This window comes from Pseudotabrizicola alkalilacus (assembly GCF_003443995.1).
Lineage (GTDB): Bacteria > Pseudomonadota > Alphaproteobacteria > Rhodobacterales > Rhodobacteraceae > Pseudotabrizicola > Pseudotabrizicola alkalilacus.
In genome coordinates this window covers 56,762-113,326 of record NZ_QWEY01000011.1, presented here as the reverse complement: position 1 = coordinate 113,326, position 56,565 = coordinate 56,762, and the positions used below count along the sequence as shown (strand labels likewise).

The following is a 56,565-nucleotide window of genomic DNA, read 5'->3' as shown; positions in this document are numbered from 1 at the left end:
TCTGTCACGCAGGACGCAACGTTGCGGCAGTTCTTTCTGGACCTGATTATCAACGAGATGCGCGGCGATTCGCCGGATTGCCATCGGGTGATGGCCAGGTTCAATCTCAGGTCAGGAAAATCCCTGAACCCCTACTCGACCTATCCTCTCCGATCCTATGTTGCGTTCTTTGAAGAGGCCGCAAAGGCACTGCGCCGGCCCTTCCTTGGCCTCGAACTCGGACAAAATTTCCGACTGTGGGAGATCGGTCCGGTCTATCCGCTTTTGGCAACCGCGCCGACCCTGCGCGAGGCGCTTGGCGTCTTCATACGATTTCAAGCCAGCTGGCAAACCCACACAACCAGCAGTCTCCAACGCGAATTTGAAGAGACAAGATATGGCTACACGATCAATGATACTTCCATCTGGCCGCGCATCCAGGATTCCGAAAACTCCATAGGTGGCCTGTGCGCTTTGATCCGGCAGCTGTTCTCCGAACGCTGGAGCCCTGTCGAAATCTGCTTCGAACATGACGTCACGGGCCGTGAAGCGCCGTTGGAGCGGTACTTCCGTTGTCCGGTCAGGGGCAACGCAGCCGCGAACAGTATTCTTTTACGGAACGTTGATATTGACCGCCCGATGAATGCCTGGATCAACTCCAACGCTCCGGCGCGCGCGATTGTCGAGACACATCTTTTCGATCTGCTGCGCCCACCCGAAGACAGCTTCCGCCCGATTCACGAACGCCTCTCGCAACTGATCGAGCAGCGTCTGGGCCGTGAAAGCGTCGATCTGGAGTCACTGGCCGAAATGCTCGGCGTTGCCCCGCGCACCCTGCGCCGACAACTTGGCACTTTTGGGACAAGCTTCAGCAAGGTTCTCAACCATGAACGCCGTAAAAAAGCGGACATGTTGCTAAGCACCGGCACCATCAAGCTTAGCCAGCTTGCAACGCACTTGGGCTACACCAATCAATCCGCATTCTCACGCGCGTTTCGTGAATGGACGGGGGAATCCCCCATCGCAGCCCTTCACCGCGCACGGCGCCCCGTCGGTACGGACGAAGACGACGAACCCGCCGACTGATTCATCCTCCGTAAGATTGCGCCTCAGTCAAAGGCCGATGTTTCCAGCCGCATACAGACAGCACGCGGTTCTGTGTAGGCATGTATCACCTCGGTTCCAAACTCGCGACCCAGGCCCGACATTTTGGTGCCACCAAAGGGCATGGCAAGATCCAGCACGTTATGGGTGTTGATCCAGACCGTGCCGCAGTCCAGTTGTGCGGCAAGCAGATGCGCCTTGTTAATGTCACGGGTCCAGATGCTGGCCCCCAGACCATATTCGGTATCATTGGCAAGCGCCTTGATATCGCCCGCATTCTGAACCGGCATGGCCAGAACCACCGGCCCGAACACTTCTTCGCGCGCAATCTGCATATCAGACCGGCCACCCGTCAATACGGTCGGCTGATAGAAATACCCTTTGCCCACGACCTGACCGCCGCCGCACAGCGGTTCGGCACCATCCTTGATGCCGGTCGATACCAGTTCCGAAACCCGGTTCAGCTGGCGCGACGATATCAGCGGGCCAAGCTGCACCAAAGGATCAAACCCGCTGCCCAGCTTCAGACCCCGTGCGATCTGGGCGACGCCCTTTGTCACCTCATCAAAGATCGAGGCCTCGATCAAAAGACGGGATCCGGCGGTGCAAACCTGACCTGAATTGGGAAAAATGGCATTGGCCGCCCCCGGAATGGCCCGATCCAGATCGGCATCTGCCAGTATGATGGTGGGCGATTTTCCACCCAGCTCCAGCGTCACACGCTTCATATGCCGGGCAGAGGTGGCAAGGATCTTTTGCCCGGTAAAGGTTGACCCCGTAAAGGCGATTTTGCGCACCAGTGGGTGATCGACAAGTGCCTGACCCGCCTCGTACCCATATCCTGTTACGATATTGATCGCCCCCTCTGGGATCCCCGCTTCAAGAATAAGCTCCCCCAGCCGCAACGTGGTCAACGATGCGTCTTCCGAAGGTTTCAGCACCACGGTACAGCCAAAGGCAATGGCAGGTGCGAGTTTCTGAACCGCCTGCCCCAGTGGAAAATTCCACGGTGTGATGCCGCCAACAACCCCCACCGGCCTGCGCTCGGTATAGGCACGATAAGTGCCGCCATCGTCAAAAAATGGCGAGAGTTGAATGTACTCCCCCGCCATCTTTGAACTCCAGCCGCTATAATAGCGCAGGGCATCAATTGCGAACTTCATATCGACATTGCGTGAGACGCCAAAGGGCTTGCCATTGTCCAGCGTCTCCAGCCGCGCCAGCTCTTCGGCATCGCGTTCGATCAGAAGCGCCAGCTTTTCCAGCAGGCGGCCCCGGTCCAATGGCCGCATCTTCTGCCAATGCGTGCTTTCAAACGTGCGATGCGCGGCCTGAACTGCACGATCAACATCCGCCGCCGACGCCGCGACAAGATCGCCGATCTTTTCCTCGGTCGCCGGATCATAGACCGCGATCATCCGCCCCTCGGCCCCGTCGCACCACTGCCCGTTGATCAACAGCTTGCCTGCGGGAATCCGTACGGCTGGCCCGCCCACTCTCTCAATCATTGCACCCATGGTCTGTCTACTCCCGCTGCGGATCAGCTTCGGCTTGATCCCTGATTACAGATGCCCCGGTCGGGCGATTTGGCGCATGCGCAGGCCAGCTCTGCCGTGCTCAGAGCCGTTCCAGCCGATACGGCGTAGGGTCGACAATCGGTGCGCTGCCGGTCAAAAGGTCGACAGCAAGCTGCCCTGCTGCCGGGGCAGTGCCAAAACCATGCCCGGAAAAACCCGATGCAAGCGTCAGCCCCGGCAGCTTTGCCACTGGCGAAATGACCGGCAGGGAGTCGGGCGTGACATCAATCATGCCTGCCCAGCTTTGCCTGACCGCCGCACCGTTAAAAACCGGCCAGGCCTTGCAAAGGTTCTGCATCGCCTCGGCGTTCAGGCCGTGATTGACCGCCGGATCCATCGTGCGCAGCTGCTCCAGAGGCGAGCGTGCCGTGCCCGACCAATGACGCGCCATCGAAAGGTCACGCAGAAAATCCCTGCCAAAGGACAGTCGCACATTCTTCCATTCCGCCTTCAGCACTGGCAGGTAACGATGTCCAATCAACAGATGATCCAGCATCAAGGGCGCAAAAAGTGCACCACGCTGGGTGATGGTATACCCCCCGTCGTGCCGCTTGCGGAACGAGAAGTCCGCAGCACCGACGGCGATATCGGTTGGTCCCTCCATCACGCCGGTCCGAAAGACCGACGCGACGAGTGGTAAAGTGGGCAACACCACACCATGATTGCCCAGAAACCGGCGCGACCAGAGTCCCCCGGCCAGCAGCACCTGCTCACAGGCGATTTCGCCACGTTCCGTCATCACGCCACTCACCCGCCCTGCAGCAGTGACAAGCGTGCGCACCGCACAGTTTTCAACAATTACCGCACCTTTGACAATGGCTGCCGCCGCAATGGCACTGCTCGCCAATGTCGGCTCTGCCCGCCCGTCAGAGGGCGTATAGATCCCGCCAATCCAGCCGCCTGTTCCGCCCGGCACCAGCGCGTCGATCATGCCGGGGCTGAGCAGGCGCGAATCCAGCGACTGCCCGCCGGCTGATCCGATCCAGGTCGCGTGCTTTTCCATCTCGGCTTCGGTGCGCGCAACATACATGATGCCTGCTTGGCGATAGCCCACATCGGCACCGACCCGTTCCGCCATCCCGGCCCAAAGCCGGTCTGATTCCACCGAGAGCGGCAGATCAGAAAGGCTCCGCCCGGTTTTGCGGATCCAACCCAGATTGCGCGAGGACTGCTCGCCGGCAATGCGCCCCTTCTCCAGCACAACGACGGGAATACCGCGCTCTGCAAGGTTCAGCGCTGCGGTTAGCCCGACAATACCGCCACCGATCACGACAACGCTGGTCGATGCCGGAATATCAAGATCGGTCTTTACAGGCGTGATAACGGGGGCCACGACCTTTATCCTTGAATGATTGCATCATTATACTGCGGCTCGGCGCAGAGCACTTCGGCATGTCTGCGCACAAAGCAGCGGATCAGAGTGTGATCGACATCTCTTTGACATTGGCTCTGGAAGCCCCGCGATAGGCCGTAACTTCGATCTCGACTTTGTATTCCGCTGACCCCAGTGGGGGGCAGGTCATGGTCAACGTCGGATTGATCCCACGCATCCTTTGGCCATAAGCCGCCATGATCGTATCAATGTCTTCGGCAAACTGCACATGGACCCGCGCCGCGACAACGTCCTCCAGACAGGCCCCGACCGCATCCAGCGCGCGCCCGATGTTGGACAGAACCTGCAGGGTCTGCTCGGTCAGATCCTCCGGGATCAGTTTGGTCGCAGGATTGCGGCCGGCGGTATTTGATACGAAAATCAGGTTGTCCACCGCAACAAGCCGCGAATAGCTGCCGTGTTCCTCGTATTTTGAGCCGGTTTTCAGTTTAAAAATCTCGGTCATAGTGTTCACTCTGTTAGAAAATAGGACAGCGCGCGTACACAGCGCGCAACGATCAGCGCAGGGTCGGCACATCCCACAGGTTCAGCTTGACCCCGATGCCCATCTCAACCGCGTTGCGATAGACCACGGTACCCCATGCCACATCCTCGACCGGCATCCCGCCGACAGACATGATGATGATCTCGTCTTCATCCTGCCGTCCTGGGGCCTCTCCCGCGACGATCTTGCCAAGGTCTTCCAGCTGTTCGAGCGCCATCCTGCCCTCGTCGACCAGATCCAGAAAGCGAATGCCGATCGCGGGAATGTGTTTGTGTACCGGCTTGGGGTTTTCTTCAAACCAGGCGTGATACAGGCCCGGATTGTCCAGAACCTTGCGGATAGCGGGCGACTCCATCGCTTCGTCAACGTTGCACAATGCGGGCATTGCCAGAAATGTGCCGGGGCTGACCCATTCCCGTTTGACCGTCGGATAGGTCGATGGGTCACCGGTCGCCCCCGAACCGCAAAATGTGACAATATCCGAATTGCGCACCACAGCTTCGACACCGTCGACAACGGTGACTGTGGTAATCTGGGGAAAGGTCTCGGCAATCCAGCTTAGAAAAGCGTCAAGGTTTTTCTGGCCCCGTCCCTTGATCTTGACCGTATCAATCATCGGACAGACGGCCATAAAGGCGGAAAGCGAGGTCTTTGCCATCACGCCCGGCCCCAGAATCCCCACCACCTTTGATGATTTGCGCGCCAGATGGCGCGCGCCCACACCCGGAACCGCCCCGGTGCGATAGGCTGACAACAGGTTGGCTGACATAAAGGCAAGGGGGGCGCCTGTATCGGCATCATTCAGAATGAATGTCAGAATTGACCGGGGCAGCCCCTTGTCACGGTTCTCGATGTTCGAACCGTACCACTTCATCCCAGCAGTGCCAAAGCGACCGCCCAGATAGGCAGGCATGGCCATGAAACGGCGGTCCGGGGTCGGTTTTGGCATGGTGGGAAAGGCCGAGGTTTCGGGGAAGATCACCACCGAGCCATGCGAATTGTTGTTGGCTCCCGCCATCCGATAATCGCCATGGTACAGCAGGGCAAACATCTCTTCCATGGTGTCTACGCAAGCCGCCATATCGGTCACGCCCGCACGGATCATGTCCGGTTCTGAAAGATAGATGAAATCTATCCGTGTCGCCGAGGCTGGCTCATCAAGCGCGTGATCGTGATCTTTGTGACGCATCGGAACTACTCTTCCAGTGTTTGATCTGCCGAAGCTGTCATGAAGACATCAAACAAGAAATGACCAAAACGGTTGAAAATTGTGCAGATCAGGCCGGAATCCGCCACGCGGTTCAGGAATGCGCAAAAATACCAAGCCTGTCGGGACTAAACTGCCCGACGATGAGCGCATCTTTCTGCCAATGACACAGATGCTGCCGCTGACAGCATGCAGCAGAGATCGCCGCTCACCCACAGGAAAAGTGTCATGCTTTCCGTGCCAGCTTAGTGCCGTTTCGGACATGCCAAGGGCCAAAGCCCGACCCGCTAGTCTGGATCTCTGGGCTTTTGCGCCAGCCCAAGCTTGACTTTTGCAACCTTCCCTTCCGCCACCAGATGCGGCGACAACGTGCCAAGCCGAAGGCGCAGCTCGGGCGGTGCAGTGTCCAGCCGGATCAGGCTATCGGTGTTCGATTGCGTAAAGAGACCTTCCTCGGCAGGTGTCAGCCCAAAGCGGGCCAGCGACATCGCCAATGGCAAAAACCGCCCTCCCGGCGGCAGATCGGCCAACGCCGCATCGCGGGCAGCCCGGACCTGTGTGGCATCTGGCAGGGCAGCGTCAACGATGGCGGGATTGGTCGTATAAAGATCAATCAGCCCCTGCGAATCCTGCACCCGAACCTGCCAATCATGCCCGGCGTGTTGCAGATCAAACGCTGTGCCATCCAACAGCGGCCGGTCGCTGCGCGGCTGGTCCGCCACCATCTGATCGGCCACCAGCCCACGCAACCTGTCAAACAGGGCATCCCGCGCCAGGGATCGCCGCAACTCTGCGGCAAGGCCAGCCGAAAGGCGCTGGTTTGCGAAACTGCGCACCTGTACCCAACCAGCCATAGTGGCGAGCAGCATAACCGCCACCAAGGTTGCCAAGAGGACAAAACCACTCTTACTGTGCCGCCGATGGGGCGTCAGTTTGGCATTGGATCTATGGCGGTAAATCGACACGTGCCCGTCATCCTGTTGGCGCTGCTCTATGGCTGTACCGCCGTTGTTATATGGCCAAACTGGCCAGTACCCATCATGTTGGCCGTCTTGGCCGTGCCATTGATCTGGGCAACAGTGACAGACCTCGCCCGGCATGTCATCCCTGACACGGCCTCTGCTGTGTTGGCGGTAACGGGGTTGGCATACCCTTTTCTGATCGGGACAACCCCCGAGCCAGTGACTCTGGGTGTCGCGCTGCTCGTCACACTTGTCCTTGCCGGTACAAGCGAAATGTTTTGGCGGCGGCATCAGACAGAAGCCTTGGGTCTGGGCGATGTAAAGCTGATCGGTGCAGGCACATTGGTGGTCGGCGCACAAAATCTGTGGCTGGTGATCGGTCTGGCAGCAATCGGAGGCATCATTGCCGCAGTGCTGGCCAGGCGCAACCACCAGAAGGGGATTCCCTTTGGACCGTTCCTCGCGTATGCCATTTTTGCAGTTGCAGCGGCAAACGGCGGGGAAATCGGATGGCACTGACGAAAACCAGAACGCGCAATCCAAAGGCTGGTTTGACCCTGCTGGAGGTGATGGTCGTGCTGGCCATCATTGCCCTGATCGCCGGACTGGCCGCACCACGGCTAATGGACAGTTTTGGCCGGGCCAAGGCGCGCAGTGCGACAATCCAGATGGAAAACCTGCGCTCTGCGGTGCAGCTTTTCTACCTTGATGCCGGTCGCTACCCGTCGGAGGCAGAGGGATTGACTGCGCTGACGACAGCCCCGCAGAGCGTGCAAAACTGGCGCGGCCCCTATCTGGATGGGCCAGAAGATCTGAACGATCCCTGGAACCGGCCTTATATCTACCGCTCGCCTGCGGGGGACAAAGCGTTTGAGATCACCACCTATGGTGCCGATGGCAGGGCCGGAGGCACCAGCGAGGACAGCGACATCTCACTTTGATGAAAAGTCTTTGCCGGGCGGATGATCAGCGGCGGCACCGGGCGACCGGGGCCGGCAAAGGTTATTTTCACCAGACCGGGCAATGGCGCCGCTGACGGCCAGTTGAAATACCATGTATCGCCCTGATTTTCTGCCAGCCGCCCCCAATACAGCAGGCTGATCCGCTGGCCTTCGGGGGCCAGCGCACCTTGACGCAAAACTGGCTGGCCATCTTCATCCTGCCCTTGCGCAACAAACTGCGCGTTTTCGGTCAGTGTCAGAGACATGGGCGCGCCCGGCCAGAACGCTCCGGCTGGCGGTGATGTCAGCGCGGTAAGGCCGGTTTCGGTGCCGACAAACCCGGCAAAGGGGCCCCCAATGACCGGCTCGATGATGGCATGTTCCAGCCACAGACGCAGATCGCGCCGGTTCAAAGCCTGTTGCAGATCGTCGCCAAGTTCCGCGCTGCGCACCAGAACGCGGATACTGCCGCCCGTAACCCCCGACACCAGCGCCGCAATCATCGCCATGACCAGCAAAGCAATCAGGGTCTCCAGCAGGGCCACGCCCGCGCGGATGTTGCGCCCGTTCATGATCTGGGCCGGGCGATCAGCGTGGAAAAGGTGGTCGGCTCTGCCCTGCGATCAATATGCCAAACCGTAATCTGTACCTCGACAAGCCGCATGACAGGATCAAGCGAGGTCTGCCCGTCGGGTGCGACGCTGCGTTCGGTGATGCGCCAGGCCCAACCGGCCGGATCCTGACCTTCGGCCTCCATCTGCGGAAAGGTCGCGCGATACGCCTCGGCCAATGAGACCGCAAATTCTGCGGCGTTCAGATCTTGCAGTCGACGCGCCTGCTGCGCTGCCGCACCGCTGACAATCGGCAGCGCGAAACCCAGCACAAACGCAACCAGCCCAAAGGCGACCAGCGCCTCAAGCAAGATGACGCCTCCACGTCGGTTCCGCCTAGAGCGCAAGGTCATTCACCGACAGAATTGCGCTCATCACGGAACCGACAATCAACGCAATCACCGCACCGATCAGCAGGGTCAGCAATGGCGTTGCAAGCGCCATCATGCGTTGCAGACGGCGTTCGACCTCGTCCTCCAACGCTGTGGCTGCGACAGACAAGACCTGCGGCAACGTGTTGGTTTCTTCGCCGATGCGGATCATTTCGCGCAACATCGCGGGCAGTGAGGGGTCTTGCGACAAGACTGATGATGCGCGCGCGCCACCCTCCAGCGCCTCGGCTGCGCGGGCAAACAGGGCGGCCTCCGGATCGGTGGAAAAGGCACTCGCCGCCGCCGAAAGCGACACGGCGAGTGGCATTCCGGCCTCTTGCATCAGCTGCACCGCCCGCACGATCCGGGCGAGACTGACATCCCGGAGCACCGGGCCAAAGCCGGGAAAGCGGCGCATCATCCGGCGCAGGTCAGACCCAGGACGACGCAACGCCCGGATAACCCAGAGCAGAGCCGCCGCGACGCCAATTGCGACGGGCAGCCCCCAGACCACCACGCCCTCTCCCAACGCGACAAAGCCCGCGATTGCCGAAGGCAGCGGTTGATTGACAGAGGTAAAGATGACGGCAAGGCGCGGCGCCAGAAACAACGACATCACAAGAATGATGCCCACCCCCCCCACCAAAAGGATCGCGGGGTAGACCAAGGCACCGCTCAGCTGGCCCAGCATTTTTTGCTGGCGGCGCAGGGCGGTGGCCAGTTGCGGCATCTGCTGGCCGGGGCGCGCTGTGGCCTGCCCGATGCTGGCCATGACCGAGAAAAGCGGGGACAGCCGGTCCGACGCCTGTTCCATCGCATCGGCAAAGCCCGCGCCATCTGCCATCAGCTGGCCCACGCGCTGAAAATGGCGCCGGATTGCGGGGGTGCGGTTTGATGTGGCGACTATTTCGGCCACCTTTGGCGCAGGCAGGCGCGCGGCAAACAAAACGCTCAACTGCTCGGCCAGATCGGCTTGCGCTGCCAAAGGAATGATGCGCCCGCCTGCCGCGCCCTGCCCGGCCCTGTCTGGGCCCAGATCGGTGACCGTCAGACCAAGGGCCGCCAGCCGCTTGAGCGCCTCTGCCTCGGATGCGGCCTGCAGCGCGCCGTTTTCGGCGCTGCCATCTGCAGCATAGGCGGCATAGCGAAAACGCGGCATGGCGCGCTAGTGCGAATAGTCGCGCACGGTGTGGCGCGCTGATCCAAGCCCCGCATTCAACAGCGAATTCGACCCCGACACTTTGCCCCGCCAATAGGCTGTCGCATCTGCGGCTTCGCCCTCGTTGCGCACCACGCGCGGGCGGATCAGGATCAGGAGTTCGGTACGCCCTTTGCGGCTGTTCTTTGACCTGAACAAGTTGCCGACCACAGGCACCTTGCCCAGACCCGGCACCTGCGAATTGGTCGCATTATCCGTCTCCTGAACCAGTCCGCCCAGAGCCAGCGTCTGCCCATCGCCAAGAGCAACAGTGGTCTGCACCTTGCGCTGGCGGATCGTGGGACTGTCAATTCCGGATGTGCGGGTTTCAGCCACGTCGCTGACCTCTTGGCTGATGTCCAGCATCACGCGACCGCCGTCGCCGATCCGCGGCTTGACCCGCAGGATGATCCCCGTATCGCGGTATTCCACCTGTGTCAGCACCGGCGCGTTGGGCGTGTCGCTTGAAGTGCTGTTTTGCCGTGCAATCGGCACCTGATCGCCGATCTGCAAAATGCCTTCTTTGTTGTCCATCACCATCAGCGTTGGGGCAGAAATCACCTTTACATCGGTCACGCTGGCCAGAGCCGACAGGGCGACATTGGCATCGCCCGATCCAAACACGGCGGTAAAGCCGGGCGAATTGCCGGAAACGCCGCCGCTGGACAGATCCGAAAACCGGAAATCCCACTTGCCGCTTTCAAAAAACCAGCGCGTGCCGATCTTGATCTCGTCGTTCAGGGTCACTTCGGCAATGGTCGCTTCCAGCAAAACCTGACGTGCAGAGCTGTCGAGGCTGCGCAACAACGATGTTACCTGATCGTGATCGTTCCGGTCGCCCATGACAATCAACGCGTTGCGACTGTCATCGGCGGCGACCCGCATCGAGCTGCCCTCATCCCCAAATGATGCCATCTGCACCTGGGCTTCACCGCCCGCCGGTGCCGGGCTGCCGCCCTGCAGCAATTCATTCAGAATGGGCGCAACCTCTGAGGCGCTGCGATTTTGCAGTTCGTAAGTTGCAAGATAGGTCGAAGACCCTGCCGCCGTCTGGTCCAGTTCCCGGATCCAGCGTTGCGCCTTGGCCACGTAGGTTGCGCGTGACGAAATCACAAGGATGGATGACAAGCGCGGATTGGGAATGAACTCGACCACCCCGTTCAGCATCCCGCCTTCCTCTGCCTCGAAAATCCGTTGCAGCTCGGGGACAACCGCCTCGGGATCGGCGGAGCGCAGGCGGACCAGCGCGACGGATTTACCCTGAAGAACATCGACATCAAACAGATTCAGCGCATCAAGGGCGCTTTCCATCAGCGCCGGGCTGCCGGAAAACAACAAAAGATTGCGGCGCTGTTCGGCCACAACTTTCAGCCCCTGTTCTGACAAAGGCTCCAGCAGCTTGACCATTTCGGTCGCAGAAACAAAGCGGAGTGGGGCCACCATGATCGACGATCCGGTCAGCGCGTCCCGTCCCGCCACCCGAAAGGTTGAATTGCCACTGGCACCGGGTACGATCCGCACCACCGCACCTTCTTTGCGAAGCTGGGCATTATTGGCCTGCAACGAAGTTTCAAACAGATCAAGCAAGGCATCTTTCGGTATCGCGCCCGTGGTTTGAATGGTGATGCTGCCTTGCACGCCGGTATCGATCACATAATTCAGACCCAGCGTATCAGACAGCACCGCCTTGGCCGCTGCATCAATCGACGCATTGACCAGCGAAAGCTGCACGCGCTGACCATCTTCTGGCACCACGATCGCACGGCGGTCTTCAAGGCCCCCTCCGGTACTATCAAGAAATACGTCAGAGCCGCGTTGCAAGGCACCGGGTGCCACGCCGCCCCCAACCAGCCCGTGCTGAGTGATCCCGCGTGAGGCAACGCCGCCGCGATTAGGCCCGTCTGCCCCGAAAAAGCCCGAACTGCGCCCCGGACCATTTTCAACACAGCCGGCAAGAACCGCCACGCCACAAATGCCAAGGGTCATGCCGATGGCACGTAACCACATAGAACGCATGAGTTTCACCAAGATGGCCTGTATTCAGGTCTTTTTTATCTGCTCGGTGATCAGGGTAGCCTGTCTTGAAACAGCTGAACAGTGACTTGCACCCCTTGTGCCTCCAGTATCGCAGTCATCTGTGTTATTTCTATCAATGTCCAACCGCCAACGGTCTCACCCAGTCGCGTCCAGCTTTCCTTACCGCTGACCGCATCACGAAGCAGAACGCGGGTTTGACCGTCAGCGGTTATCAAACCTGCAATCCGTGGCGCAGTCGGGGCCAGGAGATCAGGCACTGCCACGGGCATTTCCACCGCCAGCGCTGGCTCTGACGCTTGCACTGCACTGACCTGCGGTGGGCGGCGGTCTTCGGCCAAAAGCGGCCGCTCGGCAAAGACGCTTTCGACTGCGGCTACATCTGAAAGCGGGGGCAAGGCCGATACAGAAGCGGCCCTCGCAGCGCCAAGCACCGCATTGGTCACCATCGGCGCAGGCACATACCCTTCGGGTATCAGCGCCAGCGTGACACCAAGCGCGGTCAGCACCGGCAGCACAAAGCCAAGGGGGGGAAGCCGTATCATTCGGCCTGCCCATTCACGATCTCGGGCGCAAGCGCCCAAAGGGTAAGGCGAAGATTGATCGGCGCGCTGGTCGTACTGCCATCGGGAGGCAGCTGGCGCATCCAGACCTGCCGTGTTGACAGCGCAGGACGAATTGCCTCGACTGCGCCAAGAAACGCAACCACCTCGGAATGGCCTCCGGTGAGTTCGAGTTCATAGGTGGAACAGGGGATGATACAGCGCGCATCCCCGCCAAGCCCACCGAAAGAAATGACCGTCAGACCTGACTGTTGAGACGCAAGCAAGACAACATCCTGAATCGCGCGCTCGACTGCTGAAAGACTTTCCTGTGGCCAGATCGCATCTTCAGGCAGGGTTGTGGCCCCCGATCGGCCACCGGGCTGCAGGACCATCAGCCGCTGCATCAGCTGGGCTTCCCTCTGCCCAAGAGTTTCCAGCGCTGCGATTTCAGTGGCAAGCCGTCCACGGCTTTGGCTGGTGATCTGAAAAAGAAGCACAGCCGACGCCGCACACAGCAGCACAAGAAGAGCAAAGCCCCGCAACCCTGTTTTCATCGTTTCGGTCACGGCACGCTTTCCGGCAACAGGGTCATCTCGATATCGAAGCGGCTTTTCTGGCTATAGGTGTCAAACATGACCGGACCAGACAGGCGCACATTTCCGGCTCCCGGCAGGGCTTGCAGCGCCGTTACGGTTTCCGTCACCTCGCCGCTTGCAAAGCCGGACAGACGCCAGCCGCCAGCGGCAACCGACAGTTCCGAAATCCAGACATCCGGAGGTAACCCCGCGGCCACAAGACCAAGCCCGGACAAAGGGCGAAGCCCGTTCCGGAAATCTACGATCTGCGTCGCCGTCAGCACCGCATCGGCGGTTCCGCGCGCCTCTTGCGCCTCGGCTTCGGCGAGCCGCTGCTCCAGCTGGGTCACGCGAGCACTGCGGACCGATACCTGCTCCGAAACCTTTGCCACCTGCGCCTCGGTCAGGACAATCACGAGAAGCGCCAGCAGAATGCAGACAAGCCCCGTCGCAGCCGCCCAGTTCTTTGCTGTTGTGGGCAGGTTTGGCATGGCTTGCCACAGAACAGGCGCGTCAAAGCCCACCCCCGGATAATCGGGCAACCGTATATCTGCCACCTTTACCCCTGCCCCAGCCGCCGCCTCGCGCAGCTGCGTCAGATGAGCTTCTTTGACAAGAGCACAGCGATAGACCAGCGTCGCGCCAGGTTCAGACGCCGGCCTGTGCCGCCAGATCAACCCCTTTCCCCCCGAAGGCAGTGATCCCCGCAGGTTCAGGGAGATGGCTTGCGCCGCCTTTGCCCTTGCCGCCCGCGGCAGGGTAACGTCACGCTCCAGACAGGCACTTGCTGGCAGGACAAGGCTGACGCGCCCGGCGGGGATGCGCATCTTGCCAAGATCTTCTTCTGTCAGCGGCAGAGAGGTCAGATGGACCTTGCGCGGCGCACGGGCGGGCACCCAAGGCTGAAACAACGCGGCCATGGCAGACCAAAGCCCTTGCAGAACCGGCACACCACCCTGACGCGCCACGCCGATTGACCTTTGCTCTCGCTCGCTCACCCTGTTGCCCCGATGACTTCCCCACCCGTCATGCTATGACACCCCAAGCTGCTGCGAAAGTGCCTGCCAGACGAGAGCGGAGAAGTATAGCAATGGTTGCCAGATCTGACAGCGAACAGGGTCTTGTTGATGCCCTGCTTTCAGCGAATGTCGCCAATGCCGAGGGTTTGGCCCGCGCACAGGCTTTGGCTGCCCGCGAAGGCGGCAGAATTGATCGTATCCTGCTCAAGCTGGGGTTGGTCGAAGAAGACGCGTTGCTCACGGCGCTGTCGAAACTGCACGACATACCGATGCTTTCCCCCGACCGACACACCGCAGAGACCGCCGCGATCAGCACACTGACGCCCGATTACCTATTGGCGCATATGGCGGTGCCTCTGGAGCACGAAGGGCCCGGCGTTCTGCTGGCCATGGCCGACCCGCTGGATCAGGGCACTTCGGCAGAGATTGGCTTTCTGTTGGACAAAAGTGTCAGCGTTGTTGCCGCGACCAGTGCCGAAGTGCGCGCTTTGCTGACGCGCGCCACCGACAAGTCCGGTCATGATGAGACAGGGGTGGCGCAGACAGACCGCGACAGCGAAGACCTGCGGCGGGCCGAATTTGACGGGCCGGTGATCCGCTTTGTGCAGGATATGTTGTCTGATGCGGTACTGGCACAAGCGTCTGACATCCATGTCGAGGCGACCGATGGCGTGCTCGGTCTGCGCTATCGCCTGCATGGCGTATTGGTGCCGCAACCCGTACCGCCGCAACTGACGCCCGGCTCGGTGGTTGCACGTCTCAAGGTGATGGCGGGGCTGAACGTGGCCGAACGGCGCCTGCCCCAAGATGGACGACTGCAAGCCATTATCGCAGGGCGCCGTGTCGATTTCCGCTTCTCTTCCTTGCCCACCCATGCGGGAGAAAGCATCGTCGCACGTGTGCTCGACCCAAAAGCGCTGCGTCTTGGCTGGGCGCAACTGGGATTTGACCCAGACATCGTGGCGTGGATCAAGGGCATTCTGAACCGCCCCAGCGGCTTGTTTTTGGTTACCGGTCCGACCGGATCGGGTAAGACCACCACGCTTTACACAGCGTTGTCACATCTGAATACGCCCGGCCGCAAGATTATTACTGTCGAAGATCCGGTCGAATACCAACTGGCCGGAATGCAGCAGATTCAGGTGCAGGAAGAGGTTGGCCTGACCTTTGCGACGGTGCTGCGCAGTGTGTTGAGGCATGATCCGAACATCATCATGGTCGGTGAGATCCGCGACGCAGAGACAGCCGAAATCGCAGTCCGTGCCGCACAAGTTGGCCGCCTTGTGCTGTCAACTCTGCATACCAACAGCGCTGCCGGGGCTGTAAACCGGCTGACCGATCTTGGTGTTTCCGAATTTCTTCTGCGCGATGTCTTGCGGGGCGTGCTGGCACAGGAGCTGCGATTGGTCAATTGCACGACCTGTGGCGGAACCGGATGCGATGCCTGCAATCAGACCGGCGTCGGAAAACGCACCTTGATCGCCGACAGATTGGACTTCACCGCTGGAACAGGAGCGTAAAGACAGCCCCCTTCATGGTCACACGCGTTGAATTGACATTTCATTTTTAAATAACGTTTCCGTGACAAAACTTATAGTTGTGTGATATCAATTTTGGTATCGCGAAAGTTTATTCGCGTGCTCTCGTACCATACGGACTTGGCATTACATGAGGGACAAAAAGTGAAAATACTGCTCCACGCTTTCAGCCTTTCTTTCCTTGCCGCAAATTTTGTTTCCCCGCTTGGTGCTTTTGCTCAGACCGAGCAAACGGCCCCCAACGGGCTGCAGAAAATGATGCTCTTTCGCAGTTTTGTGCAGGATGACAGCGCCTGTCAGGTTGGCGTGACCGACGGACAGCCTTCGATCATAGGGGCAAACGCCGGATCGGCGGCTTCGGCTTGCCCGGATGCATTTGCATGGGTCCAGTTTGGCGAAGCGATCACGCAGGAATGGTGGAATTGGGGAATCGACCAGACAATCTGGCCAGCATCCCCATTGCCACTGTGTACCGCGACAGTGACAACCGGATGCTGTGATCCCAATGCGGCGATTGATCCCGCGGCGACCCCGACGCCGGGTTGCCCGGTCTATCGCGCTGATTACACGGTGCCCAGCCCGTTGCCAGCAATACCAAACGGAATGCCGGGCGGGTCAGCCGTCAACCATCGCGGCATGCTGCTGGATGATCAAATCGACCCCGGCCGCCTGCTGCGCGATCTGGAACTGGAACTGGTGTTCAGAAACAAGCCCATGATCGACTACATCTACCGCAACGACCTCTATACCCGCGAAGGCTTTGGTGCGCGCAATCGCGCGCAGAACGCTGCTCTGAATGCAGGCGATATCGCAAACGCCCACGCGCTGGAAGTCAGGTTCCCGATTGATGCCGTCATGGTCAAAGCAGACTTTCTGCATCAGGACATCATGCTTGATCAGGAGCTGATTACGGCCACAGCGCCGGATGGAACCACAATAGACCCACCAAACAATCCCGAGTTTCCCTATCTGACGGTCTGGATCGAAGGTGATGGCAGTGCCGGCAGCGTGCCGGGCTATTACTACATGGTCGCGATGACGAATGCTTCCAAAGATCTGCCGGTCTGGCACTGGTATGCGATGGAACATGTCGCAAACCGGGGGCGGTGCGATTACATCGGTTGCAATGACAGTTTCGGCTATCAGGCGAACGGCACCGCTCAACCAGGTGCAGATTTCGGATCAAGCTTCGTTCCGCCCATGATGGAACTGAACAATGACAAGACATCCGGCAATGACCCATTGTTCCTGACCGGGCAAGTCTACGATCCGGCAATCACGGGTGAACAGATCACACCCTCTCTTGCAGAGATGTTCTCTGCACTGGGTATCGCCAGCGCTTCGGTTGACAGCGATCCGCGCGTGATAACGGTCGATGATCCGGCCTGGATGAATTACCGGCTGAAAGGGACGCAATCGAGCTTCGTCACTGCCGGTGGCGTGCCGACAGGCATGGGCGCTACGGTTACCGAAGGTGGTTTTGTCAATACGGCGTCGTGCCTGACCTGCCATGCCCAAGCCTCGGTTGATGCCAATGGATCGGCGGGCATGCAAGGCGTCGGTGCATCCTGGCGGCCCAGTGTCCTTGGCTATGGCGAAGTGGTCATGGGCGCACCCTTGATGTCCTGGTTCTATCAGAATGGCGGACCCTCGGTTTCAGCCACCCAGATTGATTTCGTCTGGGGCATTCTGAACGCAAGTTGCGTAACGGCGGGGACCGATGGACTATGCGTCAGCTATCCGGATGCACCCACCATTGTTCCACGCTGAAAACATCGCGAAAACGTTGGCCGGACCAAGCACGTGCTATGCCCAAGCACAAGCCCGGCCAACGATCATAACGGCTGTCGCCAGACCAAGGTGACGGGATGGGCTCGGTTTAACCCGGTATAACCGGGAACTTAGCTGCCACGGCGCGACAAGAACCGCGCCGTGGCATAGACAGACTTAGGGGCGCGACGGAAAAAGTCCTTGATAAACAATGCAATACCGGATCACAACATACGGGTCGAGAGTCGGAAATGCCTGACCGCCACCGGTAGGGCTGATCATCGTGGGCGACATGGTAACGGTGGCGGGCTGGTCGGAATAGATCGTTTCCTGCCCCACACCGCCAGGGGGGGCAGCGGCCAACAGCTTGTTGCCCGGACCTGGCAAATTGCCGTCCGCATTGGTGGCGTTTACAGTATGACTGTGCGCCGCCATCTGGCTGGCGTTTAACGTCACCTGCTCTTGCCCACTCTTCTGCCCCAAAAACACGACGGAATTACTCGTGCCGATCGGAGCGCGCCCCCGCAAATCAGGAACGGCAAAGCTTACCTGACCGTCGCCCCCGTAAGTTGTTCCGATCAAAGCATAGAGAGCAATATAGTTGTTGATTGAAACCAGTTGTCCGTTCGCATCGAACGTTCCGGTTGGGCAGAAGTTATAGGGAACGCGCAGGATCTCGCCAATGAATGGCAAATCCCCGGCTGCGGCACGTTGCGGAACAGCCGAAATAACAAGGGAAAGCGCAATCGCATTGAGTGCAAGCACAGTTGCCTTGGGTGAGTGTGTCATAAAATTCTCCGACATCCAAACTGGGTTTCGGCCGAAAGGCCAGATCTGAGACTGCTGGCCCTTATGGCCGGCTTGGGAAGATGCCGAACTGAGCAATGCAGTGCGTCAGGCCAAGTGTCGGGTCTTGCGTACTGAATGCCACCCCGCTCCCTGCTGGTGCGATCATGCTCGGGTTCATCGTCACGTTTGGCGCCGCCGTGGAATAGATTGTTTCATTCCCGGTGCCGCCAGCAGGTGCGGCAGCCAGAAGTTTGCCGCCCGGTCCTGGTTTGTCACCATCAAGATTGTTGGCACGCACAATATGGCTGTGCGCAGGCATAGTGTTTACCGTCATCGTCTGCGTCGCACTTCCGGAGGCTTGGCCCAAGGCAACAGTGGGCAGACCTGGCCCTGTTCCCGGACCAATCAAAATGCGCCCCCGCATGTCGGGAATGCCAAAGGTGGTCTGACCGTTCCCGCCATAAGTTGTTCCGTACAAAGCGAAAAGCGCTTGATTCTGACTGATGCTAAGAAGCCTGCCATCCGCCGGAAGGAAGTCCCGCGGGCAAAAATCAAAGGCAACCAACATGACTTCACCGACAAATGGCTCATCAGCCGCCTTGGCCACTTGCGGCAATGCCGCCGCTCCGATCAGGGTCAGCGCACAAAGGCCAGCCTTTCCCATCGTGTTTACAAGTTTCATGACTGTCTCCGTAAATTTCTAATGTGTCTGACCGTGCGACCCCGCATCGGCCTATTCACAAGGGACTGCGGCAAAGCAATATCAGGGACGGGAAGGGTAGATCCCTTCGGTCGCGATACAAATTGTGATGGCCAAAGACGGATCACTCACACTGATGGGCTGCCCTGCCCCCGCGCCGCTGATCATCGACGATGCCATGTTGACGGTCGCGGGCTGAACAGAGTAGATCGTTTCTGATCCGGAGCCGCCACTGGGTGCCGCAGCCAACAACTTGCCTGCGGGGTCATGCATATCACCATCAAGGTTATTCGCGTTCACCAAATGCGTATGGGATGGCAGGTTGTTCGTTGTCAGAGTGACCGCAACCTGCCCCCCCTCATCGCCCCAGAACCTTGGCGTAAGGCCGTTGCCAGCCCCCTGCCCCATAATGCTTCTGCCTTGTGTATCAACGAGTTCAAAAGTTGTTACGCCGTCGCCACCATAAGTTGTGCCCAGCAGAGAAAACAGCGCGGTGTTCTGGCTGATCGAAATGACCTGACCTTGGGCTGGCAACCACCCGTAGGGACAGAAGTTAAAACCAAAGACACGAATTTCGCCGATATAAGGCGTATCGGCATGAGCGGGCAAAGCAAACGTGCCCATAGACAAAAAAACACCAGCTTTTAAAGTGTTAAGGGCCAGTTTGCAGCACAAGGAAGCCATTGGATATCTCCCAAATTTTGACATCAACATTCGGTGAGCGGACTATCATCTGAAAGCTTTCCAAATGCAAAAGATATCATTGTATCTTTTGCAAACTGTCCAACAGGAAAAACCATACACGCTTGAGTTGCCTAGCATTTCATCTGGGGGGGCCACACCTGACCCTGATGCCATTGAGGATCACAGCCGCGATATGGCACCTGGGCCAAGGGTCCAGCTGGATATTGGCGCACCGATCTGCACCCATGCAAGGAACGGCCTGATCTCAGCCGTCATGAAACCTTCATTGGACGCGCGAAAACAATTCCTTTAATCAGGAATAATGGAACAAAATCGCGCTGCTCATGCTTTCGCCACACTCGGTCATCCCGGCCGGCTCGCTGTCTTTCGCCTGCTGATGCGCTTTGCCCCGCAAGGCGTGCGTCCGACCGAGATCGCCGACGCGCTTGGCCTGAAGCAAAACACTTTGTCACACCACCTGTCTGATCTGACGGCCTCGGGCCTTGTCGCGGTCACGCGCCGGGGCCGGTCGCTTTTCTACTCGGTCGATATCGAGTCGACCGAGGGGCTGATCGGCTATCTCGCCCTCGACGTGGGCCGCGCGCGGCCTGATCTCCTTGCCACATTGCTCTCTCCTCAAAAGGATACCGCACCGATGACCGCCCCCCATCGCGACACAGATTTTGACGTGCTGTTCATCTGCTCGGGCAACTCTGCCCGCTCGGTCTTTGCCGAAGCGCTCTTGCGCGATCTGGGCAAGGGCAAGTTTCAGGCCTTTTCCGCCGGAACACGCCCCAACACCGAGCTGAACCCTTTTGCGCTGGAAGTCCTCAAGCGCAATGGCCACGACACGTCCGGCCTGCGCTCAAAGCACATCTCCGAATTTCAGCAGCCCGATTCCATCGTCATGGATTTCGTGTTCACCGTCTGCGACACGGCGGCGGCAGAGGAATGCCCGCCATGGCCGGGCCAGCCGATCACCGGCCATTGGGGCCTGCCAGACCCGGTGAAAGCCACCGGCACCGATGCTGAAAAGGCGCTGGTCTTTGCCCAGACCTATGCCACGCTGCGCCGCCGGATCGCGGCATTTGTTGCACTTCCCTTCGAAGGCCTCAGCCGGATGTCTCTCCAATCCAGCGTGGATGCCATCGGCACCGACGCACAAGCAAAGGCCTGATCCGCATGAGCCCTCGCATTGCCCTCAACGGCCTTGGCCGGATCGGAAAACTGGTGCTGCGCGACCTGATCGACACAGGCGCGGGTGGTGAAATCGTCCTGATCAACGATCCTGTCGGCGATGCCGAACAGCATGCGCTGCTGATGGAGTTCGACTCGGTCCACGGTCGCTGGCGCACGCCTGTCAGCCATTACGATGGGGCGCTGGTTCTGAACGGCCAGTCCGTCCGCCTGACGCATGAGAAAACCATCGATGCGTTGCCGCTTAAATCCTTGGGCGTGGATCTGGTCATCGACTGCACCGGCGTCTTCAAGACCGCCGCAAAGGTCGCGCCTTACTATGCCGCCGGGGTGCAAAAGGTGGTCGTTTCTGCCCCGGTGAAGGATGGCGGCGCGCTTAACCTTGTTTATGGGGTGAACCATCACCTTTATGACGGCTCGCAGAACCTTGTCACCGCCGCTTCGTGTACCACCAACTGCCTCGCCCCGGTGGTCAAGGTGATCCATGAGTCACTTGGCATACGCCACGGGTCCATCACCACGATCCATGATGTCACAAACACCCAGACCATCGTGGATCGCCCGGCCAAGGACATGCGCCGCGCGCGTTCTGCCCTGATGAACCTGATCCCGACCACAACCGGCAGCGCAACGGCGATAACCCTGATCTACCCGGAACTTGCAGGCCGGTTGAATGGCCATGCGGTACGTGTGCCTCTGCTGAACGCCTCCCTCACCGATTGCGTGTTCGAGGTGGAGCGGGCAACCACAGCCAGTGAGGTGAATGCGCTCTTTGCCGCCGCTGCCGATGGTCCGTTGCAGGGTATTCTCGGGTTCGAGACCCGCCCGCTTGTGTCCTGCGATTTCATCAACGATTCACGCTCTGCCATCGTCGATGGGCCGTCCACCATGGTGACCAACGGAACGCAGGTAAAGATTTACGCGTGGTATGATAACGAATGGGGCTATTCCTGCCGCCTTGCTGACATCACGCGAATGGTGGCGGAGGCGCTGTGACCATCGCCGCGCAACACACCAGCCCGCCGCCCAACCCGCTGCGGGCCTATGCGGCTGTCACCGCAGCCTATTGGGCTTTCATGCTGTCAGACGGCGCGCTCAGGATGCTGGTGCTTCTGCATTTCAACAGCCTGGGCTTTACGCCCGTGCAACTGGCATGGCTGTTTCTGCTTTACGAAGTGGCCGGGATCGTCACGAACCTAGCTGCCGGGTGGCTGGCCGCACGTTTTGGGCTGGCGGCCACGCTATACGGCGGGCTGGCCTTGCAGATCGGGGCGCTGGTGGCACTGGCGCAGCTTGATCCGTCCTGGGGTGTCGCGGCCTCGGTGGCCTTTGTGATGGGGGTTCAGGGGGTGTCGGGCGTGGCCAAGGATCTGGCCAAGATGTCCTCAAAATCCGCGGTAAAGCTCCTGGCTCCGAAAGAAGACGGTGGCCTCTTCCGCTGGGTTGCGCTGCTTACAGGCTCAAAGAATGCGGTCAAGGGACTTGGATTTTTCCTAGGCGCAGTCCTGCTGGCATTGGCCGGGTTCGAGTCAGCGGTCTGGGGCATGGCCGGGGTGCTCGCCGTGATCCTGATTGCGGTTGTCCTGTTCCTGCCTGCCGGACTTCCCGGCCGCCTGAAATCAGAAGAGGCGTGGGGAGGCTGGCGGTCAAAAGATACGCGGGTGAACCGGCTGAGCCTAGCCCGCATGTTCCTGTTCGGCGCACGCGATGTGTGGTTTGTCGTGGGCATCCCGGTCTATTTCCAGTCAGTGCTGTCGGACGGTAGTGCCGAGGGGCGCCGCGAGGCATTCTTTCTGATCGGCAGTTTCCTCGCGCTCTGGATTATCGCCTATGGTGCGGTGCAGGCCTTTGCCCCCCGGCTTTTGGGTGCAAAGGGCCAACCCGAAGCCGAAACCACCCGCAAAGCGATCTTCTGGGCGGGGCTTCTGGTGCCGATCCCTTTCGTTCTCGCAGCAGCTGCGTGGGTGGCGGCTGGACCTGCTCCTTGGCTAACAGCGACGCTGATCGGCGGACTGCTTCTGTTCGGCTTTATCTTTGCGGTAAACTCCTCTGTCCATTCCTACTTGATTCTGGCCTTCGGTTCGGCCGAACGGATCACGCGGGACGTGGGATTTTACTACATGGCGAATGCTGCGGGCCGACTGATCGGCACACTCCTCTCCGGCCTCAGCTATCAGATCGGTGGCCTTCCTCTTTGCCTTACCACCGCAGGCATCATGGCACTGGCCAGTTGGCTGGCTGCACGACGGCTTAGCTCCGTGTGAGCATCAGAGTGACGGTCACGACAACGGCGGCGGGCTTGGCAACAGCCACGCCCGCCATCCTTGGCCTGTGCGCGGCAGACGCAGCCCATCACTTAAACCTGCCGAAAACCGGCCAGGATCAGTCTGCACCCAAAGACATGCTGGCAATCACAGCGATTGCCAAATCACGTCAACCAGCCCCAAGCGATCGGGTTAAGACACCAGCTGGTGCATTGCCGGGTGGATGCGTTGGCGCACCAGAACTTCGACCAGACGCAAGGCAGCCGCGCGTTCCGCCTCGTTCGGAGCGTTTTCGATCTGGGCGCGGCAGTAATCCTGAATGTCCTCGGGCAGAACCGGCAGTTCCGGCTCTTCCATTTCAGACAGGATGGCCATCCACTCCACCCCACCTGCGGTCACCGTGTCCATGGCCGCGTTGCGGGCATCCAGCAATGCGCGCACCGACTCATCCGATGCAAAAACATCGTGGTCGATCCCGGCAAAAGCGCGGACACGGTTGATGCGTTCTTCGGTGCAATCCAGCAGCGCAGCCATCGCCGGAACCTTGCCCATCTGCTTGGTAGAGCCGACGTAGTCATATGGCGCGTTGTCCGACCGCTTCAGCACACGGTTCACCACCGGGTCGATCACGGTGATGATGTCGGAAATCCCCGATCGGCGGGCATATTCCAGCGAACCGATCATCAGCTCGCAGGTCGCCAGCGACACCGCCTTCATCGTATTGCCATCGCGGCACAGCCGCTGGGTATCGACGCAAAAGCGGGTTGATTCCCACAAAGTTGCGCTGCGCAGCGGCGGCTCACCATCCAGCAACACCTGAAACACATCGGACAGCATATGCGGGCCGGTGGTCTGAAGCGCACGCACGCACGAGACGACATGGCCTTCATTATCCAGCCCGATGACATAGGCCGGGTCCAGCCTGTCAAACTGGTCAATCTCGCGCCCGTTCACGATCTCGACTTCCCATCCCAGACGGTCGCCGAATACCCTTGCGCGCAGCTGAAACATTTCGTCCAGGAGATCGCCAAAACGATCTTTGTTCAGCGCATCAATCACTATGATCATTTTCGTTGTTCCCTGACATGTGTGGTCTTTTCTACATGTCAGGTTAGCCTGCGGGGTATGGGTAAGACTATGAGGGGAATCCCGTAAAATCTTCGCCATCTGACCCTAAAGAGGGTAGATCAGCCCCAGCATGATGGCACGGCCCACCGCTTGCGGTGTGGTCAGAGCATACAGCTTTTCACGCCCTGACCGCAGATGCACCTCTACCGTGCGGTGCGAAATGCCAAGAATGTCACCGACATCCTGCTGCGACTTGCCTGCCGCGATCCATTGCAAAATCTCACGCTCGCGCGTGGACAGGGTTGGATACCGCAGGGCACGTGACAGCGCATCTGACCGCATCACAGTGTCATGGACATGCACCGCCACCGATTGCAGATCCGGCAGGATATGGGCCGACAGCTTGTTCCATTCTGCAATGCTGCAATCGCGCGTCACGCTGAGCATGCCAATATCGCCATAGGGTCCACGCACGGGAATGGTCAACCCACGGTCCGTGATGCCGAAATCACAGGCATCACGAAAGGTCTTGTCAAAACCCGGAGTGCGCTCCAGCCGTTGCCAGTCAACCGGCGCGATCGACCGGCTGGCGACAAGCAGCGTGGGGTCAATCCGATGCAGGCCATTTTCGGCATAATGGCGCTTCCATGGCTCGGGATAGTTTACATAGCCATGGACTGCGCCCGAAACCGGGTTGGTGCCCGCATAGGCCGCATGATCAAGCTCAAAGCGTTCGCAGATCTGATCAAGGAACGTGACGAAGCTATCCGCCTGACGGGATTCGCTGCCAAGATCGATCAGGTCTGCACTCACCCTAGCCCTCTCTTGCCTCTTCTGGCCAAAAGACATTGGAAGCGCGCATCGGTTTCGCTGTCCGGTGCCGTTGGTCCGCCAAAGATTGTGCCATGCTCAGCACAGTATCTTGCTGCCGGTCCGACATCCGCGTGAAGTGGGACAGCATCTGGATCTCACGCGGGCTCAGGCCCTTTCGTGGGTCGGTTTGCCCAGCTTGGGTTGAAACGTCCATACCGTCAAAAAATGCGGTGACCGGAACATCCATAGCTTCGGCGATCTGAAACAACTGTGCCGCCGCGACCCGTGCTGTGCCGGTTTCGAAGGCATTTATCTGTTCGGGCTCGACACCCAAGCTTTGGGCAATATCAGCCTGACTGATACCACGAAGCCATCGAAACTGCCGCATTCGGCGTCCGATAAAAGAATCCACATTGTTCATACTGCTCGACACCATAAAAAACTGCTCCTCTTTAAGGCTTATAGCACCTTGGAAAGGATCAACCAATGGATGATTGCCATCAACGAACTCCATGTGCTGTTTCATCGAGTGTCCGTTGCGGGCTGTGGTAAATTCGCAAGGCAACCTGGCCAGAGTTGCGGTATCTATCACATAATCTGGACAGGTCCGGGCGTCACCGGTGGGTGCTCAGCAAAGCGGATGCACCGGATCAGACGGAGGGCTACAGCTTTTCCACTTGCTGATTCACCTGCCGCAGCAGCGATTTCAGCGTCTCGACCTGGGCGGGATCAAGGTTTGATACCAGCGTATCCTCGAAATGTGTGGCAATCGGCATCAGCTTGTCGGCCATCGCCCTGCCCCCGTCCGTCAGGTCGATCAGCACGATCCGGGCATTGTCCTGGGGCCTGTCACGCGTGACCAGATCGCGCTTGGCCATCGCGCCGATCAACCGCGACAGTGTGGACATTTCGACCGAAACCATCGCAGACAGTTCGCCAAGGGTATGCGTGCCGGTTTGGCGCAGGACAGCCAGAACACGATACATCGGCAGACTGACTTCATACTCCTCAAGCCGGCGGGTAAAGCGTTCGGCCACCGACACGCCCGCACGGTTGAGCAGATATGGGACAGACTCGGTAAACCTGTAGGGCATGGCATCCTCGGCCAAGGGGACAATACGCATGTGCCGCGTCGGTTTCTGCATGTTCGCAAATCTTTCGCTTGCAAGAGTTGTATCGCCCATCGCCCCCCGTCGAGGCAAACGGAATTTGCACCTAAGCGGGCCAAAAGCTTTCCACCACAAAACATGTAAATGAAATATTTGCAAACGCAAACAAGATGAGCTAGCCTGATTCTCAGGAATACAGACGCTCAGGGAGGAGTGCATGAGGAAATTGCTGCTTGCTGCGGCCGGGTTCGGCTTGTCCGCGACCACGGCCTTTGCCGCCGATTACACGCTGAAAGTGTCGTCACCCACCAACAACGATGCGATCCTGCAATGGATGCAGGCCTTTGAAACCCGGCTGGAGGCTGCAACAGCCGGCGCCATTGACGTGGAGCTGTATCCGGCCAATCAGCTGGGCCAGATCCCCGCCACTGTGGAAGGTGTGGCCATGGGCACCATCGAGGTGACTGCCCCCGCCTCCAGCTTTTTTGTCAAATATGATCCCCGGTTCGAAGCGTTTGACGTGCCCGGCCTGTTTGACGATCTGGCTCATGCCCAGCGCGTTCTGGCCGACCCGGAAGTGTTGGACCGGCTGGAAACCTTTGGTGCCGATCAGGGCTTGCGCCCGATTGCCGCTTTTCCGCACGGGCCGCTTGGCCTGTTGTCCACCACTCCAGTTGACAAGGTTGCCGCGCTGCAGGGTCAGCAAATCCGCGTAGCGGGGCCGTCTGCGCTTGCCACGGGTCCGTTTGCGGCGCTTGGCGCCTCACCCGTGTCGATGCCGCTGGGTGAGGTGCTGCCTGCCATGCAAAACGGCGTGGTCGATGGTCTGATCGCCGGGCTGCCTGTGTTCACTACGGGCCGCTATTACGATGTGGCCAAGGATCTGACAGTGTTGCCGGAAAGCTATCTGGTGGTAACCGCCGTGGCCAGCCAGTCCTTTCTCGACATGATCGGCCCCGATCTGTCAGAACAGGTTCGCACCGCCGCGCGAGAAGCGATCGCCGATGCAAACGGCTGGAATCTGGGTGCGGTAGAAAAGGTACAAGCCATCTGGGCCGAAAACGGCGGCAAAATCGTTGAGCTTACACCCGAAGACAGCAAGGCCTATCTTGACGCGGTCTTTGCCACCCTGCCAACAGCATTTGCACAGAACCCCACTCTGGAAGGTGAGCTGGCCTTTCTGCAAGGCGTTGCCGACCGGCAAGCCACCAAGTAACCCTTTGGGGGCGGGGGTGCCCGGTGCATCCCCGCCATGGGAGCCAACATGAAACAAACCTTTGACGCGCTTGCGCGGCTCTGCACGGCTGGGCTTTCGGCCCTGTTGCTGGCCATGGTTGCCTTGATCTGTCTGAATGTCGTGCTGCGCTATATCTTCGGTGCTTCGGTACTTTGGGCGGATGAAGCCTTGGTGTTCGCCATGGTCGGCATGGTGTTTCTGGCCAGCATCGGCGTCTCGCGTCGGGATCAGCATCTGCGGATGACGCTGATCACACAAAGCCTGCCGCACACGGCGAAGCGGGTGATTGCCGGGCTGGAGCATCTGGCCACCGCAGGCGTCTGCCTGTTCACTGCATGGTATGCCTTGCGTTCTACCGTGCTGCTGCAAGGCCGCGGCACGGTCAGCAACATGGCAGAAATTCCGCTCTGGCTGGCGCATGGAACGGTGCTGATCGGGCTGGTTGGCATGGGCTTGGTCGCATTGGCCCGCCTTTACAATGTCCTTGCCCGGAAAGGTGACTGAGCGATGATCTGGACACTGGTTGTCATTCCCGTCGTGCTGATGCTGATGGGCTTTCCTATCTTTCTTATCCTGTTGGCAGGGGCAGCGGCCACAATGGTCTTTACCATGAACGTGCCTCTGCTGGCGCTGCCACAATACCTGTTCTCATCCGTCAATGCCTATGCGCTGCTGGCGCTGCCGTTCTTCATTCTTGCGGGCGAGTTGATGGATCGGGGCGGCATCGCCCGCCGCCTGGTCGATCTGATGCGGGCCAGCATGGGGCGGGTGCCCGGAAAGGTGCCGATGACTGCCATTACCGGCGGGGCAATCTTTGGTGCTATCACCGGGGTCGGCGCAGCCTCGGTTGCGACGCAAAGCAAGATCATGCTGCCCTCGCTGCGGCAAGAAGGCTATGCCGACGAATACTCGGCTGGGCTTTTGGCCTCGATCGGAGCGGTCGGCGTTATCATTCCGCCGTCGATCCCGATGATCGTCTATGCGGCGGCGGCGGATGAATCCATTCCCCGCCTGTATGCGGCAGGCATCGTGCCCGGCCTGCTGTTGGTGGCGCTCTTGGGGCTGCATGCGCTATGGGTGGGCCGTGGCCGTACCATTCCGCTGGAGGAGGCGTTTTCGCTGCGCCGTTTTGCCTCCGCCTTGCGGCATGGCATCTGGGCGGTCGGGGTGCCTGCGGTGATCATCGGCGGCATTTACGGCGGGATTTTCTCGCCAACTGAAGCCGCAGGGGTGGCCTGCCTCTATGCCTTTGTCGTCTCGGCCTGGATCATGAAGGAACTGACCTGGACCGATTTGATGGCCGCGACCCGCACCACGGTATCTTTCACCGCGCAAATCATGATCGTCATCGCCTGCGCCGGGGTGTTTTCCTGGCTGATCACGGTGAACCAGATTTCGGCGCAGATGGTACAGGTGATGCAGGATCTTGCCTTGCCTGCATGGGTGCTGCTTCTGGCGATCAACCTGCTGCTGCTGATCGTGGGCTGCCTGATCGACCCTTTGTCGGCCATCCTGCTGCTGACACCACTGTTGTTGCCCATGGCCACCGCCGTCGGCGTGGACCCGGTTCATTTCGGCATCATCGTGACCGTGAACCTTGCCATCGGCCTGTTTACCCCACCGTTTGGCATCAACATCTTTGTGCTGCAATCGGTGGCGAAGATTCCGCTGAAGACCATCTATCGCGGCATCATGCCTTTCGTCGGCATCTATCTGTTGGCGCTGATGCTGATCACCTACATCCCGGCGATTTCGCTCTCAGGCGTCAGGCTGCTGATCGGGAACTAAGAAACACTCCGGCACTGGTTGCGGGCGGTCTAATATTTGCAAATGCAAATCTTGTCATCGCAATCTCGCCTTTTGAAGACAAGGGAGGAACCTGATGGACTATGATGTGGCTATCGTGGGCTATGGCCCTACCGGCATGGCGCTGGCGGCACTGCTGGGACAGCTCGGGCGCAAGGTAATCGTGCTCGAACGCTATACCGGCCTGTATAATCTGCCCCGTGCCGCCGCCTTTGACGACGAGACGATGCGGACCTTTCAAAGTCTTGGCGTGGCCGAGGCGATGCTGCCGGGCACCAACATCCAGAAAGGCTATGTCTGGGTAAACGGTCAGCACGAGGTGCTGCTGGACATCGAATATGACAACCCCGGCCGCTGCGGATGGCCTGCGCAATACATGATGTATCAGCCCCATCTGGAAGAGGTGATGGACCGCAAGGTGCGTGGGCTCCCGTCGGTCACGGTGCAGCAAGGCGCCAAAGTGGTGGGCATCGTACAGGCAGATGCAGGCGTCACCCTGACCGCCCGTGCCGAGGATGGCAGCGAAAGCCAAGTGACGGCCCGCTGGCTGGTGGGATGTGACGGCGGCAACGGCTATGTGCGCGACCATCTGGATGGGGCGCTGGATGACTACGGCTTTTTCGAGAACTGGCTGGTCTGCGATTTTCAGATGCGCCATGCGGTGCCCGGCCTGCCGTCCTTCCAGCAGGTCTGTAACCCGGAACAGCCGATTTCTATCGTCAACATCGGCCCCAACCATCACCGTTTCTCTTTCCGCCTGGAGGCAGGGGCAGACCGGGACGCGCTGGTAAAGCCGGGAACCGTCTGGCCACGGGTGGCCGCCTACTTTGGCCCGGACGATGCCGAGCTGATCCGGGTTGCGAATTACACCTTCCGCTCCTGCGTGGTGGACCACTGGCGCAAAGGCCGCGTGCTGCTCGCAGGTGATGCGGCGCACCAGATGCCGCCGTTTCTGGCGCAGGGCATGGTTTCGGGCATCCGCGATGCGCGCAATCTGGCGTGGAAGCTGGACATGGTGCTGTCGGGCACGCCAGACACGCTGCTGGACACGTACCAGCCGGAGCGGGAGCCTCACGTCCGCTTCATCATCGAAAAGGCGGTCGAACTGGGCAAAGTGCAGACCATGCGCGACCCCGAAGCGGCCAAAGCCCGCGATGCCCGCATGATCGCAGCCCGCAAGGCGTATCAAAAGCCCGACAAGCTGCGCTATCCCGCGCTGAAAGGTGGGCTGATCGCCAATGACGGCAGCCTGTTTCCGCAAGGCGTCGTCTCATCGCACACACGCACGGCGCTGTTTGACGACATCACAGGCTCCGACTGGCTGATCGTTGCCAAGGGCGCGGAGGCGCTGGCCGAGCTGACCGATGCCGACCGCGCAGACTGGGCCGCCATTGGTGGCACGCAGGCGGTGTTCGGCCTGTCCAGCATGGTCGGCGCGGGGGACATCTCGGACACCGGCGGCATCTACACCCGCTGGTTTGACGAGACCGGCGCGCTGGCCGCCATCATCCGCCCTGACAGTCACATCTACGGCACCGCCACCAGCGCGAGCGCGTTGCGCGCGCTTCTGAACACCCTTCTGGCCGCCCTTGGCCGCCGCTGACACACGGAGACTATCATGCAAGGCAAGATCGCCCTCGAAGAACATTTCGCCATCCCTGAAACGCTGCAGGATTCCGCAGGCTTTGTCCCCGGCGCCTATTGGGATGAATTGCAGCACCGTCTGCTGGACATTCAGGATACCCGCCTGCGCCAGATGGATGCCCATGGCATCGAGCTAATGATCCTGTCGCTGAACGCCCCCGCCGTGCAGGCAATAACCGACCGCAAGCGCGCCATCGAAATCGCCCGCCACGCCAATGATGTGCTGGCCGAAGAATGCGCCAAGCGTCCCGACCGTTTCCGCGCCTTTGCCGCCCTGCCGCTGCAAGACCCGGACGCGGCGGCGCAGGAACTGGCGCGCTGCGTCAAGGATCTGGGTTTCGTCGGCGCGCTGGTGAACGGCTTTTCGCAGGATGCCACGCAGGGCGACGGCAAGGATCTGCTATATTACGATCTGCCGCAGTATCGCCCGTTTTGGGCCGAAGTTGCCGCGCTGGACGTTCCGTTCTACCTGCACCCCCGCAACCCGCTGCCGCAAGACAGCCGCATCTACGACGGCCACCCTTGGCTGATGGGCCCGACCTGGGCCTTTGCACAGGAAACGGCGGTTCATGCGTTGCGGCTGATCGGCTCGGGCCTGTTTGATGAACACCCCTCGTTGCAGATCGTGCTGGGTCACATGGGCGAAGGCATTCCTTACATGCTGTGGCGCATCGACCATCGCAACGCATGGGTCAAGCTGCCGCCCAAACATCCGGCCAAGCGCAAGTTCGTGGACTATTTCACCGAGAATTTCCACATCACCACGTCAGGCAACTTCCGCACCCAGACGCTGATCGACGCGATCCTTGAGGTGGGGTCCGAGCGGATCATGTTCTCGACCGACTGGCCGTTCGAGAATGTGGATCATGCCGCCGACTGGTTCGACGCCACCAGCATCTCGGAGGCTGATCGGCTGAAGATCGGCCGCACCAATGCCCGCCGCTTGTTCAAACTGGACCGTTAAGATGTAACCCGTGCTCCAGACTGCCCCATCTATCCTTAACTTATCGGGTGGGGCAGTTTGGCTGAAACAAGCGCGGGACGGAGCCTTTCCACCATTTTGCCAGTGTCTTGCCCAGTACTACCCCGCCGTCATATCTGACAGAATACCGCCAAGACCGCAGGACGGATCGGCAAGAGCCAGCACGATGCTCAAGTGGTTCAATCCCTGCTCTTCACGCAAGGTGCAGGATTGACCGTTGTGATCAAGAAGGGCAGCGAAGGCGCGTGCCTGATCATGAAACGGCGCGGTTTCCAGCGCGCCGCGGGTGATGATTCTGGATGGCACCGGCAGTTGCATGGCGGTCAGCGGCGACCAGTCGCTGGCCTCGGTTGCTGTCATTTGTGCTTCATCCTTCAGAAAGCTGGAAGGGATTCCTGACAGATCATATATGCCGCTGACCATCAGGAGAGAGCGGACAGCCGGAAGCCGGGGCAGAGCCTCGGGCCCGGACGACTCTTGCGGACCATAGGCGGCAAGGTAGCTGGCAAGATGCGCCCCCGCCGAATGCCCGCTGACGGTAAAGCGCGCGGGATCGGCACCAAGTGCGGGGGCCATGGCCAAGACATGCCGGGCCGCGCGACGGACTTGTGCCACGATCTGCCCCAGCCGGGTCGATGGCATCAGATCATAGGTTACAATGACTGCCACGCCACCCACCGCATGAACCGGGGCTGCGACAAGGTGGTGATCGGTTTTGGACCCCGACCGCCAATAGCCGCCGTGGATGAACATGTGCAGCGGAGCCCCTTTGCGCATGTTCGGCGGAAACAGAATATCCATCCGCGCCCGAGGTTCCGGACCATAGGCAACATCTGCCTGCACCCGGACCCTTGCGGTAAGTTCGCGTGACCTCGCCGCGGTTTCGGCCATCAGCGCGTCGAAATCCGCGATAAAATCGCGGTTCCGGTACAGATCCTGTTCCATGCGCCCCCTTAGAAGTTTACCGCGAAATACTTCGGCTCCAGAAATTCCATGATGCCGGTTACGCCGCCCTCACGGCCGAGTCCGCTCTGCTTGACGCCACCGAATGGCGCGGCAGGGTCAGACATCAGGCCGCGGTTGATTGCGATCATGCCAGCTTCAATTCCTTTGCCCACCCGCAATGCACGCGAAAGGTCGCGCGAATAGACATAGGCTGCAAGCCCGTACTCAGTGGCATTGGCAAGGCGGATTGCCTGCGCATCGGTCTCAAAACGGTAGACCGGAGCCACGGGGCCGAAAATTTCTTCATGCGCCATTTCGGCATCTTCCGGCACGTTTTCGATCACCGTGGGCGGGTAGTAATACCCCGGCCCGGACAACGGGGCGCCGCCGGTCGTGACATGCGCCCCGCCCGCGACGGCCTGACGGACGAGTCGGTCAATCTTTGTCACCGCCTTTGCCGTGATCATCGGCCCGACCTGTGTGCCCGCTTGCGTGCCGGGCCCCACTTTCAGTGCCGCCATGCGCTGTGTCAGCCCGGCGACAAAGGCGTCGTGGATGCCCGCCTGAACATAAAATCGGTTGGCGGCGGTACAAGCCTCGCCCGCGTTGCGCATCTTGGCGATCATTGCGCCATCCAGCGCCGCGTTCAGATCGGCATCGTCAAAGACCAGAAACGGCGCATTGCCCCCCAGTTCCATGGAACAGGACACAACGGTTTTCGCCGCTTCGGCCAGAAGGGTGCGGCCAACCCCGGTCGAACCAGTGAACGACAGCTTGCGCACCCGTGGATCGGCCAGCATGGCGTTGACCACGGGTCCGGGCTGGCTGGTGGTCAGCACGTTGACAACCCCCGGCGGCACCCCGGCCTCGGCACCAAGACGGGCCATGGCATAGGCGGTCAACGGGGTTTCAGACGCAGGTTTCAGAATAACCGTACAGCCTGCGGCAAGGGCGGGGCCAATCTTGCGTGTCGCCATGGCGGCAGGAAAATTCCACGGGGTGATCAGCACCGAGATGCCAATCGGATCGTGATCCACAAGGATATGGTTTGCGCCCGACGGCGCATGGCGAAATTCGCCAGAGATGCGGACAGCTTCTTCGGCATACCAACGAAAGAATTCGGCGGCATAAGCCACCTCGCCCCGTGCATCCGCCAGGGCCTTGCCATTTTCCAGAGAGATCAGCACCGCAAGCTCCTCGGCATGGTCAGTCATCAGACCGAACCAACGGCGCAGGATCTCGGCGCGCTGACGTGGCGGCGTGGCGCGCCAGCCTGCGGCGGCGACCTCGGCGGCATCAACGGCGCGCAAGGCATCTCTGACCGAGGCATCCGGCACCTCGGCCAGACGCTCTGTCGTTGCGGGGTTCAGAACAGGAATGCCGTCACCGGCATGCCAGTCACCGCCAATGAAGAGACCATGCGCATGCAGGGACGGGTCGGCATAGGAAGCAGCGAGGCGTGAATCGAGTGTCATGTTCTTTCCTTGTTACTGGATCAGATCGTGATCGCCGGTAAAGGCAGCAGTCAGAAGCCTGACCATTTCGGCCCGTGTGATCGGCCGCGCGTTGTTCTGAATCAGCCGCTCAATGCCGCAGGCTTGTCCGGCCACCCAATCAATCTGATCCTCTGCCAGACCAAGCGCGGCCAGAGTCGGCGGAATGCCGATCCGTGCAAACAGCGCCGCGATGGCGGGAATGACCTCATCCCCTGACGCGAGATCCATGGCGACGGCCATCTGCGTCAGTTCCTGGCCGATGACAGGGCGGTTCCATTCCATAACCCAAGGCATCAGACAGGCCACGCCTTGCCCATGCGCTGTATGGGTCAGCGCCCCGACCGGATACTGAACGGCATGGGCGGCGCCAGTGCCGGCCACACCAAAAGCCAGACCTGCATATGTCGCGCCCATCATCACCTGCGCCCGCGCCGTCACGTTGTCACCATCGGCGCAAACAGCTTCAAGTCCCTGCCACAACAGCGTTATCGCCAGCAAAGCGAACTGATCGGAAATCGCATTCTTGCCAATAAAGACCCGTTCCTGCGTCAACCCATGCGTCATGGGGCGGCGAGTTGCGGTGAATGCCTCGATCGCATGTGTCAGCGCATCGGCCCCGGCGATGGCCGTCAGACCGGGCGGGCAGGTCAGGGTCATCTCCGGGTCACAAATCGCAACCGTCGGGATGAGGTGCGGACTGGAAATGCCGACCTTCAGACTGCGTTCGGCGTCGGACAGCACGGCAACCGGAGTGACCTCTGATCCGGTTCCCGCCGTTGTTGGCAGGACGATAAGCGGCAGGATCGGGCCGGGAACTTTCAGCTCTCCGTAATAATCCTGTGGCTTGCCGCCGTGCGACAACAGCAGGGCAACACATTTGGCCATATCAAGGCAAGACCCGCCCCCGATGCCGATGATCAGATCGGGGTCAAAGCTGCGGGCAGCCTGAGTGGCGGCATTCACAGAGTGCACCGGCACATCTGGCAGCGTACCGCTTTCGATCCGCACGACCAGCCCGGCCGCCTGCATCTCCTCAATCAGCGACAAAAATTCCGCATCTTTTGCCAGCCGTTCATCGGTGACAACCAAAGCGCGCTGTCCCAGCCGCCCCGCGACTGCGCCCAGCGCCCGGCGTTGGCCGGAACCGAAAATAACCTCACGCGGCCCCCTGATCGTGCCAAAATAATCCATGGACTTGCTTCCTCCCTTTCGTCTCAGACGGCCCGCAGGCCCGAGTATTTGTACAGCACAGGTCAGACAGACCGGTGCTGCCGGTCGTGCGAACCCTTCTTGTCCTGTGACGCGATGCCCTGCTCCTTACTACGTATAAGGATCATATATCAGATCGTATATGATATTGTGTTTGACATTCGATATTCTATTTGTCAGTCATTGGCACGTGTCAAGTCGAAGATGCAAAGGTGAGACGGATGGGAATCGCGGCAAGTCGTACGACGGAAAAGGTGGCTTCGGTGCGGCCGGTCAGCGTGGTGGATGGCGTTTACAACAATATCTACGAGCGCCTGATGTCGCTGGAGATCGCACCGCGTGCGCGCATTCCCATTGATGTCATCGCGCGGGATCTGAACGTATCGCAAACCCCGGTGCGGGAAGCATTGTCGCGTCTGGAGCGTGAAGGTCTTGTGCTCAAGGAGCATCTGATCGGCTATTCGGCAGCCCCGCAACTGACCCGAAAACAGTTTGATGACCTCTACACCTTTCGCCTGCTGCTGGAGCCGGAAGGCGCGCGGCTTGCCGCCGTCAATATGACCCCAGACGCGCTGAAGCTGCTGGAAGAGGCCGCCGCCGATATGGGCCATGGCGCGCCGCCAGTAGACCGGACGAGCCGTTATTCGCGCTTTGCGCGGGCGGATGCGTATTTTCACGACGCAATCCTGAAGGTTGCCGGGAATGATGTGATCCAGTCCACGCTGTTCAATCAGCATGTGCATCTGCACATCTTTCGTCTCATGTTCCATACCCGCGTCACGCAGGAAGCTTTGGAGGAGCACGAAAATCTGCTCGCGGCGTTCCGGGCGGGTGATGCGGTCGCCGCCGAAACCGCAATGCGGGAGCATATTCTGCGCTCGCGCGACCGCCTTTTGTCTGCCTTCGAATGATGAGTGAGGCGTTGCCCATACCCGGTGCCACAAGCACCCAGGCTGCCACCCCGGTTCCGGCAATGCGCGCCACGGGGTTGGGCAAAGCCTATGGCCCGATCACCGTTCTGTCCGATGTGACACTGGATATCCGGGCAGGAGAGGTTCACGCCATCATTGGTGAAAATGGCGCTGGTAAATCCACGCTGATGAAACTGCTGTCCGGCCATGTCCTGCCCACAACCGGGCATCTGGAAATGGCGGGTGCGCCGGTCGCCTTTGCCGATGCCGTTGCTGCCGAAGCGGCGGGTGTCGTGCTGGTGCATCAGGAAATCCTGCTCGCCAGTGATCTGACAGTGGCCGAGAACCTGTTTCTGGGCCGAGAACTGACACGCGGCTGGATGGTCGATGACCGCGCGATGAACCACCGGGCGGCGCAGATCCTGTCATCGATCGGCGCGCGGTGCCATCCACGTGACCGGGTTGGCACCCTGCCGCTCGCACAGCGGCAGCTGGTACAGATCGCCCGCGCGCTGCTGGAGCCGCGCAAGGTTGTTGTGTTTGACGAACCAACCGCCGTTCTGGCAAATGACGAAGTCGCCGCACTTCTGACGGTGGTGCGTGGCCTGCGCCAACAGGGTACGGCTGTTCTGTATATCTCGCACCGGCTGGATGAGGTCGAGGCTTTGGCCGACCGCATCACCGTGCTGCGTGACGGACGGATGATCGGGACATGGCCCGCGTCAAGTCTGACGCAACGCGAAATGGCGGAACAGATGGTCGGGCGCAAGCTGGACATGCTTTACCCGCCCAAACGCCCTGCTCCGACGGGCGACGCGCTGTTGCAGGTCACCGATCTGTCGGTTGATCATGGCGCGGTGCAGGGCAGCTTTTCAGCCCGCCCCGGCGAAGTGCTGGGTATCGGCGGCATGATCGGTGCCGGCCGCACAGAGCTGTTCGAGGGTTTGATGGGGCTTCGGCCAGCACAGGGCCACGTCCGCCTGAACGGCGCGGCGATGCCCCATAGATCGGTTGGCACATGGCAGGCGGCCGGGCTGGTCTAGCTGACCGAAGACCGAAAGGGAAAGGGCCTGTTGCTTGACGAACCGCTGGCCCCCAACCTGACGCTTCAGGCACTCGATACGATTCACACGCGCACAACGCTGGATCGCCGGAAAGAAAGCGCCGCCCTGGAAAAGGCCGTGGCAAATTATGACATCCGGGTCCGGTCCCTGCATCTGGATGCGGGGCAACTGTCGGGTGGCAATCAGCAAAAGCTGTTGCTGGCCAAGGTCATGCTGACGGACCCGTCGGTGGTGATCATCGACGAGCCCACGCGCGGCATCGACATCGGCAACAAGAACCAGATCTACGAATTCATCAATCTTCTGGTGCGTGCGGGCAAGGCCTGCATCGTGATTTCGTCTGAGCTGCCCGAGCTGGTCGGCCTGTCCGACCGGGTGCTGGTGATGCGCGCAGGGCGCATCGTGGCCGAGCTTTCGGGCGATCAGGTCACCGAACAGAACGTGGTCTATGCCGCCACCAGCGGATCGGCGCAGGCCGGAGGAGGAACAGCATGACCGCAACAGTTCTGACCGAAGGCACAGCCGTGCCGCGCCGTATTCGTTGGGCCGATATGGGGCCGTTCATCGCGCTTGCCATCGTGATTCTGGTGGGCGTCATGCTCAACTCCAGCTTTCTGAGCGGCACCAATATTGCCAATGTGGTCACCCGGTCGGCCTTTGTGGCGATCATCGCCGTGGGGGCGACCTTTGTCATCTCTTCCGGCGGACTGGATCTGTCCGTTGGGTCCATGATGGCCTTTGTCACTGGCATCATGATTCTGGCAATGAACCGACTTGAGCCGTCGATGGGGGCAAATGCCATCTGGCTTGGTGCCGGGATCGGGCTTGTGGTCGGGGCACTGTGCGGGCTGCTGAATGGGCTGATCGTGACCGTTGGCAGGATCGAGCCCTTTATTGCAACCTTGGGCACAATGGGGATCTTTCGGGCACTGATCACCTGGATGTCGGATGGCGGGTCCATTCCCATTGACCGGGCCCTGCGCGAACCTTACCGCCCCGTCTATTTCGGTAATTTTCTGGGCGTTCCCTTGCCGGTCATCCTGACGCTGATCGTGGTTCTGATCGGGGCATTCATTCTGTACCGCACGAAATATGGCCGCCGCTGCATGGCTGCCGGGTCGAATGCCGAGGTGGCACGGTTCTCGGGCGTGTCCGTGGCGCGGGTCCGCACGATGGCTTTTGTCATTCAGGGCATCTGCGTTGCGATCGCCGCGATCTGCTACATCCCACGGCTTGGCGCGGCCACACCGACAACAGGTCAACTCTGGGAACTACAGGTCATCACCGCAGTCGTGATCGGCGGTACCGCCCTGCGCGGCGGCAAGGCGCGGGTCTGGGGCACCGTCGCCGGGGCACTCATCCTTGAGGTCATCGCCAACCTGATGGTGCTGTCAAATATGGTGTCCGAGTATCTCGTCGCGGCGGTTCAGGGGGTGATCATCATCCTGGCCATGTTGGCCCACCGCTTCATCAAATAGCCGTCCGGGAGGGACGGAGTCTTTCAAAGGGAGGAAAACGACAATGACGTTCATCAACAGACGGGCGCTTGGCATGATTGTGGCAAGCAGTCTTGCGGCGCTGACGGCAAACACAGCGCTGGCACAGGATAAAAAGGTCATCGCGGTGTCAATTCCGGCAGCGACCCATGGCTGGACCGGCGGTGTGGTTTACCATGCCGAGCAAGCCGAAAAAGAAATCGAAGCGGCGTTTCCAAATATCGACGTGATCGTGAAAACATCACCCTCTGCCACTGCGCAGGTTTCGGCGCTCGAAGATCTGGCTGCTGCCCAAACGCTGGATGCGCTGGTCATTCTGCCCTTCACCTCGGAAGAGCTGACCGGGCCGGTTGAACAGGTCAAGGCCAATGGCACCTTTATCGCCGTCGTTGATCGCGGTCTGACCGATCCGTCGATTCAGGATCTGTATGTCGCAGGCGACAACATCGCCGTGGGTGCCAATACCGCAAAATGGCTGGCGGACAAGCTGGGCAACGAAGGCAAGGTCGTTGTGCTGCGCGGCATTCCGACTGTGATCGACGACGAGCGGATTCAGGGTTTTACCGATGTCATGTCGGGCACCAACATTGAAATCCTCGACATCCAGTATGCGAACTGGAACCAGGACGAGGCTTTCACCCTGATGCAGGATTATCTGGCCAAGTATCCGCAGATTGATGCGGTCTGGGCCAATGACGACGATATGCTGCTGGGGGTGCTGGAGGCTGTCAAACAGTCCGGCCGGACAGAGATCAAGTATGCGCTTGGCGGCAATGGCATGAAAGACGTGATCGAGATGGTCATGGCGAATGATCCGGTAACGCCAATCTCGACCCCCTATCCGCCATCAATGATCAAGACCGCGATCTACATGGTTGCGGGCCAGTTCACGGGTCAAGCCCCGATGCGCGGCAGCTTCAAGCTGGACGCCCCACTGATCACGCCTGAAAACGCCGATCAGTTCTACTTCCCCGATTCACCATTCTGATCCTGCCGGGGCGTTCTGAAAAGAGCGCCCCGGTCTGCCCCCGAACAGGAGATTAAAAATGCCCGGCAAGAAAATTCTCATGCTCTGCGGTGAGTTTACCGAAGAATATGAAATCTTTGTCTTCCAACAAGGGATGGAGGCTGTTGGCCATACCGTCCACGTCATCTGCCCCGATAAGAAAAAGGGCGAGATGATCCAGACATCTCTGCACGATTTCGAAGGTCATCAGACTTATATCGAACGCTTCGGCCACCTTGCCGAAATCAACAAGACGTTTTCAGAGGTGGTGCTGGACGAATACGACGCTGTCTATTGCGCCGGTGGGCGGGGCCCGGAATACATCCGCACCGACAAGCGTATTCAGGCCATGGTCCGGCACTTCCACGAGGCCAAAAAGCCGATTTTCACGATCTGCCACGGTGTTCAGATCCTGATCGCCGTTGACGGCGTGGTGCGCGGCAAGAAAGTCGCCGCCCTTGGGGCATGTGAGCCCGAGGTCACCTTGGCGGGCGGCACTTATATCGACGTCAAGCCGCATGAGGCCTATGTGGATGGCACGATGGTTTCGGCCAAAGGCTGGACCGGGCTGGCCGCCTTCATGCGCGAATGCCTGAAGGTTCTGGGCACCCAGATCACGCACAGCTGATACATGCTGCGGGAAACACCTTTGGATGAGGTGGGTCTGCCATTGTGACGACAGCAGGCTGCGGATCAGGTTTCTGATAAACCTGATCCGCAGTGCACCATGTCGGGTCCCGATCGTGAATGGCGGGCGCGGCTAATGGTCTTGTTCGCCTACGGGTTCGGTTTTTGAGATAAGCCGTACGGCATGCCAGGCAGCTTCTGCACGCGAACCGATGCCCAGCTTCCGGTAGATGATCTTGATATAGCCAGCGACCGTCGTGCTGGCGATGCCCATCTGGGCGGCGACTTCAGAATTGCGCAGCCCTCTGGCGATAAGGTCCAGCACCTGCGCCTCCCGCTGGGTCAGCTGCGCCTCGGGCTCTGCCACCGGGCCGGTCTGGCGAAAATGATCCATCACACGGCGAGCGACTGCGGGCGACAGTGCAGGCAGGCCGATCGACAATTGCTCAAGCTGCCGGATCAGAACGGCCGGCGCGGCCTCTTTCAGAAGATAGCCATCGGCCCCGGCAGACAATGCACCCACGATGCTGGCATCGTCGCTCATCACCGTGGTGACAATGCAGGTTGCCTGTGGGTGCGCCTTGCGGGCAGATCGCAAGACATCCAGCCCGGACCCATCCGGAAGACCCAGATCAATCAGCGCCAGATCCAGCGGGGCGTCGATCTGCGCACTGGCCGTCCATACCGAATGTGCCGTTCGGATTTCGGCATATGGAAAGGCCGTGCTCACGATCTCCGACAGCCAACGCTGCGCCTCGGCGACATCCTCGACGATCAGAACATGCTTCATGCCATCCCCCTTTCCCGAGACAGCACCAGTGGCACAGTTGCCGACACCCGCGTTCCCGTTGCTGACGACGAAATCGCAAATGTGCCGTTGGATTGCAGCACCCGGCTGTGCAGGTTTTTCAGGCCGTTCCCCCGAGACGCATTTTCAACATCAAATCCTGGCCCATTGTCCCAGAGCGTTGCGGAAATCTTGTCTTCTGCCACGTCGACAGAGGCGACGGCACATTGCGCACCTGAATGGCGCAGAATGTTGCTGACCCCTTCCCGCAGAAAGGCCTGAAGCAGCCGGATGGTCTGTGTCGGGATCTCGATGTCGGGCAAATCCGACTTTTCCCAGCGCAACGCCACCCCCGCTGCCTCCACCGCCTCGCCCAGTTCAGCGCGAAGATCTGCAATCAGATGACGCAGTGGCAAAGGCTCCTGCATCGGGTTTGATACGATCTCTCTCAGATCGGACAAGGTTTGCCGGATGAGACTGTTTTTCCGGTCATTATCCGGGTTGTGCAGCGCGCTCAGCAACAGAATGCCGATGTTATCATGCATGTCCCGATTGATGCGCGTTCGCTCGGCCTCCACCGCCTGCCTGTAGGCGCGGTGGCGGCCCAAAGTGTCATCCAGCAGATGAACAATCGTCGCCGCCTGCTTTGCGTCGCGCGAAGAAAACAGCCGTGCGCCCTGACCCGCGTAATCTAGGCGAAACGCGGGGAAGTTGAGGCCCGCAGGCAGGAAAAGCGTACGGCCATCATCTGCGAGCGTCGGCGCGGCGGGTGAATTATGGCCAATCTCGTCGCTTGCGGTCTGACGGATCGCCAGCGGATGAAAGATATCATCCCAAAGCGCCTTTATGCTGGCCACCTGTTGTTTACTTTCGGGCAGATGAGAGATTTCCGTAATAAGCCGGTACAGTTCTTCCATCGGCATTTTCATGCCGCGTTGTGGCCATTCGGCGATGCGATTGCGCAGCGGCAGATAGATCAGACAGACCAGCGCAAGGGAGACACTCAGCGCGGGCAATTGGTCCAGCGCGAGGCCATAAATCAGCAGCGCGTCAAGGACCAGCAGCAGCACCACACCTATGGCATAGGACAGAACGCCAATTGACCAGTCGGCCAGATCAAACAACCTGTACCGCGTAACGCCCAGCGCAACACCGATATAGATGATCAGAAATAGCAAAAACGCCGTACTTTGCTCTATGACCGTTGGCCGCCCCAGAAGCGGGGGGATAATAACGGTCAGCACAAAACCGCCAGCTCCCAGCACAACAGAGAGGCCAAGCCAGCCCAACATGGCACGGGCCGCTGGATCGCGGCGGTTGGCCAGAAACTGCGCGGCAATCGCACCCAGAAGCACGACCATGATCAGTGCAACAAACGGCTGCAATAATGGGACATTATCCGGCCAGCCCGGAATGATGATGTAAAATGCCCCGGCACCGATCACGAGGGTCGGCAGGCCAATGGCAACGCCCCGCACCAGACGCTTTGGATAGATCAGGAACAGCGTGACCATGCCAATACCAAACAGCAACGTGCCAGATCCGTTTATGCGGCTGACAATTGCATAGGTCTCAAAATCCAGCGCCAGTTCCCGCGTGCTGTAAATCGCCGCCGCCTGTGCAGCAAGTGACAACCCAAGACCCGAAGCAAGCAGCATCCACGCCGACATATCGTTGGGACGCAAGGCGACGACCCATGCTCCCAGTGTCCAGCCAACCACGCCCACAAACAGCTGTGTCCAGAATTGCCAGGGCAGATCCGTAACCGGTCGGGAGGGTGCCGGCACGACGGGTATCGTTTCTTGACGCCCGTTGCTTTCAATAGCAGTCAGAACCTGCTCACCACGCAGGATTGCATCAAGCTGGGTCTGTCGTTCGTAAAACCGGCGCAGACGTGTGCTGTCTCCGAGCGTGTCCGGTTCTTCTACCAGATCCTCCGGTTCCAGAAGTACTGCCGGAATGCCCGGCGTGCCAATGGCCAGAAGCTTTGCACCGGAATGCCCAGCCAGTGAATTACCACCCTCCACTCCTTTGATTTTAATGGTGTTCGCCTGAATCCCCAGATCAAGCCCAAGCCAAGGACGGTTGACCGCAGCTTTGATACAAAGCGCCGCAAAGAGAAACGCGATGATCAACGCCGCGACGAGAAGAATGCCCGGTGGAAAGTTCCTTTGCATTCTGAGCCTGCTTTTGCTGGATCTCTGAACGATCTTTGTTCGCATTCCTTGAAATGTATAGGCGATATTTTTGTGTGCGATCCCCCCTGAACAGGGGGGAGACGTATTGAGGACTGTCGGACACAGTAGCGCCGTAAAAGTGAAAGTAATCTGGAGCTACGAATGAACAGAAATGTCATTTTGAAATCGGTATTGTGCCTTGGTGTTGTAACAGCCCTGTCTGGGTGTCTCGGCAACAGCGGGGGTGCTGGCGCAGGTGGCACGGGGGGTGGCGGCGGTGGCTCCACGGGATTTGAAGCGGCACACGACGCCGCAAGCAGCAAAGCACCGACCTCTGACATGCCCACGCGTCTGGCGGCGGAGTACAACGGTCAATTCAAAGCCGGGGTCAACAGCGGCTCGATTGGCAAGATCAACCAGAATGTCGAGGTGATTGGCGATGTCAAGGTCACCGTCGACTGGGCCGACGGCCAGACCACCAATCCGTTCTCCGGTACGGCCAGCAATATCGTTGTGACAGACGTGGTTTCGGGTGCCAGCGAAACGCTGAACGGAACGCTGGGTGTTGATGCGGGCATCGGCGGGACCATTGCACGGACGACGATTCCATCTTCCGTCGTGGCAGGCGTCACTGTTCCCGAAGTCAACACCGGCTCTTTCCAGTTCGGAATGTCCGGTGATCTTTCCGGTTCGGAGGGCAAAATCGAAGCCACGGTTCTGGTGGGCGGCAACTTCCACGGCCCTGGCGGCGAAAGCATGGTCGGCGTCGTCTCTGGCGGCTTCAAGGAAGAAGGCAGCACCAATCCGGCAATCTTCGATGCAGGAATTGGCGGAGTCATTTATTTAAACAAGTAATAGAATGACCTGCAGGGCGGGGCGGGTCAGCCCCGCCCTTATTCCCGAAAGCCTGTGTATGAAACAGTCGCTCCTGGCTCTTTTCTTCTGTCTTTTACCATTCGTTGCACTGACTTCGCCGCTTGATACGGCCGAGCGGGCGATGCAGTCTGGCCAGACCGAAAAGGCGCTGGAGCTGGCCGAGGGTTACCAGCCAACAGATCGGGCCGGGTCAATCCGTCACCTCTGGGTTCTGGGTGTTGCCTACAACCGCCTGAACCGTCCCCGTGCAGCCATCGCGCCGCTGGACAGACTGGTTGCCTTGGCGCCGGCACAAGCAGATTTCCGGCTGGAGCTTGCGCTCGCGCTGCTTCGCGCCGGGCAGTCAGATCGCGCCCGTCATCATTTCACGCTTGCCAGAGGGGCCGGGTTGCAGCCGGCCCTTGAGGCGCGTGTTCAGGCTGAAATTGACAAGATCGACAACAGCAAAGACTGGCAGGGATACCTTCGCTTTGCGCTCGTGCCGGAAAGCAACGCCGCGCGCCGTACGGCAGCAGAGACGGTCTCTCTGGGGGGCCTGACCTTTCGCTTGCAGCCCGGCGCACAGGCGCAATCTGCCGTAGGGGTTGAGCTGGGCTTTGGCCTTGCCGCTTTGCCAAAGCTGTCTGAAAATCTGCGCGCACGTCTGGCCTTTGACGTGCTGGGGCGTACATTTGATGGCCGCGCGCCCGAGGATGTGACCTTTCGCATTTCGGCTGGCCTTTTGCACTTCGCTGATCGTGGACGACAGTTTTCGGCAGAAGTGTTTACCTCTCACCGCTGGCTGGACAAGTCGATCTATTCCCGCAGTCAGGGCGTGGATCTACGCCATTCACGGCTGGTTGGCGGCAAAACCAATTTGACAACCTCGTTTGTTCACGAACGGCTGAGCTATGTTCAGCCAACCTACGATGTGAACAGAACCGCAATCAGCTTTCAGGTCAGCCACACCGCAACACCGCAGCTGCAACTTCTGGCCGCCGCCCGCGCCGAGCGGCGACATAGCACAAACCAGCTTGCCGTCGGTCAGGCCTATGGCTTGAGTCTTGGCGGGCAATACAGCTTTTCGGGCGGAGTGCGGGCGGGTCTGATGTTAAGCTACGATCACGACAGTTTTGCCGGGGTTCATCCCCTGTTCGGGGTGCGCCGTGTGGACCGCAAGTCGGCGGCAATGGTGCAGATCAACAATCAGAACTGGTCCCATCGTGGATTTTCGCCTGTCTTCAAGATCGGGATTGAACGACGGCGATCTTCAATCGTTATCAACAGCTATCAGAACCTGACCGCATCCATCGGACTGACCCGCTCATTCTGAGCGCATCTTGCTGCGGAAGCTGCGAGACACACACATAGGGTCTCATCCGAACAACGCCCAAGTTAGTCGGTACTGTCGGCGGCCTGCTTTTTCGCGTTCGAAGCCGGAACCGTACCGCGACCGTCTGCGCGGTCCCGATGCAAGGCAGCGCGACCAAGGAACATCAGCGTGACAGGTGTGGTCAGCATGACGCAAAGGCCGATGACCAGCTCATGCACAAACACCCTGTCCTGCACCCAGGACCAGGTCAAAAGCGAGGCAAGCAAAATGCCCGCAGTCCCCCAACTTGTGCCCAATGTCGGTGCATGAATGCGGTCGTAAAAGCTTTTCAGATGAAACAGACCAAAGGCACCCAGAAGCGTCAGGGTGCTGCCCAGTACAAGAAAGAATGCGACCAAAGCCATAAGCCACGGTGGCAGGCTATCGAGTGCGGTCATTCAATCACCTCACCACGCAACAGGAATTTGGCCAGCGACACAGTGCCGACAAAGCCACCGATGGCGATCACCAGCGCTGCCTCGAACAGAAACGGCGTGTCCAGGCGCATGCCGGTGACGATAAAGAGCAGCATCGTCGCGACATAAAGCGCATCAAGGCCCAGAACCCGGTCCTGTGCCCGCGGACCAACGGCAATACGGTAAGCGCTCAGACAGGCTGCAACGGCCAGGGCAATCTGCGCCCAGGTCAGCGCCAGCCAAAGAACAGTATTCATGCGAAAGCCTCCAGCAACAGGGCCTCGTAACGATCCCGGATCAGGACGCGCCAGTCCTCTTCGTCGATCATGTCGAAGACGTGGAGCAAAAGGGTTCCGGCCTCGCGATCATATTCAAGCCACGCAGTACCGGGCGTAGCCGTCAGGATGATCGCCAGCAAGGCAAGCGCCACAGGATCATGCAGGCGCAAGGGGATGATAACAAAGGCCGAGGTGCGCCCGCCGTGGCGGCCATTGGTCAGCATCAGCCACGCCACCGCCCAGTTTGACCGCACGATATCTACCGACACAATCGCAACCAACCGGAGCAACGGCGCCCAGGACCGGATGCGCGGTGCCTTAGGCTCAATCCGCGCCAGAGCCAGCCCGGCGAGGATTGAGATAACCGACCCAAGCACCAGATGACCAAGCGAGAACCGTGTCAGCATGAGCCACATCAGGACCAGCGCCACCGAAAGCAGGGGGTGGGGAAGTATGCGTGTCATTGGCCAGCCTGCCCCTCTGCGGCACGGGGCGCGCCGAGCACGCCCTGGGCATAGATCGACGGCTGCAACATCGCTTCGGATGTATCCCGCATGTAGCCAAAGGTGACATCGGCCTTGATCGTCAGAATCACCAGCATTCCGATCAGCGCGACGACCGGTGCGATCTCCAGCGCCAGAACGCGGGGAGAGTCGCCCTCGCTGGCCCAGAAGGTCTGAATGCCGACGCGCACCAGCCCAACCAGCGTGGCAAAGCCCGACAGGATCAGCAGCGCAACAAAGCTCCAGGACAGGGCAGACGTGGCCGCGCCCTCGGCCAACAAGCCCTGCAGAATACCGATCTTGCCAATGAACCCTGACAGCGGTGGCAGACCGGCCAGCGCCAGCACACAGGCCCCGAACGACAGACCAAGCACGGCGAGCGTACCCGGAATGGCAAGGCCCACCTCGGGCTGACGGTCCTCTTCGCGTTCATCAAGACCGTAGGCATCTGCCGTCAGCGCCAGAAGGACGGCAATCCCGCCCTCTTCACGGCTCATCGGTTCAATCAGCAGGAACAACGCGCTGATCGCAAGGGTCGAGGAGACAAGGTAGAACAGCGCGGCGGCCATGATCTGCGGGTTATCTCCGGCCAGCACAAAGCCCCCAGCGGCCAGCACGGTGCCAGACGACACCAACACCAGATGCGCCGCCATCCGGCCCAGACCTTGCGAGGCCAGCACGCCCAGAAGCCCAAAGGCAACGGTCGCCATACCGCCCGCGATCACCACCGGCGCACCAAAGCCGGCCGATGCGCCCGCACCAGCGCCGAACACCAGAAACGACAACCGCAGGATTATATAGACACCAACCTTGGTCATGATCGCAAACATCGCCGCCACTGGTGCGGCCCCGGCCATGTAGGCAGTCGGAAGCCAGAACGACATTGGCCAGATGCCGGCCTTGATCAGGAAAGCAAGCCCCATGACAGCAGCCCCGGCATGGAACAACGGCCGCTGCGCCTCGGGCAGAACAGGGACAAGGTTCGACAGATGCGCCATGTTCAGCGTCCCGGTCGCGCCATAGACAAGGCTGACCCCGATCAGGAATAAAAGCGAACCGGTCAGGTTGATGGCAATGTAATGCAACCCGCCACGGACACGAAGCTGCCCGCCACCGTGCAGCAACAGGCCATAGGACGCCGCCAGAAGCACCTCGAAGAAAACGAACAGGTTGAACAGATCGCCCGTCAGAAACGCGCCATTCACGCCCATCAGCAAAAACTGGAACATGCTGTGGAAATGCTGCCCCTGCCGGTGCCATCCTGCCGCAGCATAAAGCAGGGCAGGCAAGGCCAGCAGCCCGGTCACCACCAGCATCATCGCCGAAAGCCGGTCAGCAACCAGAACGATCCCATAAGGCGCGGCCCAGTCACCCAGAAGATAAAAGCCGATATCGTTGTTCCCGGTCAGCGCGCTGCCTTTTGAGCGGACCAGCAGTTCGATCGCGGCCAGTAGTGTGGCCGCGACTGCAACAAGGCTGATGGTCAGCTTTGCGCGTCGCTGCCGCTCGTCATAGACCAGCATCAGCGCGCCCGCAAAGAACGGGATCAGGATCGGTGCAATGATCAGGTGTTCGGGGCCCGGCGTCATGGTTCACGCTCCTGCCCGTCGACATGATCGGTGCCGGTCAGACCGCGCGAGGCGATCAGCACCACCAGAAACAGCGCCGTGGTGGCAAAGCTGATGACAATGGCCGTCAGCACCAGCGCCTGCGGCAACGGGTCAGCATAGGCCGCCGGGTTGATGAACCCGCCGCGCGGCATGATCGGCGGCGCGCCCAGTGTGATCCGGCCCATCACAAAGATGAACAGATTGACGGCATAGGACAGCAGGCACAGGCCCACGATGACCTGAAAGGTCCGCGGTCGCAGCAAAAGCCAGATGCCCGAAGCGGCAAGAGTGCCGATGGCAGCCGACAGGACGATCTCCATCACGCAGCCTCCTTTCCGGGTGCTGTGCCACTGTCGCGTTCGCGCATTCGCGTGGTGCGCAGCGACTGGTGCGCGATGGCAATCAGCATCAGAACTGTAGCGCCGACGACCAGAGAGAACACACCGGCATCAAAGATCAGCGCCGTGGCGGCAGGAACCTGACCGATCAACGGAATATCCACATATCGGGCGTGCATCGTCAGGAAAGGATAGCCGAACAGGAACGCACCCAGCCCGGTCGCTCCGGCGACCAGCAGCCCGACGCCCATCCAGCGGATCGGCAGCACGGTCAGCCGCGCCTCGATCCAGCGCACATCATGCGCCAGATATTGCAGAAGGAAGGCGATAGACACCGTCACCCCCGCGGCAAACCCTCCGCCCGGCAGATCATGCCCGCGAAAGAACAGATAGGCGGCCAGCATGATCATGACCGGGAACATCCAGCGCATCAGCAGCGAAGGCACCAACAGCGCATCGGCCAGAGTGCGGTCATCCAGTCCGGTCTGTTCTTCATCCAGCATGATGCTTTCGGGCATGGGGCGGAATCTGCGCAGAAGCGCAAAAACGGTCACCCCTACAATCGCCAGCACGGTAATCTCGCCAAACGTATCAAAGGCGCGGAAATCGACCAAGATCACGTTGACAACATTGGTCCCGCCGCCCTCGCTATAGGCGTTGCGCAGGAACCAGTCACCGACGTTCGGGATAAGTGGCCAGGTCATCATCACATAGGCAATTCCGGCAAGACCGGACCCAGCTGCAACGGCAATCACGACATCCCGTATCCGCCGCATACGGGCAGGCAAAAGCTTGTCCTCGGCGATTTCCTCGCGCCGTTTGGGCAGCCAGCGCAGTCCCAAAAGCAAAAGAACGGTGGTTACGATCTCGACCAGAAGCTGTGTCACGGCCAGATCCGGCGCCGATGCCCAGGCAAAGGTCAGACAGGTGACTGCCCCTGCCCCGCCCAGAAGCACAACCGAAGCAAAGCGATGATACTTGGCCAGCCACGCCGCACCTACAGCACAGGCCGCCCCAACCGCCCACATCAGGGCAAAGGCAGGGTTCAGATCGGTGGCGAGTGGCACAGGGGCCAGCCGCAGACTGCCCCAGAGTGTCGCCAGGCCAGCCGCAATGCTCAACAGCACGATCAAACGCAGCTGCGGCTGAAGCCGCTCGGTCCCGATAGTCCGGTGAACGATGCGCGGCAGCTTCCATGTCAGCAGCAGCAGAAGCTTTTCAAACACGCGCTGCGCCCGGAGCCGGTGCAGCAGCGGCGGACCTTCTGGCCCGTCGGCAATGCGTCGTCCCAGAAGGGCATAGAGGGCAACGCCTGCGCCAAGGGCAACAAGGCTCATCGCCAGAGGCAGGTTAAGGCCATGCCAGATGGCAATGTCCTTATAGGGCAGATCAGCACCCAGCACCGATCGGGCGGCAAGATTCAGCGTTGGTCCCAGCGTCAGCCCCGGCAGAACGCCGACAATCAGACAAACCAGCACCAAAAGCTCTACCGGACGGCGCATCAACGAAGGTGGCTCGTGCGGCACCTTGGGCAGGTCTGTCGCCTCGGGCCCAAAAAACACGGTGGCGATAAAGCGCAGCGAATAGGCAACGGCAAAGATGCCAGCGATGGTCGCCAGATATGGCAGCGAATTATCAAGCCAGGTTCCGTTGTGCCAATCGGCCGTTTCGGCAAAGAACATCTCCTTCGAGATGAAGCCGTTCAACAGTGGCACCCCTGCCATAGCCGCCGAAGCGACGATGGCAAGCGCACCCGTTACCGGCATAAACCGGATCAGCCCGCTCAGCCGGCGCATGTCGCGCGTGCCGGTCTCATGGTCAATGATACCTGCCGCCATGAAAAGACTGGCCTTGAACACCGCATGGTTCACAATATGAAACATCGCAGCCAATATCGCGCCGTTAGACCCGATCCCGGCCAGCGCAGTGATCAAGCCCAGATGGCTGATCGTGGAATAAGCCAGCAGCCCCTTCAGATCATGACGGAACAGCGCAATTACCGACCCCAGCACCAGCGTCAGCATGCCTGTGCCCGTGACGGCAAAAAACCAAAGCTCGGTCTGCCCCAGAACCGGAGAAAAGCGCACCAGCAGGAACACTCCGGCCTTTACCATCGTTGCCGAGTGCAGAAAGGCCGATACGGGTGTCGGCGCAGCCATCGCACCCGGCAGCCAGAAATGAAACGGCATTTGCGCCGATTTGGTGAAACAGCCCAGCAGGAACAGGCCCAGAACCAGCGGATACAGCGGATCGACACGCACAAGATCGCCCGCCGCCAACACACGGTCGAGGTCATAGCTGCCGACGATCTGGCCCATCAGCAGCATGGCGACCAGCAGACACAACCCGCCCAGCCCCGTCACGATCAGTGACATCCGCGCACCGTCGCGTGCAGCCTGTCCCTGATGCCAGTAGCCGATCAACAGGAACGACAGGATCGAAGTCAGCTCCCAGAACACCACCAGCATCAGGATGTTGCCCGACGTCAGCACGCCGGTCATCGCGCCGGTAAAAGCCAACAGAAAAGCGTAAAAACGCGGAACCGGATCAGCCTTGGACAGATAGTACCGCGCGTAGATCAGCACCAGAATGCCGATCGCAAACACCAGCGTCACGAACATCCAGACAAAGCCATCCATCCGGAAGGTAAGGTTCAACCCCAGCGACGGCACCCAACGCAAAGTTCCGCGAATAACCTGACCATCGCTGATCGGCGCGCGCAGCAGAGCGAGGATCGCCAGCCCTGTCGTCAGGAGTATACCAGAAACCCATGCCGCCGCACCATGTGCCGTCGCCCGGACGGTGCTGGCGGCAACCGCCGCAGCAAAAGGCAATCCGACCAATATAAGCAGCAGGTTCTCTTCGATCATGCCCCCGAGAACATCCTTTCATCACAGGTTCCGGCAAAGGTCTTCCCAAGAGGCAAAGTCAGGACACGACCGCTTGCAGCGGTTCGTGCCCATGCCCGGATTGATGGAAGGACGCTGACCCCGATTAAGTCGCTATGGACGACGTTTCAAGTCTGGTATTGCCATCTTTAGACGGCAGGCGCGGAACCTGCGCAACTCTCTTGAATCCGGCTGCGGCTATGGCCCCCGTCATGGCCTGTCATTATCCGGCACAGCCATATTTCGTCACCCGTCACGAAAACAGATACTATCATCCGCTGGCTGCCATTGAGGCGAAGAGGGGGGCAGCATGGGCAACGTGCTGAGCGGCATCAACCTTGCTTGGCACGGGATCTCCAGCTGGCGTCAAGCCTGCGCAACGTTTCTGGCACATGGTTGGGGGGATCGTCAAAGGCATAGCCGAACCGCTCGATGTCTTCTGAGAAGTTCTTCTCGACAAAACCGCGCAAACGGGGTGAAAAATAATGCCCCCTCGGCCCTTTTTTATCGCGCTTATGAAACCAGGGCAAATTGCGCTGAGGCAGATTTAATTGACTGATAAGCGACGAGAAATCATCTCGAATCGACTCATATGCCAGGATGCGCTGCACCAACAGCTGACCATCAGGATCGCAGATCAGCTTTGACTGGGTGGCTCGGAAAGTTTCGGTCCACCAGATCAGCCATTCATCAAAGGGGGTGTCTTTTAGCTCGTCCGGAATTTCAGCGCCAACCGCAACATGACCTGTATTCTTGAGATAGACCCTTTGCATCCCCCTGTTGAATTCATAGAGCGATATCAACCAATCCCATGGGTTTCGTACGGAAGTAAATGAAAGGTGATCGAGAAAATAGTCTCCTAACATCCGCTTGAAGCCCATTATGTCGGTGTGTTTGAAATAAATGCTTTCAGTATTGTTCGCCCCAGCAAGGACGGGAACGCAAACATCCGTGAGACATTTCTCTATGCTGGTTCCAGCGGTTTTGGGGATGTGTATGAAAATGAACTTACGCGAATGGCTTATCATATCTCTCTCGACTCCGTACCGGCACCCTCTGCGGGCAGGATGAGTGTTAAAGTGCATCATATGGATGTCTAGAGAAATATGGGCCGAAGGAAACTGCAGTACAGTTCTGATTGTGTCATGATGGGGAAAGCCACCAAACGGCAGAAACACCAGTATTCAGGCAATATGGGTTGGTTGATTTTCTGGTGCCTACTCACCAGCATTTGGCCAGACGGCAGGCGGCGGTATATGCCATAGTCCCGCTGCCCGCGACTGGTGCGCAGATGGGCGCCTGGCTTAGCAACGCGAGACATGGAGCAAGGATGGCAGGCGCGGATTTGTCGCCGAAAAGTTGCACAGGCAACACGCGCTCTCGTAAGCCAAACTCCGTCATGTTTCTTGCCCTTTCCTTCATTTCGCCTTATGCCCGCGCAAATCCCAAAGGGAGCGCATCCATGTCGACCACCAAGCCCATCGCAAAGCCCAAGAAAGTCGTCCTCGCCTATTCCGGCGGTCTGGACACCTCGATCATCCTGAAATGGCTGCAGACCGAATATGGCTGTGAGGTCATCACCTTCACCGCCGATCTGGGTCAGGGCGAAGAGCTGGAGCCTGCCCGCGCCAAGGCCGAGCTGCTGGGCATCAAACCCGAGAACATCCACATCGTTGACGTGCGTGAAGAATTCGTGCGCGATTACGTGTTCCCGATGTTCCGCGCCAATGCGCTATATGAGGGGCTGTATCTGCTGGGCACCTCTATTGCGCGCCCGCTGATCTCCAAGCATCTGGTTGATCTGGCCCATAAACATGGGGCCGATGCCGTCGCACATGGCGCGACCGGCAAAGGCAATGATCAGGTTCGCTTCGAGCTGTCGGCCTATGCGCTTGACCCGTCGATCCGGGTGATCGCGCCGTGGCGCGAATGGGATCTGACCAGCCGCACCAAGCTGATCGAGTTTGCCGAGGCGAACCAGATCCCGATTGCCAAGGACAAGCGCGGCGAAGCGCCCTTCTCGGTCGATGCCAACCTGCTGCACACCTCATCCGAGGGCAAGGCGCTGGAAAACCCGGCCGAGCAGGCCCCGGAGTATGTTTATCAGCGTACGGTGTCTCCCGAGGCTGCCCCGGATACCCCGGAATACATCGAAGTCAGCTTCGAGCGTGGTGATGCCACCGCGATCAATGGCGAGGCGCTGTCACCCGCCACCATCTTGACCCGCCTCAACGAGCTGGGCGGCAAGCATGGCATCGGTCGGCTCGACTTCGTGGAAAACCGGTTCGTTGGCATGAAGTCGCGCGGCATCTATGAGACCCCCGGCGGCACCGTATTGCTGGAGGCACATCGGGGGATCGAGCAGATCACCCTGGATGCAGGCGCGGGCCACCTGAAAGACTCGATCATGCCGCGCTATGCGGAGCTGATCTACAACGGCTTCTGGTTCTCGCCCGAGCGGGAAATGCTGCAAGCCCTGATCGACAAGAGCCAGGAGCACGTCACCGGCACTGTCCGCCTGAAGCTCTATAAAGGTGCCGCCACCTGCGTTGGCCGCTGGTCGGATCATTCGCTCTATTCCGAAGCGCACGTGACCTTCGAAGACGACGCCGGTGCCTATGACCAGAAAGACGCCGCAGGCTTCATCCGCCTCAACGCGCTGCGCCTGAAACTGATCGCCAACCGGAATGCACGGGTGGCGGACAAGGGCTGAAAACAGGCTCTATGCCTGCAAAAAGGGCCGGACTTCCGGCCCTTTTTCACATCCGAAACGCCGCCAGTTTTTCGTAATACGGCAACGCCTGATCGACAATCGCCTGATAATCGGCGGACAGCTGTGGCAAGGCCCCCTCCGGCTCTTCAAAGCCGGTGGAGCGATGCACGGTGCCGTACCAGTGTGGGGCCCAGACGCCATCAAACGGTTTTGGCCCGGCGGGCCAGTGGAGCATGTTTTCGGTGAACAGAATCCCCAACGCCTCACACAGCTGCGTCAGGGCCGCGCGCGGATCGGCGCGGATATCGGCGCTGTCGATCACCAGCGGCGCCTCACCCATCCAGCCCGCGACCTGATCGAACAGCTCGGCCTGCTGAACGAAACCGATATCCGCCAGCGTCAGTCCTTCACGCTTTTTCGCATAGGACGCCACCACCCGCGCCGGATGCCGGATCAGGAACACATTGGTCAGATCGCGCATGAAGCCCCGATCAAACTCCGGGATCATGTGCAGGGTCATGTGCTTTTGGTAAAACAGGCTCTGTTCCTGCGGAATCTCGCCCACGCAGCCCGCCGCGACCCGTTCCGGATCGTCCTCATGCGCCGCGATGATCTGATCGTGCATCGGATGCGCGATCCCGGTCTCGCGCAGGTAGGCCGCATAAAACGGCTCATCCCAGACCGCGCAATCGCCCCGCGCGGCGAAAGCATACATCAGGGCGGTCGATAAATTGCGCGGCCCGGACCACATCGCGATTTTCATGGCTGGTTCCTTTTTGAACCGGCGGATTGGGGGTTTCACACCCCCAAACCCCCGTGGGATATTTGTGAACAGATGAAATCAGCCGCCCACGAGCGTTTTGTAGAGTGCCCGGATGCGCTCCGTGACCGGTCCGAGCTGGCCGGTGCCGATCTGGCGGCCATCAATCACGCCGACCGGGGTCTGCGCGCCGAAGGTGCCGGTCAGAAACGCCTCATCGGCGCTGTAGGTATCGACCAGACTGAAATTGCGCTCAAAGACCGGAATGTCATTGGCGCGGCACAGGTCGATGACCTTTTGTCGCGTAATGCCGTTCATGCAATAGTAGCCGGTGCTGGTCCAGACTGCGCCCTTTTTGACGATAAAGAAGTTGCAGGCGTTGGTCGTGTTCACAAAGCCATGCACATCCAGCATCAGCGCCTCATCCGCCCCGGCCTTTTCGGCGGCGATGCAGGCGAGGATGCAGTTCAGCTTGGAATGCGAGTTCAGCTTGGGGTCTTGCGTCATCGGCAAGCCGCGCAGATGCGGCACCGTCGCCAGCCGGATCGGGCGCGGCAGTTTCGGGCGCGAGTGCTCCATGATGATCACCACCGTCGGGCCGCGCTGTGACAGTTTCGGGTGCTGGAACGGCCGGGTCTTGACCCCCCGCGTCACCATCAGCCGGGCGTGGGCATCGGTGGTCATCGCGTTGGCGTTTTGCGTTTCCAGCACGGCGGCGATGATCTGATCGCGGGTCATGCCGATATCGAGGTCAATCGCCTTTGCCGCCTCGAACAGCCGGTCCATGTGTTCGTCAAGAAAGGTCCAACGGCCATTATAGAGCCTGATCCCCTCCCACACGCCATCGCCAAGCATGAAGCCGGAGTCGTAGACTGAGACCAAAGCCTGTGCCTTTGGCTTCAGGGCGCCATTGACCCAGATCAGAATGTCTTCGTTACGAGCGTCATCTTCGGCCTGATGGGTGGAAACATCATTGGTCATCGAATTCTCCGGATTTTCGCTCAGGCTACGGCGGGCGGGCGGCAAGGGAAAGGGGCAGGATCACCTGTGCGTGAGATCACGCGGGGGTGAGTAGACGCAACCGTGGCAAGGGTGATCCTGTCGGCAACAAATCAGGGAGAATGCGATGCAACGGATGATTTCCATTCTGGCGGGCGTGGGGCTGATGGTGATGCTGGCGGCGTCCGGCACCGCCCATGCCGCGACGGAAAAGGCGATTGTGGCCGGGGGCTGTTTCTGGTGCGTCGAGTCGGATTTTGAAAAAGTGCCGGGGGTGCGGTCTGTGGTGTCGGGCTACACCGGCGGCACGATGCAGAACCCGACCTATCCGAACCATGAGGGGCACTATGAGGCTGTCGAGATCACCTTTGACAACAGCAAGATCAGTTATGACCAATTGATCGCGATGTTCCTGCGGTCGGTCGATGTGACCGACAATGGCGGCCAGTTCTGTGACCGTGGCCCCGCCTATCGCACCGCCATTTTCGTCTCTAACCCGGCGCAAAAGGCCGCT

At 59.8% G+C, this 56,565-nt stretch carries 56 protein-coding genes (2 of these 56 only partly in view); 23 read left to right on the top strand and 33 right to left on the bottom strand.

Annotated elements, in window-relative coordinates:
* Positions 1-1,065: the 3' portion of an AraC family transcriptional regulator gene (locus D1012_RS17715; RefSeq protein ID WP_158569387.1), read on the top strand. The gene continues 54 nt to the left of window position 1, outside the view; only the last 1,065 of its 1,119 coding nucleotides appear in the window; its start codon lies beyond the left edge, outside the window; the stop codon is at positions 1,063-1,065.
* A 23-nt stretch (positions 1,066-1,088) separates the two neighbouring features.
* Here D1012_RS17715 and D1012_RS17710 read toward each other — a convergent pair whose 3' ends face one another.
* From D1012_RS17710 to D1012_RS22710, 5 genes are all read right to left on the bottom strand, one after another.
* The gene (locus D1012_RS17710; RefSeq protein WP_233517168.1) at positions 1,089-2,591 is read right to left on the bottom strand and encodes an aldehyde dehydrogenase family protein; all 1,503 of its coding nucleotides are present in this window, start codon (positions 2,589-2,591) and stop codon (positions 1,089-1,091) included.
* A 109-nt stretch (positions 2,592-2,700) separates the two neighbouring features.
* Positions 2,701-3,993: an NAD(P)/FAD-dependent oxidoreductase gene (locus tag D1012_RS17705; RefSeq protein WP_118155426.1), complete on the bottom strand. Its 1,293-nt coding sequence runs from the start codon at positions 3,991-3,993 to the stop codon at positions 2,701-2,703.
* Between the two features lie 82 nt (positions 3,994-4,075).
* Positions 4,076-4,498, bottom strand: a complete 423-nt coding sequence (locus D1012_RS17700; protein WP_118155424.1) for a Rid family hydrolase — start codon at positions 4,496-4,498, stop codon at positions 4,076-4,078.
* Positions 4,499-4,550: 52 nt separating this feature from the next.
* Entirely contained in the window at positions 4,551-5,726 is a 1,176-nt protein-coding gene (locus tag D1012_RS17695) for an ornithine cyclodeaminase family protein (RefSeq protein WP_118155423.1), read from the bottom strand.
* A 305-nt stretch (positions 5,727-6,031) separates the two neighbouring features.
* Positions 6,032-6,613, bottom strand: coding sequence for a hypothetical protein (locus D1012_RS22710; protein WP_158569386.1), 582 nt, complete (start codon positions 6,611-6,613; stop codon positions 6,032-6,034).
* Between the two features lie 51 nt (positions 6,614-6,664).
* On the opposite strand from D1012_RS22710, the gene D1012_RS22705 reads away from it, so the two are divergent.
* Complete coding sequence (locus tag D1012_RS22705) at positions 6,665-7,225, top strand: prepilin peptidase (protein ID WP_158569385.1); 561 nt, start codon at positions 6,665-6,667, stop codon at positions 7,223-7,225.
* On the top strand, positions 7,216-7,647 hold the full coding sequence (gspG, locus tag D1012_RS17685; protein ID WP_118155419.1) for a type II secretion system major pseudopilin GspG: 432 nt from the start codon (positions 7,216-7,218) through the stop codon (positions 7,645-7,647). The genes D1012_RS22705 and gspG overlap by 10 nt, the downstream gene beginning before the upstream one ends.
* Here the strand turns inward: gspG and D1012_RS17680 are convergent.
* From D1012_RS17680 to D1012_RS17650, 7 genes are read right to left on the bottom strand one after another with little or no spacing between them, the layout of a single operon-like run.
* Positions 7,590-8,219 carry a PulJ/GspJ family protein gene (locus D1012_RS17680; protein ID WP_118155417.1) on the bottom strand — a complete coding sequence of 210 codons (630 nt, stop codon included), beginning with the start codon at positions 8,217-8,219 and terminating at the stop codon, positions 7,590-7,592. The genes gspG and D1012_RS17680 overlap by 58 nt on opposite strands.
* Positions 8,216-8,569, bottom strand: coding sequence for a hypothetical protein (locus tag D1012_RS17675; protein ID WP_118155415.1), 354 nt, complete (start codon positions 8,567-8,569; stop codon positions 8,216-8,218). The genes D1012_RS17680 and D1012_RS17675 overlap by 4 nt, the downstream gene beginning before the upstream one ends.
* A gap of 25 nt (positions 8,570-8,594) precedes the next feature.
* Positions 8,595-9,788 carry a type II secretion system F family protein gene (locus D1012_RS17670; protein ID WP_118155413.1) on the bottom strand — a complete coding sequence of 398 codons (1,194 nt, stop codon included), beginning with the start codon at positions 9,786-9,788 and terminating at the stop codon, positions 8,595-8,597.
* Positions 9,789-9,794: 6 nt separating this feature from the next.
* Positions 9,795-11,843: a type II secretion system secretin GspD gene (gene gspD, locus D1012_RS17665; RefSeq protein WP_118155411.1), complete on the bottom strand. Its 2,049-nt coding sequence runs from the start codon at positions 11,841-11,843 to the stop codon at positions 9,795-9,797.
* A 50-nt stretch (positions 11,844-11,893) separates the two neighbouring features.
* Positions 11,894-12,406 (bottom strand): hypothetical protein, encoded by a 513-nt coding sequence (locus tag D1012_RS17660; protein ID WP_118155409.1) that lies wholly within the window; start codon positions 12,404-12,406, stop codon positions 11,894-11,896.
* A complete protein-coding gene (locus D1012_RS17655) occupies positions 12,403-12,972 on the bottom strand; it encodes a hypothetical protein (protein ID WP_118155407.1) in 570 nt (189 codons plus the stop codon). The genes D1012_RS17660 and D1012_RS17655 overlap by 4 nt, the downstream gene beginning before the upstream one ends.
* Positions 12,969-13,979 (bottom strand): PilN domain-containing protein, encoded by a 1,011-nt coding sequence (locus D1012_RS17650; protein WP_147335734.1) that lies wholly within the window; start codon positions 13,977-13,979, stop codon positions 12,969-12,971. The genes D1012_RS17655 and D1012_RS17650 overlap by 4 nt, the downstream gene beginning before the upstream one ends.
* A 92-nt stretch (positions 13,980-14,071) precedes the next feature.
* Between D1012_RS17650 and D1012_RS17645 the strand changes: the two genes are divergently transcribed.
* Positions 14,072-15,520 carry a GspE/PulE family protein gene (locus D1012_RS17645; RefSeq protein WP_158569384.1) on the top strand — a complete coding sequence of 483 codons (1,449 nt, stop codon included), beginning with the start codon at positions 14,072-14,074 and terminating at the stop codon, positions 15,518-15,520.
* Positions 15,521-15,658: 138 nt separating this feature from the next.
* Entirely contained in the window at positions 15,659-17,308 is a 1,650-nt protein-coding gene (locus D1012_RS17640; protein ID WP_147335733.1) for a hypothetical protein, read from the top strand.
* A 177-nt stretch (positions 17,309-17,485) separates the two neighbouring features.
* Here D1012_RS17640 and D1012_RS17635 read toward each other — a convergent pair whose 3' ends face one another.
* From D1012_RS17635 to D1012_RS17625, 3 genes are all read right to left on the bottom strand, one after another.
* Positions 17,486-18,097 carry a phage tail protein gene (locus D1012_RS17635; RefSeq protein ID WP_118155525.1) on the bottom strand — a complete coding sequence of 204 codons (612 nt, stop codon included), beginning with the start codon at positions 18,095-18,097 and terminating at the stop codon, positions 17,486-17,488.
* A 61-nt stretch (positions 18,098-18,158) separates the two neighbouring features.
* Entirely contained in the window at positions 18,159-18,779 is a 621-nt protein-coding gene (locus tag D1012_RS17630) for a phage tail protein (protein ID WP_118155399.1), read from the bottom strand.
* An 81-nt stretch (positions 18,780-18,860) separates the two neighbouring features.
* Entirely contained in the window at positions 18,861-19,481 is a 621-nt protein-coding gene (locus D1012_RS17625; protein ID WP_233517167.1) for a phage tail protein, read from the bottom strand.
* A 322-nt stretch (positions 19,482-19,803) separates the two neighbouring features.
* Between D1012_RS17625 and D1012_RS17620 the strand changes: the two genes are divergently transcribed.
* From D1012_RS17620 to arsJ, 3 genes are read left to right on the top strand one after another with little or no spacing between them, the layout of a single operon-like run.
* Positions 19,804-20,658: a metalloregulator ArsR/SmtB family transcription factor gene (locus D1012_RS17620; RefSeq protein WP_118155395.1), complete on the top strand. Its 855-nt coding sequence runs from the start codon at positions 19,804-19,806 to the stop codon at positions 20,656-20,658.
* Positions 20,659-20,663: 5 nt separating this feature from the next.
* Positions 20,664-21,674 carry an ArsJ-associated glyceraldehyde-3-phosphate dehydrogenase gene (locus D1012_RS17615; protein WP_118155393.1) on the top strand — a complete coding sequence of 337 codons (1,011 nt, stop codon included), beginning with the start codon at positions 20,664-20,666 and terminating at the stop codon, positions 21,672-21,674.
* Positions 21,671-22,942 (top strand): organoarsenical effux MFS transporter ArsJ, encoded by a 1,272-nt coding sequence (arsJ, locus tag D1012_RS17610; protein WP_147335732.1) that lies wholly within the window; start codon positions 21,671-21,673, stop codon positions 22,940-22,942. The genes D1012_RS17615 and arsJ overlap by 4 nt, the downstream gene beginning before the upstream one ends.
* Before the next feature lie 192 nt (positions 22,943-23,134).
* On the opposite strand, the gene D1012_RS17605 is transcribed toward arsJ, so the two are convergent.
* The 4 genes from D1012_RS17605 to D1012_RS17590 all read right to left on the bottom strand — a co-directional run bounded on the left by D1012_RS17605 (position 23,135) and on the right by D1012_RS17590 (position 25,968).
* Complete coding sequence (locus D1012_RS17605) at positions 23,135-24,010, bottom strand: acyl-homoserine-lactone synthase (protein WP_118155391.1); 876 nt, start codon at positions 24,008-24,010, stop codon at positions 23,135-23,137.
* Positions 24,011-24,115: 105 nt separating this feature from the next.
* Positions 24,116-24,823, bottom strand: coding sequence for an autoinducer binding domain-containing protein (locus D1012_RS17600; protein ID WP_233517166.1), 708 nt, complete (start codon positions 24,821-24,823; stop codon positions 24,116-24,118).
* Between the two features lies 1 nt (position 24,824).
* Positions 24,825-25,349, bottom strand: a complete 525-nt coding sequence (locus tag D1012_RS17595) for a helix-turn-helix domain-containing protein (protein WP_118155387.1) — start codon at positions 25,347-25,349, stop codon at positions 24,825-24,827.
* Positions 25,350-25,485: 136 nt separating this feature from the next.
* Positions 25,486-25,968 (bottom strand): MarR family winged helix-turn-helix transcriptional regulator, encoded by a 483-nt coding sequence (locus D1012_RS17590; protein WP_233517165.1) that lies wholly within the window; start codon positions 25,966-25,968, stop codon positions 25,486-25,488.
* Positions 25,969-26,149: 181 nt separating this feature from the next.
* Here D1012_RS17590 and D1012_RS17585 point away from each other — a divergent pair, with 181 nt between their 5' ends.
* From D1012_RS17585 to tsdA, 5 genes are all read left to right on the top strand, one after another.
* On the top strand, positions 26,150-27,148 hold the full coding sequence (locus tag D1012_RS17585; RefSeq protein WP_118155385.1) for a TRAP transporter substrate-binding protein: 999 nt from the start codon (positions 26,150-26,152) through the stop codon (positions 27,146-27,148).
* A gap of 48 nt (positions 27,149-27,196) precedes the next feature.
* Positions 27,197-27,673, top strand: coding sequence for a TRAP transporter small permease (locus D1012_RS17580; protein ID WP_158569383.1), 477 nt, complete (start codon positions 27,197-27,199; stop codon positions 27,671-27,673).
* A 3-nt stretch (positions 27,674-27,676) separates the two neighbouring features.
* A complete protein-coding gene (locus D1012_RS17575; RefSeq protein ID WP_118155381.1) occupies positions 27,677-28,957 on the top strand; it encodes a TRAP transporter large permease in 1,281 nt (426 codons plus the stop codon).
* 94 nt (positions 28,958-29,051) lie between these two features.
* On the top strand, positions 29,052-30,578 hold the full coding sequence (mhpA, locus tag D1012_RS17570; RefSeq protein WP_118155379.1) for a bifunctional 3-(3-hydroxy-phenyl)propionate/3-hydroxycinnamic acid hydroxylase MhpA: 1,527 nt from the start codon (positions 29,052-29,054) through the stop codon (positions 30,576-30,578).
* Between the two features lie 15 nt (positions 30,579-30,593).
* Positions 30,594-31,583, top strand: a complete 990-nt coding sequence (gene tsdA, locus D1012_RS17565) for a gamma-resorcylate decarboxylase (protein ID WP_118155377.1) — start codon at positions 30,594-30,596, stop codon at positions 31,581-31,583.
* A 117-nt stretch (positions 31,584-31,700) separates the two neighbouring features.
* On the opposite strand, the gene D1012_RS17560 is transcribed toward tsdA, so the two are convergent.
* The 3 genes from D1012_RS17560 to D1012_RS17550 are packed head-to-tail and all read right to left on the bottom strand — an operon-like array spanning position 31,701 to position 35,233.
* Positions 31,701-32,546 (bottom strand): alpha/beta hydrolase, encoded by an 846-nt coding sequence (locus tag D1012_RS17560; RefSeq protein ID WP_118155375.1) that lies wholly within the window; start codon positions 32,544-32,546, stop codon positions 31,701-31,703.
* A gap of 8 nt (positions 32,547-32,554) precedes the next feature.
* The gene (locus tag D1012_RS17555; protein ID WP_118155373.1) at positions 32,555-34,021 is read right to left on the bottom strand and encodes an NAD-dependent succinate-semialdehyde dehydrogenase; all 1,467 of its coding nucleotides are present in this window, start codon (positions 34,019-34,021) and stop codon (positions 32,555-32,557) included.
* Between the two features lie 12 nt (positions 34,022-34,033).
* Entirely contained in the window at positions 34,034-35,233 is a 1,200-nt protein-coding gene (locus tag D1012_RS17550) for an iron-containing alcohol dehydrogenase (protein WP_118155371.1), read from the bottom strand.
* A 239-nt stretch (positions 35,234-35,472) separates the two neighbouring features.
* Here D1012_RS17550 and D1012_RS17545 point away from each other — a divergent pair, with 239 nt between their 5' ends.
* The 6 genes from D1012_RS17545 to D1012_RS17525 all read left to right on the top strand — a co-directional run bounded on the left by D1012_RS17545 (position 35,473) and on the right by D1012_RS17525 (position 40,356).
* Positions 35,473-36,162 carry a GntR family transcriptional regulator gene (locus D1012_RS17545; RefSeq protein ID WP_118155369.1) on the top strand — a complete coding sequence of 230 codons (690 nt, stop codon included), beginning with the start codon at positions 35,473-35,475 and terminating at the stop codon, positions 36,160-36,162.
* Between the two features lie 62 nt (positions 36,163-36,224).
* Entirely contained in the window at positions 36,225-37,205 is a 981-nt protein-coding gene (locus tag D1012_RS17540) for an ATP-binding cassette domain-containing protein (protein WP_354002049.1), read from the top strand.
* A 30-nt stretch (positions 37,206-37,235) separates the two neighbouring features.
* The gene (locus D1012_RS23265) at positions 37,236-37,721 is read left to right on the top strand and encodes an ATP-binding cassette domain-containing protein (protein WP_354002048.1); all 486 of its coding nucleotides are present in this window, start codon (positions 37,236-37,238) and stop codon (positions 37,719-37,721) included.
* A complete protein-coding gene (locus D1012_RS17535) occupies positions 37,718-38,704 on the top strand; it encodes an ABC transporter permease (protein ID WP_118155367.1) in 987 nt (328 codons plus the stop codon). Before D1012_RS23265 ends, D1012_RS17535 begins: the two co-directional genes overlap by 4 nt.
* A 43-nt stretch (positions 38,705-38,747) precedes the next feature.
* Positions 38,748-39,710: a substrate-binding domain-containing protein gene (locus D1012_RS17530; RefSeq protein WP_118155365.1), complete on the top strand. Its 963-nt coding sequence runs from the start codon at positions 38,748-38,750 to the stop codon at positions 39,708-39,710.
* 58 nt (positions 39,711-39,768) lie between these two features.
* A complete protein-coding gene (locus tag D1012_RS17525) occupies positions 39,769-40,356 on the top strand; it encodes a DJ-1/PfpI family protein (RefSeq protein WP_118155363.1) in 588 nt (195 codons plus the stop codon).
* A 132-nt stretch (positions 40,357-40,488) separates the two neighbouring features.
* Here the strand turns inward: D1012_RS17525 and D1012_RS17520 are convergent, their stop codons facing one another.
* The gene (locus tag D1012_RS17520; protein WP_118155361.1) at positions 40,489-41,145 is read right to left on the bottom strand and encodes a LuxR C-terminal-related transcriptional regulator; all 657 of its coding nucleotides are present in this window, start codon (positions 41,143-41,145) and stop codon (positions 40,489-40,491) included.
* On the bottom strand, positions 41,142-43,319 hold the full coding sequence (locus D1012_RS17515) for a sensor histidine kinase (protein WP_147335731.1): 2,178 nt from the start codon (positions 43,317-43,319) through the stop codon (positions 41,142-41,144). Before D1012_RS17515 ends, D1012_RS17520 begins: the two co-directional genes overlap by 4 nt.
* A gap of 162 nt (positions 43,320-43,481) precedes the next feature.
* Here D1012_RS17515 and D1012_RS17510 point away from each other — a divergent pair, with 162 nt between their 5' ends.
* Entirely contained in the window at positions 43,482-44,174 is a 693-nt protein-coding gene (locus D1012_RS17510; RefSeq protein WP_118155357.1) for a hypothetical protein, read from the top strand.
* 58 nt (positions 44,175-44,232) lie between these two features.
* Positions 44,233-45,507, top strand: coding sequence for a surface lipoprotein assembly modifier (locus tag D1012_RS17505; protein ID WP_233517164.1), 1,275 nt, complete (start codon positions 44,233-44,235; stop codon positions 45,505-45,507).
* 62 nt (positions 45,508-45,569) lie between these two features.
* On the opposite strand, the gene mnhG is transcribed toward D1012_RS17505, so the two are convergent.
* From mnhG to D1012_RS17470, 7 genes are all read right to left on the bottom strand, one after another.
* Positions 45,570-45,944, bottom strand: a complete 375-nt coding sequence (gene mnhG / locus D1012_RS17500; protein ID WP_118155355.1) for a monovalent cation/H(+) antiporter subunit G — start codon at positions 45,942-45,944, stop codon at positions 45,570-45,572.
* Positions 45,941-46,219 carry a K+/H+ antiporter subunit F gene (locus D1012_RS17495; protein ID WP_118155353.1) on the bottom strand — a complete coding sequence of 93 codons (279 nt, stop codon included), beginning with the start codon at positions 46,217-46,219 and terminating at the stop codon, positions 45,941-45,943. Before D1012_RS17495 ends, mnhG begins: the two co-directional genes overlap by 4 nt.
* Complete coding sequence (locus D1012_RS17490) at positions 46,216-46,704, bottom strand: Na+/H+ antiporter subunit E (RefSeq protein ID WP_118155351.1); 489 nt, start codon at positions 46,702-46,704, stop codon at positions 46,216-46,218. Before D1012_RS17490 ends, D1012_RS17495 begins: the two co-directional genes overlap by 4 nt.
* Positions 46,701-48,332, bottom strand: coding sequence for a monovalent cation/H+ antiporter subunit D (locus tag D1012_RS17485; protein ID WP_118155349.1), 1,632 nt, complete (start codon positions 48,330-48,332; stop codon positions 46,701-46,703). The genes D1012_RS17490 and D1012_RS17485 overlap by 4 nt, the downstream gene beginning before the upstream one ends.
* Complete coding sequence (locus D1012_RS17480) at positions 48,329-48,673, bottom strand: Na+/H+ antiporter subunit C (protein WP_118155347.1); 345 nt, start codon at positions 48,671-48,673, stop codon at positions 48,329-48,331. The genes D1012_RS17485 and D1012_RS17480 overlap by 4 nt, the downstream gene beginning before the upstream one ends.
* Positions 48,673-51,561 (bottom strand): monovalent cation/H+ antiporter subunit A, encoded by a 2,889-nt coding sequence (locus D1012_RS17475; RefSeq protein ID WP_118155345.1) that lies wholly within the window; start codon positions 51,559-51,561, stop codon positions 48,673-48,675. The genes D1012_RS17480 and D1012_RS17475 overlap by 1 nt, the downstream gene beginning before the upstream one ends.
* A 350-nt stretch (positions 51,562-51,911) precedes the next feature.
* Positions 51,912-52,607: a sulfotransferase family 2 domain-containing protein gene (locus tag D1012_RS17470; RefSeq protein WP_158569382.1), complete on the bottom strand. Its 696-nt coding sequence runs from the start codon at positions 52,605-52,607 to the stop codon at positions 51,912-51,914.
* A 434-nt stretch (positions 52,608-53,041) separates the two neighbouring features.
* Between D1012_RS17470 and D1012_RS17465 the strand changes: the two genes are divergently transcribed.
* The gene (locus D1012_RS17465) at positions 53,042-54,292 is read left to right on the top strand and encodes an argininosuccinate synthase (RefSeq protein WP_199489548.1); all 1,251 of its coding nucleotides are present in this window, start codon (positions 53,042-53,044) and stop codon (positions 54,290-54,292) included.
* A 46-nt stretch (positions 54,293-54,338) separates the two neighbouring features.
* Here the strand turns inward: D1012_RS17465 and D1012_RS17460 are convergent, their stop codons facing one another.
* Complete coding sequence (locus tag D1012_RS17460; RefSeq protein ID WP_118155520.1) at positions 54,339-55,055, bottom strand: sulfotransferase-like domain-containing protein; 717 nt, start codon at positions 55,053-55,055, stop codon at positions 54,339-54,341.
* Between the two features lie 78 nt (positions 55,056-55,133).
* Positions 55,134-56,033, bottom strand: a complete 900-nt coding sequence (locus D1012_RS17455; protein ID WP_118155341.1) for a D-amino acid aminotransferase — start codon at positions 56,031-56,033, stop codon at positions 55,134-55,136.
* A gap of 154 nt (positions 56,034-56,187) precedes the next feature.
* On the opposite strand from D1012_RS17455, the gene msrA reads away from it, so the two are divergent.
* Positions 56,188-56,565, top strand: partial view of a peptide-methionine (S)-S-oxide reductase MsrA gene (gene msrA / locus D1012_RS17450; protein WP_233517172.1) — the 5' portion only. It continues 246 nt past the right edge of the window; 378 of the gene's 624 nt are visible here — the first part of the coding sequence; the start codon lies at positions 56,188-56,190; its stop codon lies off the right edge, out of view.

Excerpts from the sequence above, each read along its gene's own strand:
- D1012_RS17490 (WP_118155351.1), bottom strand. The coding sequence starts at position 46,704 with ATGACACGCATACTTCCCCACCCCCTGCTTTCGGTGGCGCTGGTCCTG.
- D1012_RS17620 (WP_118155395.1), top strand. The coding sequence starts at position 19,804 with ATGGAACAAAATCGCGCTGCTCATGCTTTCGCCACACTCGGTCATCCC.
- D1012_RS17630 (WP_118155399.1), bottom strand. The coding sequence starts at position 18,779 with ATGAAACTTGTAAACACGATGGGAAAGGCTGGCCTTTGTGCGCTGACC.
- D1012_RS17455 (WP_118155341.1), bottom strand. The coding sequence starts at position 56,033 with ATGACCAATGATGTTTCCACCCATCAGGCCGAAGATGACGCTCGTAAC.
- D1012_RS17670 (WP_118155413.1), bottom strand. The coding sequence starts at position 9,788 with ATGCCGCGTTTTCGCTATGCCGCCTATGCTGCAGATGGCAGCGCCGAA.
- D1012_RS17615 (WP_118155393.1), top strand. The coding sequence starts at position 20,664 with ATGAGCCCTCGCATTGCCCTCAACGGCCTTGGCCGGATCGGAAAACTG.
- D1012_RS17480 (WP_118155347.1), bottom strand. The coding sequence starts at position 48,673 with ATGGAGATCGTCCTGTCGGCTGCCATCGGCACTCTTGCCGCTTCGGGC.
- D1012_RS17510 (WP_118155357.1), top strand. The coding sequence starts at position 43,482 with ATGAACAGAAATGTCATTTTGAAATCGGTATTGTGCCTTGGTGTTGTA.
- D1012_RS17515 (WP_147335731.1), bottom strand. The coding sequence starts at position 43,319 with ATGCAAAGGAACTTTCCACCGGGCATTCTTCTCGTCGCGGCGTTGATC.
- D1012_RS17625 (WP_233517167.1), bottom strand. The coding sequence starts at position 19,481 with ATGGCTTCCTTGTGCTGCAAACTGGCCCTTAACACTTTAAAAGCTGGT.
- D1012_RS17555 (WP_118155373.1), bottom strand. The coding sequence starts at position 34,021 with ATGACACTCGATTCACGCCTCGCTGCTTCCTATGCCGACCCGTCCCTG.
- gspD (WP_118155411.1), bottom strand. The coding sequence starts at position 11,843 with ATGCGTTCTATGTGGTTACGTGCCATCGGCATGACCCTTGGCATTTGT.
- D1012_RS17695 (WP_118155423.1), bottom strand. The coding sequence starts at position 5,726 with ATGCGTCACAAAGATCACGATCACGCGCTTGATGAGCCAGCCTCGGCG.
- mnhG (WP_118155355.1), bottom strand. The coding sequence starts at position 45,944 with ATGACCGCACTCGATAGCCTGCCACCGTGGCTTATGGCTTTGGTCGCA.
- D1012_RS17535 (WP_118155367.1), top strand. The coding sequence starts at position 37,718 with ATGACCGCAACAGTTCTGACCGAAGGCACAGCCGTGCCGCGCCGTATT.
- D1012_RS17660 (WP_118155409.1), bottom strand. The coding sequence starts at position 12,406 with ATGATACGGCTTCCCCCCCTTGGCTTTGTGCTGCCGGTGCTGACCGCG.
- D1012_RS17585 (WP_118155385.1), top strand. The coding sequence starts at position 26,150 with ATGAGGAAATTGCTGCTTGCTGCGGCCGGGTTCGGCTTGTCCGCGACC.
- D1012_RS17680 (WP_118155417.1), bottom strand. The coding sequence starts at position 8,219 with ATGAACGGGCGCAACATCCGCGCGGGCGTGGCCCTGCTGGAGACCCTG.
- gspG (WP_118155419.1), top strand. The coding sequence starts at position 7,216 with ATGGCACTGACGAAAACCAGAACGCGCAATCCAAAGGCTGGTTTGACC.
- D1012_RS17595 (WP_118155387.1), bottom strand. The coding sequence starts at position 25,349 with ATGAAACAGCACATGGAGTTCGTTGATGGCAATCATCCATTGGTTGAT.
- D1012_RS17645 (WP_158569384.1), top strand. The coding sequence starts at position 14,072 with ATGGTTGCCAGATCTGACAGCGAACAGGGTCTTGTTGATGCCCTGCTT.
- D1012_RS17470 (WP_158569382.1), bottom strand. The coding sequence starts at position 52,607 with ATGATAAGCCATTCGCGTAAGTTCATTTTCATACACATCCCCAAAACC.
- mhpA (WP_118155379.1), top strand. The coding sequence starts at position 29,052 with ATGGACTATGATGTGGCTATCGTGGGCTATGGCCCTACCGGCATGGCG.
- D1012_RS17580 (WP_158569383.1), top strand. The coding sequence starts at position 27,197 with ATGAAACAAACCTTTGACGCGCTTGCGCGGCTCTGCACGGCTGGGCTT.
- D1012_RS17495 (WP_118155353.1), bottom strand. The coding sequence starts at position 46,219 with ATGAATACTGTTCTTTGGCTGGCGCTGACCTGGGCGCAGATTGCCCTG.
- D1012_RS17460 (WP_118155520.1), bottom strand. The coding sequence starts at position 55,055 with ATGAAAATCGCGATGTGGTCCGGGCCGCGCAATTTATCGACCGCCCTG.
- D1012_RS17530 (WP_118155365.1), top strand. The coding sequence starts at position 38,748 with ATGACGTTCATCAACAGACGGGCGCTTGGCATGATTGTGGCAAGCAGT.
- D1012_RS17700 (WP_118155424.1), bottom strand. The coding sequence starts at position 4,498 with ATGACCGAGATTTTTAAACTGAAAACCGGCTCAAAATACGAGGAACAC.
- D1012_RS17635 (WP_118155525.1), bottom strand. The coding sequence starts at position 18,097 with ATGACACACTCACCCAAGGCAACTGTGCTTGCACTCAATGCGATTGCG.
- D1012_RS22710 (WP_158569386.1), bottom strand. The coding sequence starts at position 6,613 with ATGCTGCTCGCCACTATGGCTGGTTGGGTACAGGTGCGCAGTTTCGCA.
- D1012_RS17520 (WP_118155361.1), bottom strand. The coding sequence starts at position 41,145 with ATGAAGCATGTTCTGATCGTCGAGGATGTCGCCGAGGCGCAGCGTTGG.
- D1012_RS17525 (WP_118155363.1), top strand. The coding sequence starts at position 39,769 with ATGCCCGGCAAGAAAATTCTCATGCTCTGCGGTGAGTTTACCGAAGAA.
- D1012_RS22705 (WP_158569385.1), top strand. The coding sequence starts at position 6,665 with ATGGGGCGTCAGTTTGGCATTGGATCTATGGCGGTAAATCGACACGTG.
- D1012_RS17590 (WP_233517165.1), bottom strand. The coding sequence starts at position 25,968 with ATGCAGAAACCGACGCGGCACATGCGTATTGTCCCCTTGGCCGAGGAT.
- D1012_RS17560 (WP_118155375.1), bottom strand. The coding sequence starts at position 32,546 with ATGGAACAGGATCTGTACCGGAACCGCGATTTTATCGCGGATTTCGAC.
- tsdA (WP_118155377.1), top strand. The coding sequence starts at position 30,594 with ATGCAAGGCAAGATCGCCCTCGAAGAACATTTCGCCATCCCTGAAACG.
- D1012_RS17605 (WP_118155391.1), bottom strand. The coding sequence starts at position 24,010 with ATGATCATAGTGATTGATGCGCTGAACAAAGATCGTTTTGGCGATCTC.
- D1012_RS17475 (WP_118155345.1), bottom strand. The coding sequence starts at position 51,561 with ATGATCGAAGAGAACCTGCTGCTTATATTGGTCGGATTGCCTTTTGCT.
- D1012_RS17550 (WP_118155371.1), bottom strand. The coding sequence starts at position 35,233 with ATGGATTATTTTGGCACGATCAGGGGGCCGCGTGAGGTTATTTTCGGT.
- D1012_RS17540 (WP_354002049.1), top strand. The coding sequence starts at position 36,225 with ATGCGCGCCACGGGGTTGGGCAAAGCCTATGGCCCGATCACCGTTCTG.
- D1012_RS17465 (WP_199489548.1), top strand. The coding sequence starts at position 53,042 with ATGTCGACCACCAAGCCCATCGCAAAGCCCAAGAAAGTCGTCCTCGCC.
- D1012_RS17505 (WP_233517164.1), top strand. The coding sequence starts at position 44,233 with ATGAAACAGTCGCTCCTGGCTCTTTTCTTCTGTCTTTTACCATTCGTT.
- D1012_RS17710 (WP_233517168.1), bottom strand. The coding sequence starts at position 2,591 with ATGATTGAGAGAGTGGGCGGGCCAGCCGTACGGATTCCCGCAGGCAAG.
- D1012_RS17545 (WP_118155369.1), top strand. The coding sequence starts at position 35,473 with ATGGGAATCGCGGCAAGTCGTACGACGGAAAAGGTGGCTTCGGTGCGG.
- D1012_RS17485 (WP_118155349.1), bottom strand. The coding sequence starts at position 48,332 with ATGACGCCGGGCCCCGAACACCTGATCATTGCACCGATCCTGATCCCG.
- D1012_RS17575 (WP_118155381.1), top strand. The coding sequence starts at position 27,677 with ATGATCTGGACACTGGTTGTCATTCCCGTCGTGCTGATGCTGATGGGC.